The sequence below is a fragment of the Burkholderia sp. WP42 genome (assembly GCF_000745665.1).
GTDB classification, from domain to species: Bacteria; Pseudomonadota; Gammaproteobacteria; order Burkholderiales; family Burkholderiaceae; genus Burkholderia; species Burkholderia vietnamiensis.
The window spans coordinates 1-57671 of sequence record NZ_JQJT01000032.1 but is presented as its reverse complement, the minus strand read 5'-3'; the positions used below and the strand labels follow the sequence as shown (position 1 = coordinate 57671).

Below are 57671 nucleotides of genomic sequence, written 5' to 3'. Positions count from 1 at the left end.
CTCCATATCCAGGCGGCGGCAGCGTCTTCGCCCGACGCGCACGCGCCGCCGTTGCCCTTGTCGGCGAAGATCTGATCGAACTGCGCCTCGACGAAGGTCCGGTGCGCATCGAGCGCGGCGGTGAGCGCCGCGTAGTCGGCAAAACCGAGCGACGCGGCGAGCACCGCCCGCTCGCCCGGATCGACCGGCATCGCGTGGGTCTGCGCGTCGTCGCGATACTGCAGCCGATGCTCGAGCGTGCGCAGGAAGTTGTACGCGTCGGTCAGCCGCTCGCGCACGTCCTCGCCGATCAGCCCGCGCGCCTGCGCATGGCGCAGCACCGCGAGCGTCGGCCGCACGCGGAACTCCGCGTCCTGGCCGCCGCGGATCAGCTGGAACACCTGCGCGCTGAATTCGATCTCGCGGATGCCGCCGCGCCCGAGCTTGATGTCGTCGGCCTTGTCGGGCCGCATCGACGCGCGGCGCGCGGCCTCGTGCCGGATCTGCTGATGCAGCGACCGGATCGCGCCGATCACGCCGAAATCGAGATAGCGGCGGTAGACGAACGGCTTGACGATTGCTTCGAGCTGCGATGCGAGCCGCCGCGCCGCGTCGCTGTCGCCTTCCGACACGAGCCGCCCCTTGATCCATGCATAGCGCTCCCATTCGCGCCCCTGCACGTAGAAGTATTCCTCGAGCATCCCGAGGCTGCATACGAGCGGCCCGGAATCGCCGTTGGGACGCAGCCGCATGTCGACGCGAAACACGTAGCCGTCGGCGGTGACCTCGGACAGCACGCCGATCAGGCGCCGGCCGAGCCGCGTGAAGTACTCCTGCGTGGACAGCGGCGCGCGCGTGCCGCCGGCCGTCTCGCCGTCGTCCTCGTAGACGAAGATCAGGTCGATGTCCGACGACACGTTCAGCTCGCGGCCGCCGAGCTTGCCCATCCCGACCACGCCGAGCACGACGCGCTGGCCGTCGGCGCCGCGCGGCTCGCCGTAGGTGGCCTCGAGCTCCGCGGACAGCAGCGCGAGCGAGCGCTGCACGGCCACTTCGGCGAGGTCGGTCATCGCGGAGGTGACCTCGGCGACGTCCGCGACGCCGCGCAGGTCGCGCTCCGCCACCGCGCCGAACACTTCGACGCGCAACTGCCGCAGCGCGCGCTTCAATTCGTCGTCGCCCGGCGCGGCCGCGCCGGAACTCGCCGCGAGCAACTCGGTGAGGCGCGCGTCGAGCCGCGCGCGCGTGAGCGGCGCGTCGGCCCACGCGGCGATCAGCTCGGCCAGCGCGGGGCGCGCGGCGACCGCGCGGGCGAGATAGCGGGAATAGGACGTGCTGATCAGGGCGGAAGCGTCGGTCATCGTCATCGAAAAGCGGGCGTGGCGGTAAGGCCCGTTGCCGCGGGTCGCGCGTGCGCGCGCCGCTGCCGACAGACCGTTGGACTCGGCGCGGTGTGAGCGGCCGCGCGTGCGCCGCCGCCCACACCGCGCGCCGGAAAGCCCGTGCCGCATGCGCGCAACGGCCGCCGGCACGAACCCCTGTGATACATTTCAACGTCAATCTGCAAAACTACCATATCGCCGCCCCTCCGCCGCATGTCCGACCGTCAGGAATCCGCCGTAGCTGCGCCCGAAGCGGGACCTCCGAAGCACGATCATCCGGTCCTGCGCCGCGTGTTCAGGGTGACGCTGGCAGTCGGCATCGGCGTGTACTTCGTCGCGTCCGGCGCATTCCTCGGGCTGCGCTACGTGGTGCTGCCGCGCATCGACGAATTCCGGCCGCGCATCGAGCGCGCCGTGTCCGACAAGCTCCACGCGCAGCTTTCGATCGGCAGGCTGTCCCCGCACTGGTCGGGCATGCAGCCGGGCGTCGAAGTGACGAACCTCACCGTTCGCGGCCGTGACGGCCGCATCGCGCTGTCGGTGCCGCATGCGACGGCCGCGCTGTCGTGGATCTCGCTGCTGCGGCTGTCGCCCGCGCTGTCCAGCCTGATCGTCGACCATCCGGATCTCGTCGTCGCGCGCGCGGCCGACGGTTCGCTGAGCGTCGCGGGCATCGGCGTCGCGACCACCCACGGCGGCAACGACACGTTCGGCACCTGGCTGCTGAAGCAGGAAGCGATCGTGCTGCGCAACGGCACGCTGCGCTGGCGCGACGCCCAGCACGACGCACCGGAGCTCGCGCTGTCGGGCATCCGCCTCGCCGTGCTGAACCACGGCCGCGAGCACAAGGTCGCGCTGCAGGCGCCGGCCAACGGCACGCTGCTGCTCGGCCCGCTCGACTTCCGCGCGCGCTTCACGCACAAGCCGCTCGCGCCGATCGGCAAGCCGACCAACTGGACCGGCAACGCGTACCTGTCCACCGGCCCGGTCGACCTGCAGACGCTCGGCCGCTACCTCGACCTGCCGTTCACGGCCCACGCGGGCCGGATCGACAACGCGATCTGGGCGACCTTTCAGGACGGCCACCTGCGCTCCGCGGGCGGCGACCTGCAGGGCGCCGACGTCGTGCTGCGCGTGCGGCCGACCCAGCCGCGCCTGGAAGTGCCGACGGTCGGATTCGGCTGGGACATCGCGCTCGACGCCGGCCGCGACTACACGCTGCACCTGACGCGCTTCAACGCCGAGCTCGGCCAGCCGCCGCTGCCCGACGGCACGCCGCTCGCGCGCTCGCTCGCGCTGTCGACGCTGACCGCCCGCTACCGCGTGCCGACCGCCGATCAGGGGCAGTTGCTGAGCGTCGCCGGCGACCGCGTCGATCTGGGCATCCTCAGCGAATTCATCCGCGGGCTCCCGCTGCCGGCGCGGCTGCGCAACGAGCTGATCAAGCTCGACCCGCACGGCATGGTGTCGAACTATCACATCGAGGTCGAACGCGCGAAGCCCGCGCGGGCCGAGCTCGCCGACGAGGAACGCCGCACCGGCGCCGCGCCGATCGTCCGCTACCGCTTCCTCGGCGATCTGCAAGGCATCAGCTTCGCCGCGCAGGAGCCGCCGCCCGGGCTGTCGCCGCGCGGCCATCCGCGCGCCGGCTGGCCGGGCGTCGAGAACCTGTGGGGCAGCGTCGACGCGACCGAGACGGGCGGCGCCGCGCACTTCGACACGGTGAACGCGGCGGTCACGGTGCCCGGCGAGTTCGACGAACCGCGCCTGACCTTCGACCGGCTGCGCGGCAACGCCAAATGGGTGATCACGCCGGCGCCGGGCGAGAAACACGCGCGCGTCGACGTGACGTTGCCCGACCTGTACGTCGCGAATCCCGATGCCGAGATCGACGTATCGGGCACGTACACGAACCCCGGCCACGGCCGCGGCTCGCTCGACCTGCGCGCCGAGTTCGCCCGCGCGGCGGTGGCGCGCATCCCGCGCTACCTGCCGACCGGCATGTCGGAGCGGCTGCGCGCGTATCTCGGGCATGCGCTGCAGGACGGTCGCGTGACCAAGGGCGCATCGATCGTCGCGCGCGGCCCGCTCGAAAAATTCCCGTTCGAACACGAGCCCGATGCCGGCGTGTTCCACATCGTCGCGCCGTTCACCGGCGGGCGCTTCGAGCCGACGCCCTACCCGCCGCGCAAGCTTGCGAACGGCACGCCGAGCGTGTGGCCGGCGCTCGACGGGATCGACGGCGTGTTCGAGCTCGCGCAGAACAAGCTGCGCTTCGACATCGCACGCGCGCGCTACAAGCGCGTCGCGCTGACGAACGTCAATGGCCGGATCGACGACCTCGGCAATCCGTCGAAGTCGCCGCTCGTGATCGACGGCCACGCGCACGGGCCGCTCGCCGACCTGATCGACTACGCGGACAACAGCTCGCTCGGCACGATGAGCGGCCACATCGGCCAGCGCATCGACGCGCAGGGCCCGGCGTCGCTCGCGCTGAAGATCACGATTCCGCAGCACGTGCCGCATCCGCACACGCACGTCGAAGGCGCGCTCGCGTTCGGCGGCAACACGCTGTCGACCGACGGCGTGCCGCCGCTGTCCGCGCTGCGCGGCAGCGTGCGTTTCACGGAGGCCGGCGCGTCGCTGCACGACCTGGCCGGGCGCTTCCTCGGCGGGCCGGTGCACGCGAACGGCAGCTTCCAGTCGCACGGCCCGTACACGGTCGACGTCGACGGCAAGCTCGCGCTCGACGCCGCCCGCGGGCTGAACCTGCGCGGCACGGCCGCGGCGCTGCTCGAACACGTGGTCGGCGACGCGCCGTACCAGGTCGCCGTGCGCGGCGCGCCGGGCAGCCTGCCGCAGATCACCACGCGCTCCGACCTGACGGGCGTCGCGCTGAACTTCCCGGCGCCGTTCGCGAAACCGGCCGGCGAGCCGATGCCGTTCCGCTTCACGCTGCAGCCGGCCACGCCGGCCGGCGGCAAGCGCATCGAGCACGCGGACCTGACGCTCGGCCCGGTGTCGGCCACCTATCTGCTCGACGCGACGCGCGGCCAGCCGCTGCGCGCATTGCGCGGCGCGATGGGCATCCACCGGATGCCCGACCTGCCGCAGGACGGCGTGAGCGCGGCGGTCGACGTCGACGAGCTGGATGCCGACGCGTGGCTCGCGCTCGCGCACACGCTGAAGCCCGACACGCCGCGCACGCCGGAGCCGCCGCCGGAGGCGCCGACGCGGTCGCGCATCGATGTCGCCAGCTTCACGCCGAAACGTTTCGCGCTCCACTTCGGCACGCTGAAGCTGCTCAAGCGCAACTGGGAAAACGTGATCGTCGGCGCGTCGCACGTCGACGAGCTGTGGCAGGCGAACATCGCGTCGAACCAGGTCTCGGGCTACCTGTCGTGGGCGCCGGGCGGCGGGCACAACGGCGCGGGCGTGCTCAATGCACGGCTCGCGAAGCTGGTGATTCCCGACAGCGCCGAGCACGACCTCGTCGGCCGCGCGATGAACCTGCCGACGCCGACCGACCGGCCGATACCGTCGGTGGACCTGATCGTCGACCAGGTCGTCGCGCGCAATCACGACATCGGCCGGCTGGTCGTCAACGCGCGCAACATCGACGAGGACGGCGTACCGGTGTGGCAGCTCGACCGGCTCGAGCTCGCCAATCCGGCCGCGAAGCTGACGGCCACCGGCAACTGGCGCACGTCGCGCCGCGCGCTGGCCCGCGGCGTGGACGACAACGACGCGCCGCGGCGCAGCGTGTTCGACTTCAAGCTCGACGTCGGCAACGCGGGCGCGCTGCTCGACCTCGTCGGCCTGCCGCGCACGCTCGAGAACGGCCACGGCACGGTGACCGGCAAGGTGGGCTGGCGCGGCGGCCCGACGGCCGTCGAGGTGCCGTCGCTCGGCGGCCAGGTCGCGCTCGACTTCGAGCACGGCCAGATCCTGAAGGTCGATCCGGGCGCCGCGAAACTGCTCGGCGTGCTGAGCCTGCAGAGCCTCGCGCGGTTCCTGACGCTGAACTTCCGCGACGTGATCGGCAAGGGGCTACCGTTCGACAAGATCACCGGCACCAGCCGGATCTCGAACGGGATCGCCCGCACCGACGACTTCTCGATGACGACGGCGCCCGCGAACGTGACCGTGCGCGGCGCGGTCGATCTGGCCACAGAGACGCAGGACCTGCACGCGCACGTCGCACCGAAGATCGGCGCCGGCACCGCGGCGATCGCGGCCGCGATCGTCAATCCGCTGCTCGGCGTCGGCGTGCTGGCGGCGAACTACGCGCTGTCGCAGACGCTGTCGCACGCGTTCGCGCTCGACTACGCGATCACCGGCTCGTGGGCGCATCCGCACATCGAGCGGGTGCGGGGCGATCAGGGTAAGATGGATCACGGTCCGGCCGATGCGGCAAGCCACTGACGCGTGCAGGCCGCCGGACCGCACCCCTTTTACGAAGCCAGCGATCCTGCGATGACCGATCCGACCCGTTCCGCCACGCCCTTCCGGGTTGCCGCGCTGCAGATGGTGAGCACGCCGGACGTCGCGCGCAATCTCGCCGACGCCGGCCACCTGATCGAGCAGGCGGCGGCAGACGGCGCGCAACTGGTGCTGCTGCCCGAGTATTTCTGCTTCATGGGCCACCGCGACACCGACAAGCTCGCGCTCGCCGAACCCTATCGCGACGGGCCGATCCAGCAGTTCCTCGCGCAGGCCGCGCAGCGGCATCGCGTCTGGGTGATCGGCGGCACGCTGCCGCTGCAGGCGCCGGAGCCCGACCGCGTGCTGAACACGACGCTCGTGTTCGACCCGAGCGGCCGCGAGGCCGCCCGCTACGACAAGATCCACCTGTTCAACTTCGAGAAAGGCGACGAATCGTTCGACGAGGCGCGCACGATCCGCGCGGGCGACACGGTCGTCGCGTTCGACGCGCCGTTCGGGCGGGTCGGCCTGTCGGTCTGCTACGATCTGCGCTTTCCCGAGCTGTACCGCCGGATGGGCGATTGCGCACTGCTCGTCGTGCCGTCGGCGTTTACGTATACGACGGGCCGCGCGCACTGGGAAACGCTGCTGCGCGCGCGGGCCGTCGAGAACCAGTGCTACGTGCTGGCCGCCGCGCAGGGCGGCAAGCACGAGAACGGCCGGCGCACGTGGGGCCACAGCATGCTGATCGATCCGTGGGGCGAAATCGTCGCGGTCCGCGACGAAGGCGCAGGCGTCGTGGCCGGCGCGCTCGACTCTCAGCGCATCGCCGACGTGCGCCAGAGCCTGCCCGCGTGGCGGCATCGCGTGCTGGCCTGAAGCGCCGCCGCCGCTTGAAACGCCGCCCGGCCAACCCATCTGTCCAGAACGCACCCGACAACTTTTTGAGAAACCTCGATACCCGCATGAACATCATCGAACCCGGCATCCGCAATCTTGCGCTGGCGAAGGACATCCTCCTCACGCCGTACGGCCTCGACGAGAGCCTGCTCACGCGCACGATCGCCGACATCTTCACGCATCGCGTCGACTACGCGGACCTGTACTTCCAGGCCACCCGCAGCGAAGCGTGGAGCCTCGAGGAAGGCATCGTGAAGTCGGGCAGCTTCAGCATCGACCAGGGCGTCGGCGTGCGCGCGGTGGCGGGCGACCGCACCGCGTTCGCCTATTCGGACGACCTGTCGCCGGAAGCCATCGCCCAGGCGGCCGCGGCCACCAAGGCGATCGCGGCGGCGGGCGGCGGCCGCCAGAAGATCAAGGCGGCGACGTCGCTGAAAGGCATCACCGGCCGCGACCTGTACCTGCCGTCCGACCCGCTCGCGTCGCTCGACGCGACCGCCAAGGTCAAGCTGCTCGAGCGCATCGAGCAGATGGCGCGCGGGCGCGACCCGCGCGTCACGCAGGTGATGGCGGGCCTCGCCGGCGAATACGACGTCGTGCTGGTCGCGCGCAGCGACGGCGCGCTCGCGGCCGACATCCGGCCGCTCGTGCGCGTGTCCGTCACGGTGATCGCCGAGCAGAACGGCCGCCGCGAGATCGGCTCCGGCGGCGGCGGCGGGCGCTTCGACTACGCCTATTTCACCGACGACGTGCTGTCGCGCTACGTCGACGACGCGGTGCACGCCGCGCTGGTGAACCTCGACGCGCGCCCGGCGCCGGCCGGCGCGATGACCGTCGTGCTCGGGCCGGGCTGGCCGGGCGTGCTGCTGCACGAGGCGATCGGCCACGGCCTCGAGGGCGACTTCAACCGCAAGGGCTCGTCGGCATTCGCGGGCCGGATCGGCGAGCAGGTTGCCGCGAAGGGCGTGACGGTGGTCGACGACGGCACGCTGCCGAACCGCCGCGGCTCGCTGAACATCGACGACGAAGGCAACCCGACGCAGTGCACGACGCTGATCGAGGACGGCATCCTCAAGGGTTACATCCAGGACACGCTGAACGCGCGCCTGATGAAGATGCCCGTGACCGGCAACGCGCGCCGCGAGTCGTACGCCGCGCTGCCGATGCCGCGCATGACCAACACGTACATGCTCAACGGCGACAAGGATCCGCAGGAAATCATCGCGTCGGTGAAGAACGGCCTGTACGCGGTGAACTTCGGCGGCGGCCAGGTCGACATCACGAACGGCAAGTTCGTGTTCTCGGCGTCCGAGGCGTACATGATCGAGAACGGCAAGGTCACCTACCCGGTGAAGGGCGCGACGCTGATCGGCAGCGGCCCGGAATCGCTGAAGTACGTGAGCATGATCGGCAACGACATGTCGCTCGACTCGGGCGTCGGCGTATGCGGCAAGGAAGGCCAGAGCGTGCCGGTCGGCGTCGGCCAGCCGACGCTGCGGATCGACAAGATGACCGTCGGCGGTACGGCATAACCGCATCGCCGCGCAGACAATCCGCGCATTTTGACGAAACCACGCGGATTGTCCGCATTTTTGATTGCCCCCGGTTGCCAGCTGCGCGGCGACCGGGTATAAATTGCGAATCGACTTTTTCGACGAACCGAATCTCCGTCATGTCCGCCAAGTTTTATTTTTACTTTTTTTGGCATCTCAGACCGCTGGCGGATCGAGAGGGTTGATGGCGCGTAAAGCGCAACCGAAATTCCCGAAAAACCGCCGGCGAACCCGGCGGTTTTTTTTCGCCCTTCGCCAACCGGCCGTCGCAGCGGATCCCGCCGCACCGGCCGGCGCCGACCGAATCACCCGAATCGATGAATCTGCCGCACGCGCTCTGACCGAACGGCGCCCGTAAAACCAGGAGAACCAGCATGCCCCCGCACAACACCGACGACGTCCGCATCCGCGAACTCAAGGAACTGACGCCGCCCGCCCACCTGATCCGCGAATTCGCATGCTCCGAGGCCGCGTCCGAGCTGATCTACGAGTCGCGCCGTTCGATGCACCGGATCCTGCACGGGATGGACGACCGGCTGATCGTCGTGATCGGGCCGTGCTCGATCCACGACACGAAGGCGGCGCTCGAATACGCGGGGCGGCTCGTGAAGGAGCGGGAGCGCTTCAAGGGCGAGCTGGAAATCGTGATGCGCGTGTACTTCGAAAAGCCGCGCACGACGGTCGGCTGGAAGGGGCTGATCAACGATCCGCATCTCGACAACAGCTTCAAGATCAACGAAGGGCTGCGCACCGCGCGCGAGCTGCTGCTGCAGATCAACGAAATGGGGCTGCCGGCCGCGACCGAATACCTCGACATGATCAGCCCGCAGTACATCGCCGACCTGATCTCGTGGGGCGCGATCGGCGCGCGCACGACCGAGTCGCAGGTGCATCGCGAGCTCGCGTCGGGGCTGTCGTGCCCGGTCGGCTTCAAGAACGGCACCGACGGCAACGTGAAGATCGCCGTCGACGCAATCAAGGCCGCGTCGCAGCCGCACCATTTCCTGTCGGTGACCAAGGGCGGCCATTCGGCGATCGTGTCGACGGCCGGCAACGAAGACTGTCACGTGATCCTGCGCGGCGGCAAGACGCCGAACTACGACGCGGACAGCGTGAACGCCGCCTGCGCGGACATCGGCAAGGCCGGCCTCGCCGCGCGCCTGATGATCGACGCGAGCCATGCGAACAGCTCGAAGAAGCACGAGAACCAGATCCCGGTGTGCGCGGACATCGGCCGTCAGGTCGCCGCCGGCGACGAGCGGATCGTCGGCGTGATGATCGAGTCGCACCTCGTCGAGGGGCGCCAGGACCTGAAGGAAGGCTGCGCGCTGACCTACGGCCAGAGCATCACCGACGCATGCATCGCGTGGGACGACAGCGTGAAGGTGCTCGAAGGGCTCGCGGAAGCGGTGAAGGCGCGCCGCGTCGCACGCGGCAGCGGCAACTGACGGCCAGCGGGCCGCGGGCCGGCGCATGCCGCGCGCGGCCCGATCGATGCCCCAATAAGACAAGCCCGGCTCGCGCCGGGCTTTGTCGTTGCGTCGCTGCATCGGCCGCCACCGGCCAAGCGGTCGTTACTCGAGCGCGCCCGAGCCGAAGATCTCGGTGTTGATACGTTCCGGCGCGACGCCGAGCGCGACCAGCGCGTCGCGTTGCGCCTTCATGAACGCGATCGGGCCGCAGATGTAGTAGTCGGCATCCGGCACCAGCACATACTGCTGCACGCGCTCCGGCGTCAGGCGCCCTTCGAGGTCGTGATCGACGCCCGCGCGGTCGTTCGGGCCGACCAGCTCGTACAGCACCGTGCGCTTGAAATTCGCGTGTTCGCGCACCGTATCGTTCAGCCAGTCGCGGAACGCGTGCACCGCGCCCGAGCGGCAGGCGTGGACGAACCGCACGTCGCGCTTGCTGCCTTCGGCCACCAGCGTCGACGCCATCGACACCATCGGCGTCAGGCCCACACCGCCGGAGATCAGCACGACCGGCGTATCGACGCCGCGCTTCAGCGAGAATTCGCCCATCGGCGCGGTCACCTCGACGATCGCGCCCTCCTCCACGCCGTCGTGCATCAGCGTGGAAACCTTGCCGGCCGGAACCGCTTCGGCCTGGCCGGACTCGCGCTTCACCGAGATGCGCAGCCACTTGCCGTGCGGCGCGTCGGACAGGCTGTACTGGCGCGGCTGGTCGACGCCGAGGTCGCCGACGAAGCGCTTCACCGTGACGTACTGGCCCGGCTCGAAGGTCGGCGCCGCGCCGCCGTCGGCCGGCGTCAGGTAGAACGACGTGATCTCGTCGCTTTCACGCACCTTGCGGGCCACCTTGAACGGACGGAAGCCGCTCCAGGCGGCGCCCGCGTACAGGTCGGCCTCGGCGCCGATCAGGATCTGCGCGAGCTGGCCGTACGCGACGCGCCAGGCTTCGAGCGTCTGCGCGTCCACCGCGTCGCCGAGCACTTCGACGATCGATGCAAGCAGGTTCTCGCCGACGATCGGGTAATGCTCCGGACGGATGTTCAGGCTCGCGTGCTTGTGCGCGATGTGCGACACCGCTCCGCCGAGCGCGCCGAGGTTGTCGATGTTCGCCGCATACGCATAGACGGCCTTCGCGAGCGTCTCCGGCTGGCTGCCGGTCTTCTGGTGCGTCTGGTTGAACAGGTTCTTCAGCTCGGGATGGCGCGTGAACATGCGCTGGTAGAAGTGCTTCGTGATCGTCGCGCCGTGCACGGCCAGGACGGGGGCAGTGGCCTTCACACGAGCCATCTGGTCGGCGGTGATGTCAGTCATGTCGTTCTCCGTTAAACATGCTCAAACGATACATGTTTAAAAATCGCGGCCCCTCGGGCAAATTGTCGCAGCGCGGGAAGGCGCGCGGCTCAGCGCACGCGCCCTCGCTCCCACAGCACGTCCGAGCCGCCGCCGGCGCGGTTCAGCACGCGCGCGAGCACGAACAGCAGGTCGGACAGCCGGTTCACGTAACGCCGCGGCGCATCGTTCAACGTGTCGGCACGGCCGAGCGCGACGATCGAACGCTCGGCGCGCCGGCACACGGTGCGGCACACGTGCGCGAGCGACGCGGCGCGCGAGCCGGCCGGCAGGATGAATTCCCGCAGCGGCGGCAGCGTCGCGTTGTAGTCGGCCAGCCATCGGTCGAGGCGCGCGAGATGCGTGTCGTCGAGTACCGTGTGGCCGGGGATGCACAGCTCGCCGCCCAGATCGAACAGGTCGTGCTGGATCGTCACGAGCGCGGTGCGCACGTCGTCCGGCAGCGGCTCGGCGAGCAGCACGCCGAGATTCGAGTTCAGTTCGTCGACGTCGCCGATCGCGACGATCCGCGCGTCGTCCTTGCCGATGCGCCGGCCGTCGCCGAGGCCGGTGGTGCCGTCGTCGCCCGTGCGCGTGGCGATCTTGCTCAAGCGGTTGCCCATGCGAATGTCCTCTCGTGCGCGGCCGCGACGCGGCCCGGTTGTGTAGGAACGCGATTATCGCAGCCGGCGGGGCGGGTCGCAGCGGACGTTGCGGCGTAGAATGACCCAAAAGTTCGACAAGCAGCCGTCAGGAGACGCTCGTGAATCACCCCGCCACGCCGGCCGCCACGCGCCGCCCGCTTCCTCCCGCGATGCTCGATGCGCTGCGCGCCACCTTCGGCGAGCGCGTGTCGATCGCCGACGCGGTCCGCGCCCATCACGGCCGCGACGAATCCCCGTTCGATCCGCAACTGCCCGACGCCGTCGTGTTCGCGCACAACGCCGACGAAGTGCGCGCCGTCGTGTCGCTGTGCGCGCTCTACAGCGTCCCGTTGATCCCGTACGGCGCCGGCTCGTCGCTCGAAGGCCATCTGCTGGCGGTGCGCGGCGGCGTGTCGCTCGATCTGTCGGAGATGAACCGTGTGCTGTCGATCGACGCGGAAGACCTGACCGTGACGGTCGAACCGGGCATCACGCGCAAGGCGCTGAACGAAGCGCTGCGCGACACCGGCCTGTTCTTCCCGATCGATCCGGGCGCCGACGCCAGCATCGGCGGCATGACGGCGACCCGCGCCTCGGGCACCAACGCCGTGCGCTACGGGACGATGCGCGAGAACGTGCTCGGCCTGAGCGCCGTGCTCGCCGACGGCCGCGTCGTGAAGACCGGCTCGCGCGCGCGCAAGTCGTCGGCCGGCTACGATCTGACGCGGCTGTTCGTCGGCTCGGAAGGCACGCTCGGCGTGATCACCGAGATCACGCTGCGCCTGCATCCGCTGCCCGAAGCGGTGTCGGCCGCGATCTGCGCGTTCCCGACGATGGGCGACGCGGTGCGCACCGTGATCGAGACGATCCAGATCGGCGTGCCGATCGCGCGCGTCGAATTCGTCGACGCGCTGGCGGTGCGCTCGATCAATCGCCATTCGAACCTGACGCTCGCCGAGGCGCCGACGCTGTTCTTCGAATTCCACGGCACCGACGCCGGCGTGAAGGAGCAGGCCGAGCTCGTGCAGGCGCTCGCCGGCCAGAACCACGGCCAGGGCTTCGAATGGGCGACGCGCCCCGAGGACCGCACGCGGCTGTGGGCCGCGCGCCACAACGCGTACTTCGCGATGCTGCAGCTCAAGCCCGGCTGCCGCGCGGTGACGACCGACGTCTGCGTGCCGATCTCGCAGCTGGCCGCCTGCGTCGAGGAAACCGAAGCCGACCTGCGCGCGTCGTCGCTGCCCTGCCCGATCGTCGGCCACGTCGGCGACGGCAATTTCCACGTCGCGATCCTGATCGACCCCGACAAGCCCGCCGAGCTCGACGAAGCCGAACGCATCAACGACCGGATCGTCGAGCGCGCGCTGCGGCTGGGCGGCACCTGCACCGGCGAACACGGCGTCGGCCTGCACAAGATGCGCTTCCTGCCGAAGGAGCACGGCGAGAACGCGATCGACGCGATGCGGGCGATCAAGCTCGCGCTCGATCCGCGCAACCTGATGAATCCCGGCAAGATCTTCACGTGCTGACACGGCGGCGCGCGGCCGCGCGCGCTCAGGAGACTCAATGAACGCTTCCGTCGAACTGTCGAGCGCGATGCGCGCGCAGCGCCAGCGCGAAATCGTGCAGGCGCTGATGGCCGTGCTGCCGACCCATTGCCTGCTGTACCGCGACGAAGACACCGCCGCGTACGAATGCGACGGCCTGTCGGCGTATCGCCGGCTGCCGCTCGCGGTGGCGCTGCCGGAAACCGAATCGCAGGTGCAGCGCATCGTGCAGATCTGCCGCCGCATGGAAGTGCCGATCGTGCCGCGCGGCGCGGGCACGAGCCTGTCGGGCGGCGCGCTGCCGATCGCGAACGGCGTCGTGCTGTCGCTCGCGCGCTTCACTCGGATCGTCGAAGTCGATCCGTACGCGCGCACGGCGACCGTCCAGCCCGGCGTGCGCAACCTCGCGATTTCCGAGGCGGCCGCGCCGTACGGGCTGTATTACGCGCCCGATCCGTCGTCGCAGATCGCCTGCACGATCGGCGGCAACGTCGCGGAGAATTCGGGCGGCGTCCACTGCCTGAAGTACGGGCTGACGGTGCACAACGTGATGCGCGTGCGCGCGGTCACGATGGACGGCGAGATCGTCGAGTTCGGCTCGCTCGGGCTCGACACGCCGGGCCTCGACCTGCTCGCGGTGATGATCGGCAGCGAAGGGATGTTCGCGATCGTCACCGAAGTGACGGTGAAGCTGATCCCGAAGCCGCAGACCGCGCAGCTCGTGATGGCGAGCTTCGACGACGTCGTGAAGGGCGGCGAGGCGGTCGCCGCGATCATCGCGTCGGGCATCATCCCGGCCGGGCTCGAGATGATGGACAAGCCGGCCACGCAGGCGGTCGAGGCGTTCACGCACGCCGGCTACGACGTCGACGCGAAGGCGATCCTGCTGTGCGAATCCGACGGCACGCCCGAGGAAGTCGCGGAGGAGATCGTCCGCATGACGGCCGTGCTGCGCGAGCACGGCGCGACGCGCATTCAGGTGTCGCGCAACGAGAGCGAGCGGCTGCGCTTCTGGTCGGGCCGCAAGAACGCGTTCCCGGCCGCCGGCCGCATCTCGGCCGACTATTACTGCATGGACGGCACCGTGCCGCGCCGCGCGATCGGGCCGCTGCTCGCGCGCATCGAGCAGCTCGAGACACGCTACGGGTTGCGCTGCATCAACGTATTCCATGCCGGCGACGGCAACATGCATCCGCTGATCCTCTACAACGCGAACGATCCCGAGCAGTTGCACCGCGCCGAGCAGTTCGGTGCGGAGATCCTCGAATGCTGCGTGGAATTCGGCGGCAGCGTCACCGGCGAGCACGGCGTCGGCATCGAAAAGCTCAATTCGATGTGCGTGCAGTTCTCGCCGCAGGAGCGCGACGCGTTCTTCGCGGTCAAGCGCGCGTTCGATCCGGCCGGGCTGCTCAACCCCGACAAGGGCATCCCGACCCGCGCGCGCTGCGCCGAGTACGGCCGTCAGCACGTGCGCGGCGGGCTGCTGCCGCATCCCGACCTGCCGCGCTTCTGAGCGGCGCGCGCCGTGCGGAGGCCCGGCGTGCGCGCGTCGGGGCGTTAGGGATAGTCGCGATGTGGATTCGCGCCACCCCGGTACAATCGACCGGACAACAACGAGGCAGCAACGGAACATGGAAGAGGACGACATCGTCGCCGGATGGGCCGAGCGCGTGCGCGCCGCCAGCGCCGACGGGCGGCCGCTGCGGGTCCGCGGCGGCGGCACCAAGGACTGGTACGGCCAGACGCTGGACGGCGAAATACTCGACACGCGCGCGTTTCAAGGCGTCGTGTCGTACGACCCGGCCGAGCTCGTCGTCACGGTGCGCGCGGGCACGCCGCTCGCGCAGCTCGAAGCCGTCCTCGCCGAGCGCGGCCAGATGCTGCCGTTCGAGCCGCCGCACTTCGGCCGCGCGGCCACCGTCGGCGGCTGCATCGCGGCCGGTCTCGCCGGCCCGCGGCGCGCGGCCTGCGGCGCGCCGCGCGACTTCGTGCTCGGCGTCACGCTGATGAACGGGCGCGGCGAAGTGCTGCGCTTCGGCGGGCAGGTCGTGAAGAACGTCGCCGGCTACGACGTGTCGCGCCTGATGGCCGGCGCGCTCGGCACGCTCGGGCTGATGCTCGAGCTGTCGATCAAGGTGCTGCCGGTGCCGGTCGCCGAAGTCACGCTGAAGTTCGAGATGACGGCCACCGACGCGGTGCGCAAGCTCAACGAATGGGGCGGCCATCCGCTGCCGGTGAGCGCGAGCGGCTGGCGCAACGGCACGCTGGTGCTGCGGCTGTCCGGCGCGGAAGCGGCGGTCAAGTCGGCGAAGACGCTGCTCGGCGGCGAAGTCGTCGATGCGGTCGAAGCCGAGCGCTTCTGGGCCGGCCTGCGCGAGCACACCGATCCGTTCTTCAACGGCATTCCGCCCGGCTATGCGCTGTGGCGCCTGTCGCTGCCGTCGATCACCGAGCCGATGCACCTGGCCGGCAACCAGCTGATGGAATGGGGCGGCGCGCAGCGCTGGTGGATCACCGACGCCGATGCGCAGACGGTGCGCATGAGCGCGAAGCAGGCCGGCGGCCACGCGACGCTGTTCCGCGCGGGCGATTCCTACGACCGCAGCGCCGGCGTGTTCACGCCGCTGCCCGCGCCGCTGATGAAGATCCACCGCGGGCTGAAGGCCGCGTTCGATCCGGCGCGCATCTTCAACCGCGGCAGGCTCTACCCCGATCTCTGAGATGCAAACGAACCTCGCCGATTTCATCCGCAACACGGCCGACGGCGACGAGGCCGACGCGATCCTGCGCAAGTGCGTGCATTGCGGCTTCTGCACCGCGACGTGTCCGACCTACCAGCTGCTCGGCGACGAACTCGACGGCCCGCGCGGCCGCATCTACCTGATCAAGCAGATGGTCGAAGGCGCACCCGTCACGCGCAGCACGCAGCAGCACCTCGACCGCTGCCTCACCTGCCGCAGTTGCGAGACGACCTGCCCGTCGGGCGTGCAATACGGCCGGCTCGTCGAAATCGGCCGCAAGCACGTCGAGGCGCAGGTGCAGCGCCCGGCGCAGCAGCGGCTGATGCGCCGGCTGCTCGCGAGCGTCGTGCCGAACGCGGCGCTGTTCTCGCCGATGATGCGGCTCGGCCAGCACGTGCGGCCGCTGTTGCCGAAACGGCTGCGCGACAAGGTGCCGCCGCGCACGCGGCTGCTCGAGTGGCCGCAGCAGCCGCATGCGCGCAAGATGCTAATGCTCGGCGGCTGCGTGCAGCCGTCGATGCTGCCGAACATCAACATCGCGACCGCACGCGTGCTGGATGCGCTCGGCATCGAGACGGTCGTCGCGCCGGACGCCGGCTGCTGCGGCGCGATCCGGCTGCACCTGAACTATCACGACGACGCGCTCGACGACGCGCGCCGCAACATCGACGCGTGGTGGCCGCATGTCGAGCAAGGCGCCGAGGCGATCGTGATGAACGCATCGGGATGCGGCGCGACGGTGCTCGAATACGCGCACCTGCTGCGCGACGACCCGGCCTACGCGGAGAAGGCGCAGCGCATCGTCGCGCTCACGCGCGACATCTCCGACGTGCTGCTCGCGTCCGAGGCCGAGCTGGCGACGCTCGCGCGACGCCGCGCGATCCATACCGTCGCGTATCACCCGCCGTGCACGCTGCAGCACGGCCAGCAGTCGCGCGGCAAGGTCGAGCGCCTGCTCGAGACGCTCGGCATCGACGTGCGGCTGCCGGTCGACAGCCATCTGTGCTGCGGATCGGCCGGCACCTATTCGCTGACCCAGCCGTCGCTGTCGTACCGGCTGCGCAAGCAGAAGCTGCTGAAGCTGCAGGCGCTCGAACCGCAGATGATCGTATCCGGCAACGTCGGCTGCATCGCGCACCTGCAAAGCGGCACGCAGATTCCGGTCGTGCACTGGGTGCAGCTCGTCGAGCATCTGCTGTACGGCTGACGCGAGCGGCGGCCCGCTGCGGCGCGGCGCGCCGTCCGCCTGCCGTCCGTCCGCGTGCCGTCCGTATAATGGGCGCTTTGCTGCGGCGCATGCGGTGCCGCAGCGCGCCGTCTCCGCTTCAGTGCCAGCTTCCGTGCCCGTCATGTCCGATCTCGCCGCCCGCCTCGACTCCGTTCACCGCCGCATCGCCGACGCCGCCCGCGCAGCCGGCCGCGATCCCGCGACCGTCTCGCTGCTCGCCGTGTCGAAGACCTTCCCCGCCGACGACGTGCGCGCCGCGCACGCGGCCGGACAACGCGCGTTCGGCGAGAACTACGTCCAGGAATCGATCGACAAGATCGACGCGCTCGCCGACCTGCGCAGCGCGCTCGAATGGCATTTCATCGGGCCGCTGCAGTCGAACAAGACGCGCGCGGTGGCCGAGCGCTTCGACTGGGTTCATTCGGTCGACCGGCTGAAGATCGCGCAACGCCTGTCCGAACAGCGCCCGCCGCAGTTGCCGCCGCTGAACGTGTGCATCCAGGTCAACATCAGCGGCGAGGAATCGAAGAGCGGCGTCGCGCCGGCCGACGTGGCCGAGCTCGCACGCGCGGTCGCCGCGCTGCCGGCGCTGCGGCTGCGCGGCCTGATGGCGATCCCCGAGCCGGCCGGCGACACCGATGCGCAACGCGCGCCGCATCGCGCGCTGCACGCGCTGTTCGACACGCTGCGCGCGCACGGGCTGGCCCTCGACACGCTGTCGATGGGCATGTCCGCGGATCTCGAAGCGGCGGTGCTCGAAGGCGCGACGATCGTGCGCGTCGGCACCGCGATCTTCGGCGCGCGCGACTATTCGCACTGAGCGCCGCGCCGCCTTTCCGTTCACTCACTCGCTCAATCCGACATCATGAAAATCGCATTCATCGGCGGCGGCAACATGGCCGCGGCCCTGATCGGCGGGCTCGTCAAGCGCGGCGTCGCCGCCGACGGCCTGTACGCCATCGACGTCAACGAGGACGTGCGCGCGCGTGCCGCGCAGCAGTTCGGGATCCGCACCGGCGCGGCCGTCGACGCGACGCTCGCCGATTACGACGCGATCGTGCTCGCGGTGAAGCCGCAGGTGCTGAAGGAGGTCGCGCAGGCGCTCGCGCCGCACCTGAAGTCGCAGTTGGTGATCAGCATCGCGGCCGGCATCCGCGGCGCCGACCTCGCGCGCTGGCTCGGCGGCTACACGCGTGTCGTGCGCACGATGCCGAACACGCCGGCGCTGGTCGGCATGGGCGTGACGGGCCTCGCGGCGCTGCCGGGCGTCGACGCGACCGGTCGCGAACTGGCGTCGAGCGTGCTCGGCGCGGTCGGCGAGATCGTCTGGTTCGCCGACGAAGTGCAGCTCGACGCGGTCACCGCGATCTCGGGCAGCGGGCCGGCCTACGTGTTCTATTTCATCGAAGCGCTGCAGGAGGCCGCCCGCCGCCTCGGCCTGAACGACGAACAGGGCCGCGCGCTCGCGGTCGCGACGTTCGCCGGCGCCGCGCAGCTGGCCGCGCAGTCGGGCGAGCCGGCGAGCGTGCTGCGCGAGCGCGTGACGTCGAAAGGCGGCACGACGGCCGCCGCGCTCGCGTCGTTCGACGCGCAGCAGGTGAAGGAAGCGATCGTGCGCGGCGCGCTCGCTGCGCACGCGCGCGCGCAGGAAATGGGCGACGAGCTCGGCCGCGCGTAAGCGCTGCAGCCTGCGCCGGTTTCCCGGTGCGCCAACAAAAAAGCGGCCTCGGCCGCTTTTTTGTTGCATCGCGCCTTCGCGGCGCCTGCCAGCTCAGGCCGGTTCGGGCCGGTTCACGCCGGTTCAGTTACCGGCCGCACCGGCCACCAGATAGTGCGCGGCGATCCCGGCGAACAGCACGCCGCCAAGCCAGTTGTTGTGCCGGAATGCGGCGAAGCACGGCATCCGCTCGCGGTCCTTGATCAGCGTGTAGTGATACAGCGCGCAGCCGAGCGCCGCGGCCCAGCCGGCCCAGAACGCGAGCCCGAAGCCGAGCGTCGCGCCGATCCATGCGTAGATGCCGAGCGTCACCGCATAGCAGAGCATGATGGCCGCGACGTCGAAGCGGCCGAACGTCAGCGCGGACGTGCGGATCCCGATCTTGATGTCGTCGTCGCGGTCGACCATCGCATATTCGGTGTCGTACGCCACCGACCAGAACACGTTCGCGACCAGCATCACCCACGCGAGCGCCGGTACCGTGCCCTGCACGGCCGCGAACGCCATCGGGATGCCGAAGCCGAACGCGATGCCGAGGTACGCCTGCGGAATCGCGAAAAAGCGCTTCATGAACGGATACGAGCCGGCGACGAACAGCGCGACGACCGACAGCTCTTTCGTCAGCGTATTGAGCGGCAGGATCAGCAGGAACGCGACGAACGACAGCACCGCCGCGATCGCGACGGCCTCCCATGCGCGGATCTTGCCCGAGGTCAGCGGCCGATCGGCCGTGCGCTTCACGTGACGATCGAAATCGCGGTCGGCATAGTCGTTCATCGCGCAGCCGGCCGAGCGCATCAGCAGCGTGCCGAGCGCGAAGATCGCGACCAGCGGCCAGCGCGGACGGCCGTCCGACGCGATCCACAACGCGTTGAGCGTCGGCCACAGCAGCAGCAGGCTGCCGATCGGCTTGTCCATCCGGACGAGGCGCAGATACAGGGGAAAGCGGGCAAGCATGGCGAAACACCGGGTAGGGAATCCCGGCATTTTAGAGCCGAGCGGCGGTCCGCGTCATGTCGCGGTGGGCGGCGAGCCGCCGCAGGATGCGGGTCGGCGGCGCCGCGCGGGCCGTTGCGGCACGGCGCCGTAATCCGGGGCCGGATCCAGGGACGCAGGCCGGTCGGCATGCGGCGGGTAGGCGCTGGGTAAACCGAAAGCCTCGGACGACGCCGGCCGCGCGCTATACGGCCGGCAGTACGCGGCGGGTGATGGGCGAGCGACCGTGGCAGCCGACGTTACGCTGCTAGCTGTACGCAACCGACCGCGCGCTACCGAACGCACACCGGGCGGACCGTAGGCACGCGGCTTCACAGAAACCGACCGTACGCCGCGACCACCAAGCGACGACCGCACCCGACCGGCGACGGCCCGCGCCCCACCACCACCTTACGCGAGCAGCGACCGCAGCATCCATGCGGTCTTTTCATGCGTCTGCAGGCGTTGCGTCAGCAGGTCGGCGGTCGGCTCGTCGCGCGCCGCATCGGCGAGCGGGAAGATCTCGCGCGCGGTGCGCACGACGGTCTCGTGCCCTTCGACGAGCTGCCGGATCATCTCTTCGGCCGCCGGCACGCCGTTCGCTTCCGGCACCGACGACAGCTTTGCAAAATCGGCGAACGTGCCCGGCGCGACGACGCCGAGCGTGCGAATGCGCTCGGCGACCGAATCGACCGCGAGCCACAGTTCGTTGTACTGCTCCTCGAACATCAGGTGCAGCGTGTTGAACATCGGACCCGTGACGTTCCAGTGGAAGTTGTGGGTCTTCAGGTACAGCGAAAACGTGTCGGCGAGCAAACGCGACAGGCCGTCCGCGATCTTCTTGCGGTCCTTGTCGCTGATGCCGATGTTGATCTGCGTGACGTTGCCTTTCTTGGCCATCTTCGAGACTCCTTGTTCGAAACGTTGAACCGACGAAAGCGCGCGCAATCCGCATGCCGCATGCCGCGTCGCGGGCATCCGGGCGCGACTTGCCAGTCTAGCGCGATGAGCGAATCGTTGCGCTCAGTGTCCCGCCCCGAGCGACGCGAGCGCGTGCAGCGCCTGCGTGGCCAGCTCGGCCGCGCCGCCGATGACGATCGCGAACCCGAAGACGCGCCGTACCAGCTCGGCCGGCGTATATGCTGCGCGCATGTTGAGGATCATTTGCGTCATGGTCGTTTCTCCTTCGACAAGACCAGATGGTGGATCGGAAGAAAAAACGGCCGGTCGTGCGACCGGCCGCTTCACGTTGCAACGCGACGGACTATCGCGTCGCGATGCTCATGCGAGGTCGAAGCGGTCGAGGTTCATCACCTTGTTCCAGGCTGCGACGAAATCACGCACGAACTTCTCGTTCGCGTCGGCGCTGCCGTACACCTCGGCCAGCGCGCGCAGCTGCGAGTGCGAGCCGAAGATCAGGTCGACGCGCGTGCCGGTCCATTTCAGCTGCCCGCTCGCACGGTCGCGCCCTTCGAACACGTCGTTCGCCGCCGACGCCGGCTTCCACTCCGTGCCCATGTCGAGCAGGTTCACGAAGAAGTCGTTCGACAGCGTGCCCGGACGATCGGTGAACACGCCGTGCAGCGCGCCGCCCGCGTTCGCGCCCAGCACGCGCAGGCCGCCGATCAGCACGGTCATCTCCGGCGCCGTCAGCGTCAGCAGCTGCGCCTTGTCGACCAGCAGCGCCTCGGCCGGCGTCTTGTACGCAGCCTTCAGGTAGTTGCGGAAACCGTCGGCGACCGGCTCGAGCACGGCCATCGCGTCGACGTCCGTCTGCTCCTGCGACGCGTCCATCCGGCCCGCGGCGAACGGCACCGTGACCGCGACGCCCGCCTGCTTGGCGGCCTGTTCGACGCCGGCCGCACCGGCCAGCACGATCAGGTCGGCGAGCGACACCTTCTTGCCGCCCGTCTGCGCGTCGTTGAACGCCTTCTGCACGCCTTCGAGCGTCTCGAGGACCGCCGCGAGCGCCGCCGGCTGGTTCACTGCCCAGTCCTTCTGCGGGGCGAGGCGGATGCGTGCGCCGTTCGCGCCGCCGCGCTTGTCCGAGCCGCGGAACGTCGACGCCGACGCCCACGCGGTCGACACGAGTTGCGGCACGGTGAGCCCGGTCGCGAGGATCTTCGCCTTCAGCGCGGCCGCATCGGCGTCATCGATCAGCGGGTGGTCGACGGCGGGGATCGGGTCCTGCCACAGCAGTTCCTCGGCCGGCACTTCCGGGCCGAGATAGCGCGAGCGCGGGCCCATGTCGCGGTGCGTGAGCTTGAACCACGCACGCGCAAACGCGTCGGCGAACTCGTCCGGGTTCTCGTAGAAGCGGCGCGAGATCTTTTCGTAGGCCGGATCGAAGCGCAGCGACAGGTCGGTCGTCAGCATCGTCGGGCGATGCTTCTTCGACGGATCGAAGGCATCGGGAATCACCGCCTCGGCATCCTTCGCGACCCACTGGTGCGCGCCGGCCGGGCTCTTGGTCAGCTCCCATTCATAGCTGAACAGGTGCTTGAAGAAGTCGTTGCTCCATTGGGTCGGCGTCGACGTCCACGTGACTTCGAGGCCGCTCGTGATCGCGTCGCCGGCCTTGCCCGAGCCGTAAGTGCTCTTCCAGCCGAGGCCCTGCTGCTCGATGCCCGCCGCTTCCGGCTCGGCGCCGACGTGCGATGCCGGGCCCGCGCCGTGCGTCTTGCCGAACGTGTGACCGCCGGCGATCAGCGCGACCGTCTCTTCGTCGTTCATCGCCATGCGGGCGAACGTGTCGCGGATGTCGCGCGCGGCCGCCACCGGATCGGGCTTGCCGTCCGGGCCTTCCGGGTTCACGTAGATGAGGCCCATCTGCACGGCCGCGAGCGGATTCTCGAGATCGCGGTCGCCCGAGTAACGGCTGTTCGGGCCGCCGCTCAGTTCCAGCCAGATCTTTTCCGAACCCCAGTAGACGTCGTCCGGCTCCCACGTGTCGGCACGGCCGCCGCCGTAACCGAAGGTCTTGAAGCCCATCGATTCGAGCGCGACGTTGCCGGTCAGGATGAACAGGTCGGCCCACGAGATGTTGCGGCCGTACTTTTGCTTGATCGGCCACAGCAGGCGGCGCGCCTTGTCGAGGTTGCCGTTGTCGGGCCAGCTGTTCAGCGGCGCGAAGCGCTGCTGCCCGCCGCCCGCGCCGCCGCGCCCGTCGGCGATCCGGTACGTGCCCGCGCCATGCCAGGCCATCCGCACGAACAGGCCGCCGTAGTGACCGAAGTCGGCCGGCCACCAGTCCTGCGACATCGTCATCAGCGCATGCAGGTCGCGCTTCACCGCTGCGAGGTCGAGCTGCTTGAACGCCTGCGCGTAGTCGAACTCGGCGTCCATCGGATCGGACAGCGCCGAATGCCGGTGCAGGACCTCGAGGTTCAGCCGGTTCGGCCACCAGTCATGGTTCGACGTGCCGCCGGCCGCCGTGTGGTTGAACGGACATTTCGATTCGGTCGACATGCTTTTCTTCTCCATTGTTTGCTCGTAGGCCCCCACGTGCCGTGGCGCGGTCAGTGAAGCATTGCGGGGGATAAGACGGAACAGGCTCGTACACCTGTGTTGCTATCGGATGTCGTGCGTCGTGGCCGCAGCGCGGCCGGCCCGCCGATCCTGCGCGGCGGCTCTCATCCGCCGTACGCGCGGTCCGCGAGATACGCATACGCGAGCGGACCCAGGCTGCGGGCCGCGGCCCGCGCACGATTGACGACTTCATCGCGCAACGGCATGTTCCGCCGCGCGTGCTCCAATACCGATCGCATCATGACATCCTCCCCTGACCCTTGCACCCAGCGTGCAGACCGCGTTTGACCGGCCTGCTGCATCCATGTCGATCATTCTATTTTCATCTATCGACATTTTGAATTTGATAACTTGTATCTATGCGATAGGAAAAAATAAACGGGGCCTCGGAGCCCCGTTCATCGGCCGGCGCACGGCGTACGCCGCGCGTGCTCAGTTCATCGTCGCCGGCATGTCGAGCTTCGCGACGCCCGGCAGCTCGCAGGCGGCGATCGCCTCGCTGATCGCGTCGATCGCCGGCATCCGCGTGAAGCTCTTGCGCCACACGAGCACGACGCGACGGTCCGGCACCGGTTCGTGGAACGGCACGTACGACAGCAACTCGGCGTCGGGGCCGTTCGCGCGCGGGCCGATCTCGGCGACCGACATCCGCGGCAGCACCGTGATGCCGACGCCGCTCGCGACCATATGGCGGATCGTCTCGAGCGACGAGCCTTCGAAGGTCTTCTGGATCCCGTCGGCCGTCTGCGAGAAGCGCATCAGCTCCGGGCACACGCCGAGCACGTGATCGCGGAAGCAGTGGCCGTTGCCGAGCAGCAGCATGGTTTCCTGCTTCAGGTCCTCGGCGTCGATTTCCTCGCGCTTCTCCCACGGATGGCCGGCCGGCAACGCGACCACGAACGGCTCGTCGTACAGCGGCCGGACCATCAGGCCCGTTTCGGGGAACGGCAGCGCCATGATGGCCGCGTCGATCTCGCCCTGCTTGAGCAGCTCGAGCAGCTTCAGCGTGTAGTTCTCCTGCAGCATCAGCGGCATCTGCGGCACGCGCTGGATCATCTGCTTGACGAGCGTCGGCAGCAGGTACGGCCCGATCGTATAGATCACGCCGAGCCGGAACGGGCCGACCAGCGGGTCCTTGCCCTGCTTCGCGATCTCCTTGATCGCGAAGGTCTGCTCGAGCACGCGCTGCGCCTGCGTGACGATCTGGTCGCCGATCGGCGTCACGCTCACTTCGCTCGCGCCGCGCTCGAAGATCTGCACGTTGAGCTCGTCTTCCAGCTTCTTGATCGCCACCGACAGCGTCGGCTGGCTCACGAAGCACGCTTCGGCCGCGCGGCCGAAATGCCGCTCGCGCGCCACCGCGACGATGTATTTCAGTTCGGTCAGGGTCATTGTGGGTCAATCAGGGATATGCATGCGATAGGTTTAATTTATACACCTACCGGCACCGGTTCGCAAAGTTTCTCTGTATCGCGGGCCGTCAGCGCCGGGCCGACGCGTGCTTTTCGATCCGGCCCCGCGCCGACCAGTCAGGCCTTCAGGTACTGTTCGCGCGCGCCGAGCCAGCGCGCGAGATGCTGCGTGACCACGTCCGGATACGCGGCGATCAGCCGCGACGCCGCGTCGCGCGCCGGATCGATCAGCCAGCCGTCGGTCTCGAGGTTCGCGAAGCGCAGCATCGCCGCGCCCGACTGGCGGGCGCCGAGGAATTCACCGGGTCCGCGGATCTCGAGATCGCGCCGCGCGATCTCGAAGCCGTCGGTCGTCTCGCGCATCGTCTTGAGCCGCTCGCGGCCGGCGAGCGACAGCGGCCCCGAGTACAGCAGCACGCACACCGACGCCGCGGTGCCGCGCCCGACCCGGCCGCGCAGCTGGTGCAGCTGCGCGAGGCCGAAGCGCTCCGCGTGCTCGATCACCATCAGCGACGCGTTCGGCACGTCGACGCCGACTTCGATCACGGTCGTCGCGACCAGCAGCTGCACGTCGTTGCGCGTGAACGCGTCCATCACGGCCGCCTTGTCGGCGGGCGACAGCCGGCCGTGCACCAGCCCGACCTTCAGCTCGGGCAGCGCCGCGGCGAGCGTCTCGTAGGTCTCGACGGCCGTCTGCAGCTGCAGCGTCTCGCTCTCCTCGATCAGCGGGCACACCCAGTAGACCTGACGCCCGGTCAGTGCGGCCTCGCGCACGCGCGCGATCACCTCGCCGCGCCGCGCGTCGGCGACGAGCCGCGTGAGCACCGGCGTGCGGCCCGGCGGGAGCTCGTCGATCGTCGACACTTCGAGATCGGCGTAGTACGTCATCGCGAGCGTGCGAGGGATCGGCGTGGCCGACATCATCAGCTGGTGCGGCTGGAAGTCGCGCGCGCCGTTGGCCGCGTTCGCCGCCTTCGCGCGCAGCGCGAGACGCTGCTCGACGCCGAAGCGATGCTGCTCGTCGACGATCACGAGGCCGAGCCGCGCGAACTCGACGGTGTCCTGGATGATCGCGTGCGTGCCGATCACGAGCTGCGCGGTGCCGAGCGCCGCGGCTTCGATCGCCGCGCGTTTCTCCTTGGCCTTCAGGCTGCCCGCGAGCCAGGCGACCGAGACGCCGAGCGGCTCGAGCCATGCGCGCAGTTTGCGCGCATGCTGTTCCGCGAGGATTTCGGTCGGCGCCATCAGCGCGGCCTGGTAACCGGCGTCGATCGCCTGCGTCGCGGCCAGCGCGGCGACGACCGTCTTGCCGCTGCCGACGTCGCCCTGCAGCAGGCGCTGCATCGGGTGCGGCAGCGTCAGGTCGTACGCGATCTCGTCGACGACGCGCGACTGCGCGCCGGTCAGCGTGAACGGCAGCGCCGCGTACAGACGGGTGGTCAGCGAGCCGGCGTCGTCCGCGGCGCGGCGCGGCATCGCCGGCGCCGAGCGCGTGCGGCGCTCCTCGTGTGCGCGCTTGAGCGACAGCTGCTGCGCGAGCAGCTCCTCGAACTTGATGCGCGTCCAGGCCGGGTGCGAGCCGTCCATCAGCGCCGCCTCGTCGGAATCGACGCCGGGGTGATGCAGGATGCGCACGGCCTGCGCGAGCGTCGGCACGCCGAGCGGCTTCAGGTAGTCGCGTTCGATCTCGGGCGGCAGCAGCTCCGGCAGCGGCGTACGCTCGACCGCGTTTTCGATCGCCTTGCGCAGATACGCCTGCGACACGCCGGCCGTGCTCGGATAAACGGGCGTGAGCACCTGCGGCAGCGGCGCATCGGCTTCCACCACGCGCACGGCCGGATGCACCATCTCCATCCCGAAGAAGCCGCCGCGCACGTCGCCGCGCACGCGCAACCGCTGGCCGACGGCCATCTGCTTGACCTGCGAGCCGTAGAAATTCAGGAAGCGCAGCACGAGCTGCGCGCCGTCGTCGTCGCGGATCTTCACGACCAGCTGGCGACGCGGCCGATATGCGACCTCGTTGTCGAACACGACGCCTTCGGTCTGCGCGATGCCGCCCGGCAGCAGCTCGTCGATCGGCGTGAGCGTGGTTTCGTCCTCGTAGCGCATCGGCAGATGCAGCACGAGGTCGATCGAGCGGGTAAGGCCGAGCTTGGCGAGCTTGTCGGCCGTCTTCACGGGCTTGTCGGCGGCCGGCTTCTTCTTGCGCTTCGGAGCTGCGGCGCCGGTGGCGGCCGCGCCGGCTTCGTCGACGTCGCCGGCCGCTGCGGCATCGGCATCGGCCTGCTGCGCGGCGGCCGGCTGCGCGAGCCGCCCGTCGGCGCGGCGCCGCGGGCTCGCGCGGCGCGCCGGCGCACCTTCCGGCTGGCCGCCCGGGCCGGGCGACGCGGCGGCGTCCGCGTCGAACGGATCGGCGGGATCGGCTGAATCGGCAACGGTGGCGGCGCTACGGCGTGGTGACACAGGCATCGGATCGTCAGGGTGCTTCACAAGGCAAGTACAATAGCGGCTTTCACGTCGTCCGAACGAACGACGCCGGCCAGGCCGCGGACCCCGCCATCATAGCGGCTCGCGCGCGCCATTCACGCATTTCCGCCCTGTCGGCGGCGCCCGCCGGCCGTTCCGAACCAGCCCGCATGTTCACGCTCTCCGATTTCGATTTCAATCTGCCGCCCGAGCTGATTGCCCAAACCGCGCTGCCCGAGCGCACCGCGAGCCGCCTGCTCGAGGTCGACGGCACCGTGGCGCCCGCGCGCCTCGTCGATCGCCGCTTCGCCGAGCTGCCGTCGTGCATCGCGCGCGGCGACCTGCTCGTGTTCAACGATACCAAGGTGCTGAAGGCGCGCTTCTTCGGCCAGAAGGCCAGCGGCGGCAAGATCGAGGTGCTGATCGAGCGCGTGACCGGCACGCACACGGCGCTCGCGCAGATCCGCGCGAGCAAGTCGCCGGGCGCCGGCACGACGCTGCGGCTGGCCGACGCGTTCGACGTGACGGTCGGCGAACGCGTCGAGCCGTTCTTCACGCTGCACTTCCCGCAGCCGTGCCTCACGCTGATCGAGCAGTACGGCCGGCTGCCGCTGCCGCCGTACATCGAGCACGACGCCGACGCGACCGACGAGACGCGCTATCAGACCGTCTATGCGAGCAACCCCGGCGCCGTCGCGGCGCCCACGGCCGGCCTCCATTTCGACCAGCCGCTGCTGGAGAAGCTCGACGCGATGGGCGTCGAGCGCGCGACGCTGACGCTGCACGTGGGCGCCGGCACGTTCCAGCCGGTGCGCGTCGAGAACATCGCCGAGCACCGGATGCACAGCGAGTGGTACGAACTGCCGCAGTCGCTGGTCGACAAGATCGCCGCGACCCGCGCGCGCGGCGGCAACGTGATCGCGGTCGGCACGACGTCGATGCGCGCGCTCGAAGCCGCGGCGCGCAGCGCCGAAGCCGCCGGCCGGCCGCTCGCGGCGACCCAGGACGAAACCGACATCTTCATCACGCCCGGCTACCGTTTTCGCGTCGTCGACCGGCTGGTGACGAATTTCCACCTGCCGAAATCGACGCTGCTGATGCTGGTGTCCGCGTTCGCGGGCGTCGAGACGATCCGCGCCGCGTACCGGCACGCGATCGACGAGCGCTACCGGTTCTTCAGCTACGGCGACGCGATGCTGCTCACGCGGCGCGACACGCCGGAGCACGCGTAAGCGCGGCCGCTTCGCCATCGCTTCACCGCCGTTTCACCGCTGTTTCACCGCCGCGCGCGCCACGCGCCGCCGCAACCGCTTTTTCCCGCCGCCCTTTCCGGGCGGCGTTTCGCAACATGCGCCGGACTGTTTTCCGGTAGCAAGGAGAATCACGCGATGACCGAAGGTTCATCCCACGACACGCACGCGAGCGCCGACGTGCACGAACGCCCGGCAAACGGGCTCGAATTCGAGCTGCTGACCACCGACGGCCACGCGCGCCGCGGCCGCGTCAAGCTCAACCACGGCGTGGTCGAGACGCCGATCTTCATGCCGGTCGGCACGTACGGCACGGTCAAGGCGATCCAGCCGCGCGAGCTGCACGAGATCAACGCGCAGATCATCCTCGGCAACACCTTCCACCTGTGGCTGCGCCCCGGCCTCGACACCATCGACGCGCACGGCGGGCTGCACCGCTTCATGGGCTGGAACAAGCCGATCCTGACCGACTCGGGCGGCTTCCAGGTGTTCTCGCTCGGCGACCTGCGCAAGATCACCGAGGACGGCGTCACGTTCGCGTCGCCGATCAACGGCGACAAGCTGTTCCTGTCGCCGGAAGTGTCGATGCAGATCCAGAAGGTGCTGAACTCCGACATCGTCATGCAGTTCGACGAGTGCACGCCGTACGCGACCAACGGCGTGCCGACCACGCACAAGGAAGCGGCCGATTCGATGCGCATGTCGCTGCGCTGGGCGAAGCGCTCGCTCGACGAATTCGACCGGCTCGGCAATCCGAACGCGCTGTTCGGGATCGTCCAGGGCGGGATGTTCGAGGACCTGCGCGACGAATCGCTCGCGGGCCTGTCGGAGCTCGGCTTTCACGGCCTCGCGATCGGCGGGCTGTCGGTCGGCGAGCCGAAGGAAGACATGATGCGCGTGCTGCGGCACGTCGGCCCGAAGCTGCCGGCCGACAAGCCGCACTACCTGATGGGCGTCGGCACGCCGGAAGACCTGGTCGACGGCGTCGCGAACGGCATCGACATGTTCGACTGCGTGATGCCGACCCGCAACGCGCGCAACGGCTGGCTGTTCACGCGCTTCGGCGACGTGAAGATCCGCAACGCGACGCACAAGAATTCGCTGAAGCCGCTCGATCCGACCTGCAGCTGCTACACGTGCCGGAACTTCTCGCGCGGCTATCTGCACCATCTGCATCGCGTCGGCGAAATCCTCGGCGCGCAGCTGAACACGATCCACAACCTGCACTACTACCTGCAGCTGATGAGCGAGATTCGCGAAGCGATCGAAACGCATACGTTCGACGCGTTCCGCCAGCGCTTCGCGCAGGATCGCGCGACCGGGGTCGACTGAACGGACGGCGCGCAGGCCGTGCATGCGCGCGGCCTGTATCACGACCCGCATAACAACCCGTCTCGCTCGCCGCAACCGGCAGTCGCGGCCGACGAATATTACAATCAGCTTTCCAGACGCGCGACAGCGGTGCCGGTTCGTGCTTTAACAGCTTGATCCGAAAGCGCATTTGCTGCGCCGTTTGCGCTTGGGGCCGGTGGTAGAATAACCGGCTTATTTTTCGATCTTCCCCTACGGAGAGACCAACGTGCCGTTCATTTCCAATGCCTTCGCGCAAGGTGCCGGTGGCGCCGAATCGAGCCTGATGAGCTTTCTGCCGCTCATCCTGATGTTCGCGGTGCTGTACTTCATCATGATCCGTCCGCAGATGAAGCGCCAGAAGGAGCACCGCAACATGCTCGCGGCCATGGCGAAGGGCGACGAAGTCGTCACGAGCGGCGGCCTCGTCGGCAAGGTGACGAAGGTTTCCGAAGGCTACATCGGCGTCGAGATCGCCGAAGGCACCGAAATCACCGTGCAGAAGTCTGCGGTCACGACCATTCTGCCGAAGGGCACGATCAAGTCGCTGTAAGGCTTTCAACGAGCGTCCGGCTCCCCGCGTCGTGCCCGCCTGACAGCGCGGGCCGGCGCGGCGCCGGACGCGACGCTTTCACGCCAACCATCCGTTCGGCCCCCTCATGAATCGTTATCCAATCTGGAAATATGTCGTGATGGTCGTGGCGCTCGCCATCGGCTTTCTGTACACATTGCCCAACTTCTTCGGCGAAGCGCCGGCGGTGCAGGTGTCGAGCGGCAAGGCCACGGTCAAGCTCGACTCGGCCACGCTGAGCCAGGTCGAAGCCGCGCTCGCGTCCGCACAGATCAAGCCGGACGACGTGACCTTCGAGAACACGGCGACCAACGCGAACATCCGCGTGCGCCTGAAGGACACCGATACGCAGCTGCGCGTCAAGGACCTGCTGCAGAAGTCGCTGAATACCGACCCGAACGATCCGCAGTACGTCGTCGCGCTGAACCTGCAGAGCGCGTCGCCGCGCTGGCTGACGGCCATCCACGCGCTGCCGATGTACCTCGGCCTCGACCTGCGCGGCGGCGTCCACTTCCTGCTGCAGGTCGACATGACCGGCGCGCTGACGAAGAAGCTCGACTCCGACGCGACCGACGCGCGCGCCTTGCTGCGCGACAAGAACATCCGCGACGGCGGCGTGAGCCGCGTCGATCAGTCCGTCGTCGTGAATTTCAGCGACGCGCAGACGGCCGAAGACGCGCTCAAGGCGCTCGCCGCGTCGATCACCGAACTGCAATGGGCGACCCAGCCGGGCGGCGGCGGCACGCAAGTGGTCGGCACCTTCACGCCGGCCGTGCAGAAGTCCGTCGAGGACGCCGCGCTCAAGCAGAACCTGACCACGCTGCACAATCGCGTGAACGAGCTCGGCGTGTCCGAGCCGATCCTGCAGCAGCAAGGCAGCGACCGCATCGTCGTCGAGCTGCCGGGCGTGCAGGACACCGCGAAGGCGAAGGACATCATCGGCCGCACCGCGACGCTCGAGGCGCGCCTCGCCGATCCGATCAACACGCACCCGAACCCGAACGACCCGGTGCCGCCGGGCGAGGAACTGTTCACGCAGGGCAACCAGGCGCCCGTGCTGCTGAAGAAGGACGTGATCTTCACCGGCGACCGCATCATCGACGCGTCGGCCGGCTTCGACGAACACCAGCGTCCGTCGGTCAACATCCGTCTCGACTCGGCGGGCGGCCGCTCGGTGCGCGCGGTGTCGCGCGAGAACATCGGCAAGCCGATGGCGATGGTGCTGTTCGAGAAGGGCAAGGGCGAAGTGCTGACGGTCGCGACGATCCAGTCCGAACTCGGCGACCGCTTCCAGATCACCGGCCAGCCGACGCCGCAGGCCGCGGCCGACCTCGCGCTGCTGCTGCGCGCCGGCTCGCTCGCCGCACCGATGGACATCATCGAAGAACGCACGATCGGCCCGAGCCTCGGCGCGGACAACATCAAGATGGGCGTCCACTCGGTGATCTGGGGCTTCTGCGCGATCGCCGTGTTCATGGTCGCGTACTACATGCTGTTCGGCGTGATCTCGGTGATCGGCCTGTCGGTGAACCTGCTGCTGCTCGTCGCGGTGCTGTCGCTGATGCAGGCGACGCTGACGCTGCCGGGCATCGCGGCAATCGCGCTCGCGCTCGGCATGGCGATCGACTCGAACGTGCTGATCAACGAGCGCGTGCGTGAAGAACTGCGCGCCGGCCAGCCGCCGCAGCTCGCGATCCAGTCGGGCTACGCGCACGCCTGGGCGACGATTCTCGACTCCAACGTGACGACGCTGATCGCCGGCCTCGCGCTGCTCGCGTTCGGCTCGGGCCCGGTGCGCGCGTTCGCGATCGTGCACTGCCTCGGCATCCTGACGTCGATGTTCTCCGCGGTGTTCTTCTCGCGCGGGATCGTCAACCTCTGGTACGGCGGCCGCAAGAAGCTGAAGTCGCTCGCGATCGGCCAGGTGTGGAAGCCGGAAGGCGCGGCGGCCGGCGCGACGTTCGCGGCAGCCGACGAATCGACCGACACCGCGCGCGCCGCGAAGCTCGCCGCGCCCGCGAAAGGCAATGGGCCGCGCGCCGGCAAGCCGCAGCTGCGCAACCGCGCGCAGCCTGGCGTGCCGCCGAAGAAACCGGGCTCGACCCAATAAGGCGCCGGAGACGAAGCCATGGAATTTTTCCGCATCCGTAAAGACATTCCGTTCATGCGGCACGCGCTGGTGTTCAACGTGATCTCGCTGGTCACGTTCATCGCCGCCGTGTTCTTCCTGTTCCACCGAGGGCTGCACCTGTCCGTCGAATTCACCGGCGGCACGGTGATCGAGGTCCAGTACCAGCAGGCCGCGCAGCTCGAACCCGTGCGCGACACGCTCGGGAAGCTCGGCTACGCCGATGCGCAGGTGCAGAACTTCGGCACGTCGCGCAACGTGCTGATCCGCCTGCAGCTCAAGCAAGGCCTCACGTCCGCGCAGCAGAGCGACCAGGTGATGGCCGCGCTGAAGGCGCAGAGCCCCGACGTGACGCTGCAGCGCGTCGAGTTCGTCGGCCCGCAGGTCGGCCGCGAGCTCGCGACCGACGGGCTGCTCGCGCTCGCGTGCGTCGTGATCGGCATCGTGATCTACCTGTCGTTCCGCTTCGAATGGAAGTACGCGGTCGCCGGCATCATCGCCAACCTGCACGACGTCGTGATCATTCTCGGCTTCTTCGCGTTCTTCCAGTGGGAGTTCTCGCTGGCGGTGCTCGCGGCGATCCTCGCGGTGCTCGGCTACTCGGTCAACGAGTCAGTGGTCATCTTCGACCGGATCCGCGAGACGTTCCGCCGCGAACGCAAGATGAGCGTGCAGGAAGTGATCAACCACGCGATCACGACCACCATGTCGCGTACGATCATCACGCACACGTCGACGGAAATGATGGTGCTGTCGATGTTCTTCTTCGGCGGCCCGACGCTGCACTACTTCGCACTCGCGCTGACGGTCGGCATCATGTTCGGCATCTACTCGTCGGTGTTCGTCGCGGGCTCGCTCGCGATGTGGCTCGGCATCAAGCGCGAAGACCTCGTCAAGGAAAAGAAGACGGCCCACGATCCGGACGATCCGAACGCGGGCGCGCAGGTTTGAGCGGCGCGGCGTTTGGGGGCTTTTTCGGCGGCTTTTTCGGCCGCTTTCCGAAGTAGCGAAAGGCCGGTTCCTCAGGGACCGGCCTTTTTTTATCGGCGTGCGGTTTGCCGCCTGTCGCCTATCGCGATGCCGCCGCGCGGGCGTCGGCTACAATCGCGACACCGCCCCGCCCCGTCCCGCCACTGGCCGAAGCCGCGCTCCTCATGAACCCCGTCATGCCTGCCATTCGTCGCGTCGTCGCGTCGCGCACCGGTGCGATCACCGCGGCGGTGTTCATTGCATTTGCATTCGAATTGGCGCCCGCGGCGCTCGCGCAAACCGTCCCGGCCAGCGCCACTACCGCCACCACCGCCCTGCCCGCGCCCGCCGCCGCGCCGCTACCTTCCCCGTGTCCGCCCGACTGGGAAGCGCAGCTCTGCGAACTGAAAGCGGCAATCGAAGTGCTGAAGAAGCAGCATCTGACCGACGTCGACATCGGCGCGCTGCTCGACGCGACCGTGCACGCCGGGATCAAGACGCTGCCGTATGCGCGCTTCTTCAACGCGGCCGAGCGCCGGCAGCAGCTCGACGACGAGCGCCGCGCGCGCGACGGCACGCCGGGCATCGGCATCGTGTTCGAAACGCGGCCCGACGGCCTGCACATCATCGACGTGATTCCCGACGCGCCCGCGGAGAAGGCCGGCGTGCGGCCCGACGATCTCGTCGTCGCGATGAACGACCAGAGCGTGGTCGGGCTCGACAGCGCCGACGTCGTGAAGCTCGCGAAAGGCGACGCGGGCGTGCCGCTGAAGCTGACGATACGGCGCGGCCCCGGGCAGGCGACGCTCGTCGTCGCGCCGGTGCGCGCGATCGTCCGCCCGCACCCGGCGAGCGCGAAGCGGCTCGCCGGCGACATCCTGTACACGCGGCTGTCGAGCTTCCCCGAGCCCGCGGTCGGCAACTACATCGACGCGGTCGAGGCCGCGCGCCGCAATGGTCCGCCGGTGAAAGGCGTGATCCTCGATCTGCGCATCAATGGCGGCGGCGCGCTGAATGCGGCGATCGGCATCACCGCGCTGTTCGCCGGGCGCGAGCGCACCGCGATGGTGACGCTCGAACGCGACGGCAGGAACCGCCGCCGCATCACGACCAACTGGCCGGACTACGAACTGCCGGTGATGCACGGTCAGGATCCGCTCGCGCCGCTGCAGGCCGACGACTGGTGGCGCACCGTGCCGCTCGTCGTGCTCGTCGACGGCCAGAGCGCGTCGGCGGCCGAAGCGACCGCGGCCGCGCTGCGCGATCTCGGGCGCGCGCGGCTGCTCGGCATGCCGACCTACGGCAAGGGGCTCGCGCAGACGGGCGTCGATCTGATCGACGGCACGCGGCTCAATCTGACGTTCGCGCGCAACCTGCGGCCGAACGGCTGCCCGATGGACGGCTACGGCGTCGTGCCCGACTGGCTCGTCCCGCCGCGCCGCGACTCGGACGTCGACGGCGTGCTGCTGTGGTACCGCGAGGTCGATCTCGCGCGTGCGCCGTATGCGGACCGGCTCGCGCCCGATCCGTTCGCCACGGTGCGCGACGCCCGGCGCAAGCTGCGCGACGCGCGCGTGCGCGCGAAGGTCGAGATGTCGAAGAGCGCGGCGCTGCCGCAGCGCGAATTCGGCACGGCCGCGGACTGGCAGCTGCGCCAGGCGCTGGCCGCGCTCGCCGGGCAGCCGGTGCAGACCGTCGCCGCGCCCGCGCAGCTGATGCCGGCCCAGCCGGTATGCGAGCGCCGCGACGACTGACGCGCGCTCAGCGAAACCCGAAGCGCCGCCTCAACACGACCAGCGCCGCGATGCTCAGCACGGCCGCGAACATCAGGTAGAAGCTCGGCGCGGTGTTGGTGCCGGTCGCGCGGATCAGCCACGCGATGATGAACGGCCCGAAGCCGCCGAACACGGTGACCGCGACGTTGTACGCGAGCGACATGCCGGTCGTGCGCGTCTGCACCGGAAACACTTCGGACAGCAGCCCGGGCAGCGCCGCGAAATAGCCGGTCATCAGGAACGCGAGCAGCACCTGCAGCGCGATCAGCGTGCCGAAGCCCGGATGCGCGACCAGATACGCGAACGCCGGATAGATCAGCACGAGAAAGCCGATGGCCGGCGCCAGCATCACGCGCACGCGGCCATAGCGATCCGACCAGTGGCCGACGAGCGGCGCGAACGCCATCTGGATCACGCCGACGACGAGGATCGCCGCGAACGCGGCCGACGGCGCGAGGCCGAGCTGCTTCACGCCATAGGTCGGCATGAACAGCACGAGATAGGTCGCGACGGTGCCGAGCACGACCGCGCCGATCGCGGCGACGAGCCGCGCCTTGTGCGACGCGAACGTGTCGCGCAGCGGGTTCGCCGTGACGTCGGCCGCGAGGAATTCGGGCGTCTCGTCGACCTTCGCGCGGATGTAGTACGCGACCGGCCCGAGCAGCAGCCCGAAGAAGAACGGCACGCGCCAGCCCCATGCGGCCATCTGCGCGGCGGTGAGCTGCGCGTTCAGCACGGTGCCGAAGGCGGCGGCGAGCAGCGTCGTGAGCCCCTGGCTCGCGACCTGCCAGCTCGCGAAGAAGCCGCGCCGGCCGGGCACGTGCTCGGCCAGGAACGCGGTCGCGCTGCCGAATTCGCCGCCCGCCGAGAAGCCCTGGATCAGCCGCGCGGCGACGAGGATCAACGGCGCGGCGACGCCGATCGTCCGGTAGGTCGGCAGCACCGCGATCACGAACGTGCCGGCCATCATCAGCAGGATCGACAGCGTGAGCGCGGCCTTGCGGCCCGCGCGGTCGGCGTACGCGCCGAGCACGATCGCGCCGAGCGGGCGCATGAAGAACGACACGCCGAAGGTGCCGAGCGTGAGCAGCAGCGACACGGTGTCGTTGCCGGCGGGAAAGAACAGGCGCGAGATCGTCACCGCGAAGAAGCCGTAGACCACCAGATCGAACCACTCGAGCGCATTGCCGATCGACGCGGCGACCACCGCGCGCCACACGCGCGGCGACGAAGCAATGGAGCGGGACTGCGTGACGGCATCCATCGGCGATCTCCTGTCGTTCTACGTCGTATTCGACGCGTGCGGGGCGGGGCCGCGCCGCGCGATGCCGCCGATTATAGGCGCGCAAAAAAGCCGCCGCGCCCAGCAACGGGAACGCGGCGGCTCGCAGGCGGCGCGCGGCGCGAAGGCCGCGGTCGCGTTACTCGTTACTGCTTGACGGCTTCGGCCGTGATCAGCAGCTTGGTCGCCATCTTGAAGCCGTACTGCTTGCCGTAATCGAGGCCGAACTCGTCGCGGTTGAATTCGCCGACGGCGTCGACGCCGCACACTTCACGCTTGAGCATCGGATGCGGCATGCACTTGAACGAGTCGATCTTCAGCGTCAGCGGCTTCGTCACGCCGTGCAGCGTCAGGTTGCCGACCACCGACACCGGCTTGTCGCCGTCGAACTTGATCGCGCCCTTGTAGACCGCCTGCGGGAACTTGGCCGCATCGAAGAAATCGGCCGTCTGCAGGTGCTCGTCGAGCTTCGCGCTGCCGGTGTGGATCGACGCGATGTCGGTCGTCACGTCGACCGTACCCGTCTTCGCCGCGCGGTCGAGCGTCACGGTGCCGCTCGACTTGTCGAACTTGCCGCGCCAGACCGACAGGCCGCCGAAGTGGTCGGCCTCGAAGCTCGGGTACGTGTGGCTCGGGTCGAACTGGTACGTCGCGCTTTCGGCGAAGGCCGAGAACGACAGCGAGGCTGCCAGCGCGCCCGCGGCGATGATCAAATGCTTTTTCAACTTTTTCTCCTTGGAACGGCGCCGCGCGCTTGCGCGGCATTCGGGTGAGGCACGTGATACGGGTGATGCGGGACCCGCCGCTTACTTCGTCGCGACGAGATGGAACTTGATCTGCACTTCGTCGGCGACGATCGACGTGTCCTTCCATTCGCCGGTGCCGACGTTGAACGCGGAGCGCTTGATCGGCAGCACGCCGTCGAAGGTCTGCGTCGCGCCGCTCTGCGTGACCGTCACGGGCACCGTGACGTTCTCCGACTTGCCCTTGATCGTCAGCTTGCCGGTCACGTTGTACTTGTTGCCGCCGGCCGGCGCGATCGCGCTCGACGCGAAGGTCGCCTGCGGATACGTTTTGGCGTCGAACCAGTCCTTGCCGGCGACCTGGTCGTTGTACATCTTGTCGCCGAGGTCGAAGCTCGCGATGTCGATCGTCACCTGCGCGCTGCCCTGCGCGGCCTTCGCCGGGTCGAACTTCACCTGCGCGGAGAACTTCCGGAACGCGCCTTCGGTCGGCACGTTCATCTGCTTCGACACGGCGGACACCTTGCTCTTGGCGAGGTCGACGTCGGCGTGCGCGGCGGCCGATGCGGCGAGCGACGCCGCGGCGAATGCGGTCAGCACGGAGCGGGAGAAAGTCACTTTCATGGGTTCCTTCATTTGGCAAAGGGAAGCATGCGCGACAGCAGCCCGTCGCGGTCCAGCACCTGATGCTTGAGCGCCGCCAGCACGTGCAGCGACACCAGCGCAAGCAGAATGTAATTCAACGTCACGTGGAGCGTCTTCAGCGTCTCCTTCAGCACCGGATCGGGGTCGATCAGGCGCGGCAGCGGCACGATGCCGAGGTAGACGACCGGGATGTTCGACGCGGAGCTATACAGATAGCCGGTGACGGGGATCGCGAGCATCAGCGCGTATAGCAGCATGTGGACGCCGTGCGACGCGGCGCGCTGCCAGGCGGGCGTAGCGCCGGGCAGCGCGGGCGCCGCGTGGGTCGCGCGCCACAGCAGCCGCATCAGCGCCAGCGCGAACACGGTCACGCCGATCCACTTGTGCCACGAGTAGTACTTCAGCTTGGCCGGCGTGAAGCCGGGGATGTCGGTCATCACCCAGCCGAGCGCGAAGCCGCCGACGATCAATACCGCGATCAGCCAATGGAGCGCGATCGCGGTTTGCGTGTAACGTACCGGGGTGGCCGGCAGCGAGTTCGATGCCATCGTGGGTTCCTCAGGTGAGCGAACGGCCGCGCCGGTATATTCGTCCGACGCTTGTCAAGGGCGCCATGCTACCGCAACCTTTCTCGACGCGCGGACTCTGAGGACAGGCACGCCAGCCGGCTGTCACGTTCGCGCCATGTTACCGGCCGGTCACCGCGCGCCCGGGCATTGACACCGCCGAAAAACCGATTTGGTAAGATTGGCGCGGGTTCCGGCCCCGTCGACGCGCCGCCCAGCCGTCGCAACACCGCCTTTTCCATGCAACGATACGACCTGATTGCCTGTCACGAATGCGACGCACTGTTGCATAAACCGCGTCTGAGCGGCCGCCAGATCGCGCGCTGCCCGCGTTGCGACGCGCTGCTCTATCGCAACAGCACCACGCAGATCGAGCGCATCACCGCGCTCGCGGTCGCCGCGCTCGTCACGTTCGTCATCGCGCAGACGTTCCCGATCCTCGAAATGGACCTGAACGGCACGCGCGTGCAGACGACGCTGATCGGCGCGATCGACGCGCTGTGGCATCAGGACATGGCGATCGTCGGCGTGATGGTGTTCTGCTCGACCGTGCTGTTCCCGCTCGTCGAGATGGCCGCGCTGCTCTACGTGCTGCTGCCGATCCGGCGCGGCGTCGTGCCGCCCGGCCTGAACCTCGTGCTGCGCACGATCCAGCTCGTGCGGCCGTGGGGGATGATCGAGGTCTTCATGCTCGGGATCGTCGTGACGATCGTGAAGATGGTCAGCCTCGCGCGCGTGGTGCCCGACGCGGCGCTGTTCGCGTTCGGCGCGCTCACGCTGATGATCGCGGTCGTGCTGATGTTCGACCCGCGCACCGTGTGGGACATCGCCGACGACCTGCGCGCCGGCCGCTCGCCGGGCGCCCCCGCCGCTCCTGCTACTCCCGCCGCCGCCGACCCGGCCGCGCTGCCGGAAGCGCCGCGCCGATGACGACGCCGACCGCCGCCCGCGAGGGTTACGCCAGCTGCCACGCCTGCGGGCTCGTGCAGACGCTCGACCATGCGCATGCGCATTGCGCGCGCTGCGGCAGCACGCTGCATTTCCGCACGCCGGACAGCGTCATGCGCACCTGGGCGCTGCTGATCGCGGCCGTGATCCTGTACATTCCGGCGAACCTGCTGCCGATCATGCGCACGTCGTCGATCGTCGGCTCGCAGGAAGACACGATCATGAGCGGCGTCATCTATTTCTGGACCTCCGGCGACTGGCCGCTCGCGGTGATCGTGTTCGTCGCGAGCGTTCTCGTGCCGATGCTCAAGCTCGGCGTGCTGACGCTGCTCGCGACCAGCGCGCAGCGCCGCGCGACGTGGCGGCCGCTGCAGCGCACGCTGCTGTACCGGATCGTCGAGCGGATCGGCCGCTGGTCGATGCTCGACATCTTCGTCGTGACGCTCACCGTCGCGCTCGTCCATTTCCGTTCGCTCGCCGTCATCACGGCCGGTCCCGGCGCGCTCGCGTTCGGTTCGGTCGTGATCCTGACGATGCTCGCGTCGATGCAGTTCGATCCCCGCCTGATCTGGGATCCAGTCGAAACCTCAGGGAAACACCATGAATAGTCCGCAAGGCCCGCAGCACGACGCGCCCCGGCCGCCCGACCCGGCAATCTCGACGAAAGGCGGCTGGCTGCCGTCGCTCGTCTGGCTCGTGCCGCTGCTCGCCGCGCTGATCGGTATCGGCCTCGTGATCAAGTCCGTGCGCGAGCGCGGCCCGGAAATCACGATCAGCTTCCACAGCGCGGAAGGGCTCGAGCCGGGCAAGACGCAGGTCAAGTACAAGGACGTCGAGATCGGTACGGTCAAGACGATCACGCTGTCGAAAGACCTCACGCGCGTGCTCGTCCAGGTGCAGTTGAAGAAGGAGGCCGAGGACTTCGCGATCAAGGGCTCGCGCTTCTGGATCGTGCGGCCGCGCGTGGGCACGACCGGCGTGTCGGGGCTCGGCACGCTGCTGTCCGGCGCATACATCGGCGTCGACGCCGGGCGCGGCCCGGACGCGCAGAGCGACTTCATCGGCCTCGAGTCGCCGCCCGCCGTGACCCGCGACCAGAAAGGCACGCAGTACGTGCTGCGCGGCGATTCGCTCGGCTCGGTCGACATCGGCTCGCCGGTCTATTACCGTCGCGTGCAGGTCGGCCAGGTGGTCGGCTTCTCGCTCGACAAGGACGGCACGGGCGTCACCTTCAACGTGTTCGTCAATGCGCCGTACGACCAGTACGTCGGCATGAATTCGCGCTGGTGGCAGGCGAGCGGCGTCGACCTGCGGCTCGATTCGAGCGGCCTGAAGCTGAACACGCAATCGCTCGCGACGGTGATCCTCGGCGGCATCGCATTCCAGACGCCGCCGAACCAGCGCACCGGCGCGACCGCGCCGAACAACACGACGTTCCGCCTCGGCTCCGACGAAGGCGACGCGATGCGCGATCCGGACGGCGAGCCGCTGCAGGTTGTGATGAACTTCAACCAGTCGCTGCGCGGGCTCGCGGTGGGCGCGCCGGTCGACTTCCGCGGCATCGTGCTCGGCGAAGTGACGAACATCGGCATCGACTTCGATCCGAAGACCAAGAACTTCCTGATGCCGGTCACGATGAACGTGTATCCGGAGCGGCTCGGCCCGCGCTTCCGTGAAACCATCGGCAACAAGGGCGAGTCGGCTCGTCGCGAGATCGTCGAGCGCCTCGTCAGGCACGGGCTGCGCGGCCAGCTGCGCACCGGCAACCTGCTGACGAGCCAGCTGTACGTCGCGCTCGACTTCTTCCCGAAGGCGGCGGCCGTGAAGATGGACACGACGCGCCAGCCGCTCGAGCTGCCGACCGTGCCGAACACGCTCGACGAGCTGCAGCTGCAGGTCGCCGACATCGCGAAGAAGCTCGACAAGGTGCCGTTCGACCAGATCGGCGCGAACCTGAACAGCGCGCTCACGAACGCCGACAAGCTGTTCAAGCAGCTCGACACGCAGGTCGCACCGGAAGCGCGCGACACGCTGTCGGCCGCGAAGCAGACCTTCTCGACCGCCGAGGCGACGCTGCAGCAGGATTCGCCGCTGCAGTCCGACGTGCGCGGCGCGCTGAAGGAGCTCACGCGCACGCTGCAATCGCTGAACGCGCTCGCCGACTATCTCGAGCGTCATCCCGAATCGCTGCTCAAGGGCAAGCCAGGAGATCAACCATGACCACGACACGCGTGAACGTGCTCGCGAGCGGCGCAGCCGCGCTGTTCGCCGTGCTCGCGCTCGGCGCGTGCAGCTCGCCGCCCGCGCGCTTCTACACGCTGAGCCCGGCCGACGCCGCCGCGCCCGTGCGCACCGCGCCCGCCAATCCGGCATTCCTGATCGAGGTGCCGTCGGTGGGCGTACCGGAGCAGGTCGCGAGGAACCAGTTCGTCGTGCAGCGCAACGCCGCGCAGGTCGACGTGCTCGAGCAGGAGCGCTGGGCCGCGCCGCCGGCCGACGAGATCCGCCGCGCGCTGTCGGACGATCTCGCCGCGCAGCTCGGCACGATCGACGTCGCGAATTCCGCGTATCCGGCCGGCGTGCCGGTATATCGGATCAGCGTGAACGTGCAGCGCTTCGAGTCGTGGCCCGGCAAGCGGGCGGCGATCGACGCTGTGTGGAGCGTGCGCGCAGTCGGCACGCAGACGGTGATGACGTGCCGCACGAGCGTCGCGGAGCCGGTCGCCGGCGGCTACGATGCGCTGGTGGCCGGGCATCGGCGCGCCCTCGACGCGATTGCCTCGCAGGCCGCGGCCGGCGTGCGCGCGATCGCCGCGCGGCGTGGGGCGGCGGCGAGCGGGGCGAGCACGGCTGCGGGCGGCAAGACGACGGTCGCCGCGACGGCCGTGCCGGTCGTGCCCTGCCCGGCCAATCCGGCGCCCGGCGGCGACGCAGGCGCGACCGGCAAGTCGGGCGCGTAAGCCGGCGGCGGGGTGCGCGTGGATGCGAGCGCATGGGGGGTGTGGGTGCGTGGCTCGTATGGACATATGGGGCGTGTAGCCGCGTGGCTCGTGTCGTTCGTGAAGCTCGCGGAGTCCATATCGCCCGTGTCGCTCACTGCGTAACCCGTCTGGTCCGCGCGTCCCCTGTAACTCGTCCGGCCCACCTGACCCGGTAACCCGTTCCAGCAGCATCACCGATCACGACCGCCGGCCGCACCACCCACGCCCGATCTCTGCCATCGCCCACCTCGCCTCGCTCGTCGAAATCGGCAAAAACCGGCGTCACGCAACGCGGTCAGCTTGCCTTTTCGCAGCCAATTGACGATCCTACGCTGTCCCCGACCCGCGCCGCCTGTCGTGCGGGCCAGCCGATGGCGCACCGCCCCGGTCCGACCGAGCGCCGCGCGAGCGCAGGCCCGCGACGGCCCACGCACGGCGCGTGGCGACCGTCCGCCCATCGTCCGGCTTGCCCGACCCGCGTCACCGTTGCCCTCGGCGCCGCGCCGCGTTTCCGGCCGGCATCCCGAACCCGCCCACCCGTGGGCTTTCGCTATTCCGTTTATGTTTCGTTCCCTGACGACCCTGATCAAGAAGTGGCGCGCGTCGCGCAATGCCAGCCACCAGCTCGATGCGCTGCTCGCGCACGCCGACGCGCACGCGTCGTACGCCGAACGCAGCGAATGGCTGATCGAGCTCGCGCACTGGCTGCGCCGCAACGGCGCGATGCAGCCCGGCCAGGACGCCCCGGCCGAGCGCGACGCCGACGCGCGCGCGTATCCGGCCCACGCGCGACTGCGCTACCTGTTCCACGTGCTCGACCGCAATCCCGCGTGGAAGTCGCACGCCGCGCGCATCCTGCGCGGGATCCTGCGCGAATGCGACGGCATCTCGCTGCTGTGCGACGCCGGGATGCCCGTGCATTCCGGCTTCTTTGGCGCGCTGTTCGAGCGGATCGACTCGTCGCTGATCCCGCCCGCGCCGAACCGCCGCGAGCTGTCGGCGCTGTTCACGCTGATGTTCCCGACGCCGGAGGACGCGCAATGGATCGACGCGCTGCCCGACGACCTGCTCGGCCGCTTCGCCGAACTGTTCACGTTCGACGTCACCGACGCCGAGCGCCACGAGCCCGGCTCGTTCTCGCGCGACCTGCTGGCCGCGCTGCACAACCTGACCTGCCAGATCAGCTCGACCGGCCTGTCGCAGACGGTGCGCAGCCGCCTGTCCGACGACGATGCGCGCAAGCCGCTCGAAGGCCAGCCGTTCTACCGCCTCACGCGCGCGCTGCTCGCGGTCGAGACCGCGCATGCGGCCGCCGAGGACGGCGGCGATCCGAGCAAGCTGCTGCACGAGGTGAACTATCTGCGCGTGCTGCTCGACGAATGCCGGACCGCGGTCGACGACGTGTTCGCGCACCTGTACCGCAACGGCGTGTCGGTCGACATCGTGTTCCAGGTCGAGCGGATGCGCATGCGCATCCAGCGCGCGGAACTGCTGCTCAACGCATGGATGGCGCGGGACGACCTACGCGGAATGGCACGGCTCACCGCCGAGCTGGTCGACGCGAACCAGAACAGCCAGAGCGTCTCGCATCTGATGCGCAGCAACTTCTCGCTGTTCGCGCGCAAGCTCGTCGAGACCAACGCGGACACCGGCGAGCACTACATCTCGCGCGGCCGCGCCGAATACCTGAAGATGCTGCGGATGGCCGCGGGCGGCGGCCTCGTGACGGTCGCGACGGTGTGCGTGAAGTTCGCGATCACCGGCTCGCACCTGCAGTCGATGCTCGAAGGGCTGCTCGCGGGTGTCAACTACGCGGCGAGCTTCATGCTGATGCACTTCCTGCATTTCACGCTCGCGACCAAGCAGCCGGCGATGACCGCGCCCACGCTCGCGCGCGAACTCGACGACACCGGCCACGACGAAGGCGTGAAGGCGTTCGTCGCGTCGGTGATCGCGCTGATCCGCACGCAGGCCGCGGCGATCTCCGGCAACGTGCTCGTCGTGTTCCCCGTCTGCCTGCTCGTGCAGCTGCTCGCGGGCAACCTGCTGCACGCCAACGTGATCTCGCCGGCCAAGGCGCACGCGACCCTGCATTCGTTCTCGCTGCTCGGCCCGACGCCGTTCTACGCGGCGCTGACCGGCGTGCTGCTGTGGACGTCGAGCCTGCTCGCCGGCTGGGCCGACAACTGGTTCGTGCTGCACCGCGTCGGCGACGCGCTCACGTACAACCGCCGCCTGCGGCTCACGCTCGGCGCGGCGGGCGCCGCGAAGCTCGCGCACTTCTGCCGCTCGAACGTCGCCGGCGTGGTCGCCAACGTCGGGCTCGGGCTGATGCTCGGCCTAGTCCCGGCGATCGTCACCGTGTTCCTGTTCCCGTTCGAGGTGCGCCACGTGACGCTGTCGGCCGGCGCGATCGGCGTCGCGATTGGCGTGCTCGGCCAGGACGCGCTGCGCACGCCCGAACTCTGGTGGGCCTGCGCCGGCGTGCTGAGCATGGCGATCCTCAACGTGCTGGTGAGCTTCGTGCTCGCGTTCACGATGGCCGTGCGCTCGCGCAGCCTGCGCCGCACCAAGGTGCGCGCGCTGGTCGGCGCGATCGTGCGCACGGTGCTGGCGAAGCCGTCGGCGCTGTTCTGGCCGGCCGGCGCACCGGCCGCTCGCGCGGGCCAGCCGGGCTCGCACTGACGGTTCGACGGGCCGGCGGCGCACGCGCGGCGGGGCCGCCCGGCCCGCCGCGACGTCCGGTCGGCCGGCGCGCGCGCACCGGCCGCGCGCGGGCCGCACGCCGAAACGGACGCCAAAACGGACGCGGCGCCGGCTGAGGCCGCCCGCGCCGCGTACAATGGTGGACTTTTGCACGTCCTCACCCGCCTCATGTCCTCGCCTACCCTGTACGAATTCTTCGCTCCCTGCCCGCGCGGCCTCGAAGCGGCGCTCGCCGCCGAGCTGGCCGAGATCGCCGGCCGCCACCTGAACGGCGCGCCGTTCACCGCGGGCGCGCAGGTGCCGGGCGGCGTGCACTTCCGCGGCGGCTGGGCCGCCGGGATGGCCGCGAACCTGCACTCGCGCATCGCGAGCCGGATCCTGCTGAAGATCGCGCACCGCGCGTACCGCAACGAGCAGGACGTCTACGCGCTCGCGCTCGAGCAGCCGTGGGAGCGCTGGTTCGCGTCGACGCAGACGCTGCGCGTCGACATCACCGCGATCAAGTCGCCGCTGAAGAGCCTCGAATTCGCGACGCTGCGCGTGAAGGACGCAATCTGCGACCGGATGCGCGAGAAGACCGGCTCACGCCCGAGCATCGACACCGGCGCGCCGGACATACGCGTGTTCGCCTTCCTCACGACCGGCGAATGCACGCTGTATCTCGACACGTCGGGCGAGCCGCTGTTCAAGCGCGGCTGGCGGCTCGACAAGGGCGCAGCGCCGCTGCGCGAGAACCTCGCGGCCGGCATCCTGCGTCTGACCGGCTGGACGCCCGGCACGCCGCTGTACGACCCGATGTGCGGCAGCGGCACGTTCCTCGCGGAAGCCGCGCAGATCGCGCTGGGCGTCGCACCGGGCGTCGAGCGCCGCTTCGGCTTCGAAAAGCTCAAGCACTACGACATCACCGCATGGCAGGGCCTGAAAGTCCCCGCGCTCGACGCGAAGCGCGCCGCGCGCGGCAAGCGCGACCCGCTCGGCGTGTACGGCAGCGACATCTCGGGCGACATGCTCGACAAGGCGCGCGCGAACCTCGAACGCGCGGGCGTGCCGTCGGTATGGCTGAAGCAGATCGACGCCCGCGCGATGACGCCGCCGTGCGACGGCCCCGGCATCATCCTCGCGAACCCGCCGTACGGCGAGCGGATCGAGGTGCGCGGCCGCAGCGCGCGCGGCGAGGTGCGCGAGACGGGCCGCAACCGCGGCAACGACGACGCGTTCCGCCGCACGCACACCGACGCGCCCGACAGCGAGTTCTTCAACGCGCTCGGCGATGCGCTGAAGCAGCGCTTCACCGGCTGGCAAGCGTTCCTGCTGAGCTCCGACCGCTCGCTGCCGGGCCAGCTGCGCCTGCGCGAATCGGCGAAGACGCCGCTGTTCAACGGCGCGCTCGAATGCCGGCTGTTCCGCTTCGACCTGATCGCCGGCAGCGTCAAGGCGCGCCCGGCCGCTGCGGAAGGCGACGCGTGACGCGCCGCTCCCGCGCACCGGCCGCTGCGGCCGGCTGCTGACAGCCAGTCCCCGACGCCCGGCATTCGCCGGGCGTTGTTACTTGCGGCGCCGATGCGTGCGCCGCTTCGTCTGCCGTACCTTCCACCCCACCGTCCGCTTCGGCGCTGCGCTGCGCGCCGGCTGCCGCCGCGCGACGCGCGAAGCGCGAACGGGCAGGCGCTTTCCACACCGGCGCGCGGTGCGTTGTCAGTACCGCCATCACTACTGACAGCACGCTGTCAGGAGCCCGCGTTCACACTGCAATCCCGGCGCAATGCAAGGCTGGTTTCCATCAAGAATCCGAACAACAAGGAGCTCGTCATGACGTCCGCGACTGCAAACGCAAACGCACCCGCAACCCTCGACCGTGCCATCGCATGGTTCGACATCCCGTCGCTCGATTTCGACCGGGCGATCCGCTTCTACGAAACCGTGCTGCAGACGACGTTGCATCGCGACGTGATCGGCGGCGTGCCGATGGCCGTGTTCGATCACGAGGCGTCGAACACGGGCGGCAGCATCGTGTTCGATCCGCAGCAGATGAAGCCGAGCGCGAACGGCGTGCTCGTGTACCTGAACGCCGGCGAATCGGTCGTCGCGGCGCTCGAGCGTGCGAAGCGCGCGGGCGGCGTCGTGCAGGGCTCGGTGGTCGAGCTGCCGAACAACTACGGCTACATCGGCTACCTGATCGATACCGAGGGCAACCGCGTCGGCCTGCACGCGCCGAAATGCCACTGAGCGCAGCCGCGAGCGGGCCGGCGCGGCGCTATCATCGCGGCAATCCCCTCACCGCAGGAGTCGAGGTGCCGCGATGACGCGCCGTGCCGACCGCCTTTTCCAGATCGCCGAGCTGCTGCGCGGGCGCCGCCTGACGACCGCCCAGCAGCTGGCCGACTGGCTGTCGGTGTCGCCGCGCACGGTCTATCGCGACGTGCGCGACCTGCAGCTGTCGGGCGTGCCGATCGAAGGCGAAGCGGGCATCGGCTACCGGCTGAACCGCAACGCGAGCCTGCCGCCGCTCACGTTCACCGCCGAGGAGCTCGCGGCGCTCGCGGTCGGCGCGCGGATGCTCGAAACCTGGGGCGGCGCCCGCTTCGCCGGCGGCGCGCGCTCGGCGCTCGCGAAGATCGCGTCGGCGATGCCCGCCGACAAGCGCACGGCGCTCGATCGCCTGCCGGTGTTCGCGCCGTCGTTCCACATCGACGAGACGTTCTGCGCGAAGGTCGATGCGATCCATCAGGCCGTCGATACGCGCCACATCGTCAGCTTCGACTACCGCGACCGGTTGGGCGCGCACACGAAGCGCCGCGTGTGGCCGCTCGGGCTCGTGTACTGGGGCGGACGCTGGACGATCGGCGCGTGGTGCGAGCTGCGCGACGATTTCCGCACGTTCGACATCGCGCGGATGGGCGACATCACGCTGCACGAGCAGTTTCCCGACATGGAAGGCCGGCGCATCGCCGACTACATGCGGATCGCGCAGGCGCCGAGGTGCTGACGCGCGCGGCGCGCGCACGAAGCGCGCCGCGCGCAACCACCATCGCGATCGCGACCCGCCAGGTTCACTGCGCCGCCGGCTGCGTCGGCCGGGACGGGCGCCGCGTTCGCACATCGCGCCCACCGCCCGGCCTTGAAGCGCGGCCGCGCGGCGAGCTCCGTGCGCCGGCGGAGCGGCGCTTCGCATCCCGCCGTCAGCCGTTGAATACGACCGGCCGCTTCGGGCGCTCGTCGACGTGCAGCGAAAACACGTCGGCGCGCGCGTAGTGCCCGACCACGTCGAAGTCGTAACGCGCGCGGACCAGCTCGTCGGTATCGATGCGCGCCGTCACGAGGCCGGGCTCGCCGATCAGCGGCTCGGTCAGCAGATCGCCGAGCGGCCCGACGATCACGCTGCCGCCGCGGATCAGCGGCCGCTCCGGGTCCCAGCCCGGCACGTCGATGCCCAGCGCGCGCGGCGACGGCTGCACCTGGCACGCGCTCACGACGAAGCAGCGGCCTTCGTGCGCGATGTGGCGCATCGAGCTTTGCCACAGATCGCGCTCGTCGACGGTCGGCGCGCACCAGATCTGCACGCCTTTCGCATACATCGCGCAGCGCAGCAGCGGCATGTGGTTCTCCCAGCAGATCGCGGCGCCCGCGCGGCCCGCGGCCGTGTCGACCACCGGCAGCGTCGAGCCGTCGCCCTGCCCCCAGATCAGCCGCTCGGTGCCGGTCGGCATCAGCTTGCGGTGCTTCGCGACGAGCCCGTCACGCGGATCGAAGAACAGCGCGGTGCAATACAGCGTGCTGCCGCCGCGCTCGATCACGCCGATCACGAGGCTCGCGCCCGTGCGCTGCGACAGCGCGGCCAGTTCGTCGGTTTCCGGTCCCGGCACGTCGATCGCCTGCGCCGCATAGCGCGCGTACGCCTCGCGGCCCTCGGGCAGCCGGTAGCCGAGCCGCGTGCCGAACGTCTCGCCTTTCGGATAGCCGCCGAGCACCGCCTCGGGCAACACCACGAGCGATGCGCCGCTGTCGCGGATCGCGGTTTCATAAGCGAGGATCGCGTCGAGCGTGGCGCGCGTGCCGGCCGGCGATGCGCCGATCTGCAGCGCGGCGATGACTGAGGTGGACATGAAGGCGTCTCCGGTGAAAGTGTCGAACGGGATGGAAAGGGATCGAATGGAAGACGCCATCTTTGCCGATATCATGTCATCGATCAAATCGATAGCACGATAACTGACATGAATGCGGATGATATCGCCGGGCTCGACCTGAACCTGCTGAAGGTCTTCGAGGCGTTGTACGAGGAAGGCGGCGCGAGCCGCGCGGCTTTGCGGCTCGGCCTCACGCAATCGGCGGCCAGCGCCGCGCTGGCGCGGCTGCGCGTGATCTACGCCGATCCGCTGTTCGTGCGCACCGGCCGCGGGCTCGCGCCGACGCCGCGCGCGGACGAATTGAAGCCGATCCTGTCGGACGCGCTCGACCGCTGCCGCGCGAGCCTCGCGATCGCCGCCGACGCGGGCGAGCGGATCGGCCGAACGATTTCGGTCGGGCTGTCGGACGACTTCGAGATCGCGCTCGGCCGCCCGCTGATCGACGCGGTCGCGCGCGACGCCGCGGGTATCCGCCTGATCTTCCGGCAGACGCACAGCGGGATCGCCGGCGACGCGCTGCTGCGGCACGGCGTCGATCTCGCGATCGCGTCGGGCGGGTTTTCCGCGCACGGGCTCAGCCGGCGCGCGGTCGCGACCGGCGGCTACGCATGCGTGATCGACCCGGCGGGCAGCGCTCGCGCGCCGCGCACGCTGTCGCTCGCGGAGTTTCTGCGGCGCGATCACGTGCTGGTGTCGTCGGGCGGCGTGATCGGGATCGTCGACGAGGCGCTGGCGGCGCTCGGCCACAAGCGGCGCGTCGCCGCGTCGACGACGCACTTCGCCGCGCTGCCGTACCTGCTCGCGGGCTCCGACGCGGTCGCCACGATTCCGGCGCACGCGGCCCGCGCGATCGCGCGCGCGACGTCGCTGCGCGCGCTCGCGTGCCCGGTCGAGCTGCCGCACTATCCGGTCGAGATCGGCTGGCGCACGAGCGCGCAACGCGACCCGGCCATCGTGCGCGTGCGCGACGCGATCGCAGCGTGCGTCGCGACGATCGTCGCGGCGTGACGGCCGGGGTGACCTGGCGACTTGGCGACGTTTCGGGTCCAAAAGGGTCGGATAGATCACCCGACCGCCCGGCACCCGCCGGTCGCAACCGGTAAAATGTCGAACCATGAAACCCGAAATCTGGACCCCGCATGTGACCGTCGCGGCGCTCGTCGAGCGAGACGGCCGCTTCCTCGTGATCGAGGAAGAAACCTCGACGGGCCTGCGCATCAACCAGCCGGCCGGCCATCTGGAGGCCGGCGAAACGCTCGCCGACGCCGTGATCCGCGAGACGCTCGAAGAAACCGCGCATCCGTTCGTCCCCACGGCGCTCGTCGGCGTCTACCTCGCGCACTACGAGCGCCCCGGCAGCGCGGGCGCGACCTATCTGCGCTTCACGTTCTGCGGCACCGCGGGCGAACCGCTGCCCGGTCACGCGCTCGACGACGGCATCGTCCGCACGCTGTGGCTGAGCGCCGACGAACTGCGCGCGTGCAGCGAGCGGCACCGCTCGCCGGCGGTGATGCGCTGCGTCGACGACTATCTCGCCGGGCGGCGCATCCCGCTCGATTTCGTGCATACGCATTCGGTCGCGCCGCGGCCGCAAGCATTCGACCGTCAGGCGGTGAACAAATGAGCAAGCGCCGTGTAGTAGTGGGCATGTCGGGCGGCGTCGATTCGTCGGTGACCGCGTGGCTGCTGAAGGAACAGGGATACGACGTGGTCGGCCTGTTCATGAAGAACTGGGAAGACGACGACGACGGCGAATACTGCTCGACGCGCCAGGACTGGATCGACGTCGTGTCGGTGGCCGATCTGATCGGCATCGACGTCGAAGCCGTGAACTTCGCGGCCGAATACAAGGACCGCGTGTTCGCCGAATTCCTGCGCGAATACTCGGCCGGCCGCACGCCGAACCCGGACGTGCTGTGCAACGCCGAGATCAAGTTCAAGGCGTTCCTCGATCACGCGATGTCGCTCGACGCCGAGATGATCGCGACCGGCCACTACGCGCGCGTGCGCGAGCGCGACGGCCGCTTCGAGCTGCTGAAGGCGTTCGATCACACGAAGGATCAGTCGTACTTCCTGCACCGGCTGAACCAGGCGCAGCTGTCGAAGACGATGTTCCCGCTCGGCGAGATGCCGAAGACGAAGGTGCGCGAGATCGCCGCGCAGATCGGCCTGCCGAACGCGAAGAAGAAGGATTCGACCGGCATCTGCTTCATCGGCGAACGGCCGTTCCGCGACTTCCTGAACCGTTATCTGCCGACCAAGCCCGGCCCGATGAAGACGCCCGACGGCAAGCGCGTCGGCGAGCACATCGGCCTCGCGTTCTACACGTTCGGCCAGCGCAAGGGCATCGGGCTCGGCGGCAGCAAGGACGGCAGCGGCGAGCCGTGGTTCGTCGCCGCGAAGGACATCCCGTCGAACACGCTGTACGTCGTGCAGGGCCACGACCATCCGTGGCTGCTGTCGCACGAGCTCGTCGCGGGCAACGTCAGCTGGGTCGCCGGCGAGCCGCCGGCCGACGGCTTCGCGTGCGGCGCGAAGACCCGCTACCGGCAGGCCGACGCGGCATGCCGGTACGGCGCGGCCGCAGCCGGGCCGGCCGGCGAGGCGCGCTTCACGCTCGCGTTCGACGACGCGCAATGGGCCGTCACGCCCGGCCAGTCGGCCGTGCTGTACGACGGCGAGATCTGCCTGGGCGGTGGCATCATCGAGCACGCGGCCAGCGGCCGCGATGCTGCTGCTGCGGCCCCCGCAGCGGCACTCGTCGAAGCACGCTGACACCCATTCGGTTTAGACTTGCGGCACGCCGCGCCCGGCGCAACACGATTGCACCGAGGCCGGCGCGCCGCCGTCGCAGCGTACGCATGGCGGCCTACTTTCACGGAGTTCCCCCATGCTTTCCAGACGTTACCTCGCGATGTGGGGTGCCGTGCTGTTGCTCGCCGCCGCAGCCGCACTCGCGTCGATCCATGCGCTGTCCTGGCTGTGGATCATTGTCCCCGCCGCCCTCGTCGCCCTCGGCCTGTACGACCTGAACCAGGACCGCCACGCGATCCTGCGCAACTATCCGTTGTGGGGCCATTTCCGCTTCCTGTTCGAGTTCATCCGCCCCGAAATCCGCCAGTACTTCGTCGAGGACGACACCGACGAGAAGCCGTTCTCGCGCGCGCAGCGCAGCCTCGTCTACCAGCGCGCGAAGAACGTCGCCGACAACCGCCCGTACGGCACCGAGCTGAACGTGAAGTCGGTCGCGCACGAATGGATCAGCCACTCGCTCGCACCGACCCGGCTGCCGAACCACGACTTCCGCGTGCGCGTCGGCGCGAACCGCGCGCAGCCGTACGACATCTCGGTCCTCAACGTCTCGGCGATGAGCTTCGGGTCGTTGTCCGCGAATGCGATCCGCGCGCTGAACCTCGGCGCGAAGAAAGGCGGCTTCGCGCACGACACCGGCGAAGGCTCGTTGTCGAAGTATCACCGCGAGCACGGCGGCGACATCATCTGGGAGATCGCGTCCGGCTACTTCGGCTGCCGCAACGACGACGGCACGTTCAACCCGGACAAGTTCGCGAAGCAGGCGGCCGATCCGCAGGTCAAGATGATCGAGATCAAGCTGTCGCAGGGCGCGAAGCCCGGCCACGGCGGCGTGCTGCCGGCCGCGAAGATCACGCCGGAAATCGCCGAGACGCGCGGCGTACCGATGGGCAAGGACTGCATCTCGCCCGCGACGCATTCCGAATTCTCGACGCCGCGCGGGCTGCTCGAATTCGTCGAGCGGCTGCGCACGCTGTCCGGCGGCAAGCCGACCGGCTTCAAGCTGTGCATCGGCCATCCGTGGGAGTTCTTCGGGATCGCGAAGGCGATGATCGAGACCGGCATCGTGCCGGACTTCATCGTCGTCGACGGTGCGGAGGGCGGCACCGGTGCGGCGCCGCTCGAATTCACCGACCACGTCGGCGTGCCGCTGCAGGAAGGCTTGCTGATGGTGCACAACACGCTCGTCGGGATCGGCGTGCGCGACCGCGTGAAGATCGGCGCGAGCGGCAAGATCATCAGCGCGTTCGACATTGCGCGCACGCTCGCGATCGGCGCGGACTGGGTGAATTCGGCGCGCGGCTTCATGTTCGCGGTGGGCTGCATCCAGGCGCAGCACTGCCACACCGACCGCTGCCCGACCGGCGTCGCCACGCAGGACCCGGTGCGCCAGCGCGCGCTCGTCGTGCCCGACAAGGCCGAACGCGTGTACAACTTCCATCGCAACACGCTGCATGCGCTGCAGGAGCTCGTGCAGGCGGCCGGCCTCGGGCATCCGTCCGAGCTGCGCGCGCATCACATCGTGCAACGCGTCGCGCCGCACGAGGTCCGGCTGATGTCGCAGTTGCTGAAGTATCTGAAGCCGGGCGCGCTGCTCGAGGGCCGGACCTGCGGCTATACGCTGTACGACAAGTGGTGGCCGATCGCGCGCAGCGATTCGTTCGTGCTCGGCGAGAATGCGTACGCGTCGATCGAATGACGTCAGCGCGGCGCGGTGGTTGATCGGTTGAGCGGTTGATCGATCGCTCGCCGCATCCGCAAAAAAGAAAAGCGCCCGAGCGGCGCTTTTCTTTTGTCTGCTCAATCCGCGGCGCGTGGCCGCTCAGCCCTGCGGCAGCGTGTCGACGAACGTCTGCCGCTGCGACAGCTTCGCGAAATGCTTGTCGAGGTTCGGATGACGGTCGCGCCAGTTCAGCTCGGGCATCCGGAAGTCCAGGTAGCCGAGCGTGCAGCCGAGCGCGATGTCGGCGAGCGTGTAGTGATTGCCGACGCACCAGGTCTTGCCGCCGAGGCCCTGCGACATCGCGACCAGACCGTCGTCGATCTTGCGCTGCTGGCGTGCGATCCAGCTCGCGCTGCGCTGCCCTTCCTCGCGCAGCGTGTGCTCGAGACGGATCGCCACCGACGCGTCGAGCACGCCGTCACCGAGCGCTTCCCAGCAGCGCACTTCGACGCGCTCGCGCCCGGACGGCGGAATCAGCTTGCCGACCGGCGACAGCGTGTCGACGTATTCGCAGATCACGCGCGAATCGAACACCGCCGCACCATCTTCCATCACGAGACACGGGACCTTGCCGAGCGGATTCGATGCCTGAATGTTCGTGTCCGGCGCCCACACGTTCTCGAGCTCCAGCTTGTAGTCGATCTTCTTTTCAGCGAGCACGATCCGCGCCTTTCGGACGTACGGGCTGCTGAGCGAACCGATTAATTTCATCATCTGCCTTTTTAAGGGAACCGCCGAGAGTATACGTTGTCGCCGATCATAACCGGCCGGTGCGACGGGGTAGAAAATCGGCCGTCCTGCCTGTGGATGGTTTGCAACAGCCGACGCCGGCGCGCCGCCGACTCCCGTCTCACGCGCCGCGTCCGGCGGCGCTACAATCGCACGAATGAATGCGCCCCTCGATACCGCCATCGCCGTCGACGTCTACCGCCAGCGCCGCGAACGCGTGCTTTCCGCACTGCGCGCCGCCGGCGGCGGCGTCGCCATCGTCCCCACCGCGCCCGAAATGCTGCGCAACCGCGATACGGCCTACCCGTACCGGCACGACAGCTACTTCTACTACCTGACGGGCTTCACCGAGCCGGATGCCGTGCTCGTGCTGAACGCGACCGGCCCGCAGGGCAGCCCGCAATCCATCCTGTTCTGCCGCGCGAAGAACGCCGACCGCGAAACCTGGGAAGGCTTCCATTACGGGCCCGACGCCGCGCGCGACGCGTTCGGCTTCGATGCGGCTCATGCGGTCGACGTGATCGACGCCGAAATGCCGCGCCTGCTCGCCGACGCGGGCACCGTGCACTACCGCTTCGGCGCGTCGACGCAGTTCGAGCGCCAGCTCGCCGGCTGGCTCGAGGCAGTGCGCGCGCAGGCGCGCGCGGGCGTCGCCGCGCCCGATGCGCTGCGCGACCTCACGCCGCTGCTCGACGACATGCGGCTCGTGAAAGACGAACACGAGCTGGCGATCATGACGCGCGCCGCGCACATCTCGGCGCTCGCACATTGCCGCGCGATGCAGGCGTGCCGCCCCGGCATCCGCGAATACGAACTCGAGGCCGAGCTGCTGTACACGTTCCGCAAGCACGGCGCGCAGGCGCCAGCGTACGGGTCGATCGTCGCGGCCGGCGCGAACGCGTGCGTGCTTCACTATCCGGCCGGCAACGCGGCCGCGCGCGACGGCGACCTGATCCTGATCGACGCCGCCTGCGAGCTCGACGGCTACGCGTCGGACATCACCCGCACGTTCCCGGCGAACGGCCGCTTCTCGCCCGCGCAGCGCACGCTGTACGACATCGTGCTGGCCGCCCAGCAGGCGGCGATCGACGCGACGCGCGCCGGCGTGCCGTTCGAGGCGCCGCACGACGCGGCCGTGCGCGTGCTCGCGCAAGGGCTGCTCGACACGGGGATCATCGCGAAGACGCGCTTTTCGAGCGTCGACGACGTGATCGCCGAGCGCGCGTATGGGCGCTTCTACATGCACCGCACCGGCCACTGGCTCGGCATGGACGTACATGATTGCGGCGACTACCGCGAGCGCCTCGCCGCGCGCGACGCCAACGGCGCGCTGCCGTGGCGCACGCTCGCGGCCGGCATGACGCTCACCGTCGAACCCGGCCTGTACGTGCGCGCCGCCGACGACGTGCCGCCCGAATACTGGAACATCGGCATCCGCATCGAGGACGACGCGATCGTGCGCGAGCACGGCTGCGAGCTGATCACGCGCGACGTGCCGGTCGCGGCCGCCGACATCGAGGCGCTGATGCGCGCGGGCGCGGCGCACGGTGGGTGAGCGTGCAGGCGCGGGGCTCGTTGTTGCTTCACGGTCGCGCTGCGGTTGATTCACCGTCGCGCCGCAGTCGCTTCGCCGTTGCCTCGCCGGTGATCTGCCATTGATACGCCGTTCCCAGTTACCCCGTTTCACGAACACCGATGACGACCGCTTCCTCCCCGGCCACGCCGGAATATGACCTTGCCATCGTCGGCGCGGGCCCGGTCGGGCTTGCGCTGGCCGGCTGGCTCGCCCGACGCAGCGCCACGCAGCACGCGTCGATCGCACTGATCGACGCGCGCGAGCCCGCTGCGAGCGCGAACGATCCGCGCGCGATCGCCGTGTCGCACGGCAGCCGCGTGCTGCTCGACACGCTCGGCTGGCCGGCCGATGCGACGCCGATCGAACACATCCACGTATCGCAGCGCGGTCATTTCGGCCGCACGCTGATCGACCGCGACGAGCACGACGTCGCCGCGCTCGGTTACGTGGTGCGCTACGGTTCGATCGTGCAGACGCTCGCGCAGGCCGTGCACGGCACGCGCGTCGACTGGCTCACGTCGACCACCGCACGCGCGCCGCAGCAGGACGCCGACGGCGTCACGCTGACGCTCGACGGCCCGCACGGCGAGCGCACGCTGCGCGCCCGGATCGTCATCAACGCCGAAGGCGGCTTGTTCCACGAGCGGCAGGCCGATGCCGACAAGCATCGGCGCGACTACGGGCAGACCGCGATCGTCGGCACGGTCACCGTGTCCTCGCCGCGCCCGAACGTCGCGTGGGAGCGCTTCACGCACGAAGGGCCGCTCGCGCTGCTGCCGCTCGGCGGCCCGCGCCAGGCCGACTATGCGCTCGTCTGGTGCTGCGCGCCCGACGAGGCGGCGCGCCGCGTCGCGCTGCCCGACGATGCGTTCCTGCACGAGCTCGGCAGCGCGTTCGGCGAGCGCATGGGCCGCTTCGTCGCGATCGCCGCGCGCGCATCGTTCCCGCTCGGGCTGGCCGCGGCGCAAACGCTCGTCAACGGCCGCGTCGCGATCGTCGGCAACGCCGCGCAGACGCTGCATCCGGTGGCCGGCCAGGGCTTGAACCTCGGCCTGCGCGATGCACACACGCTCGTCGACGCGGTGTCGGCGCAGGGCTTCGAACCGACGGCTCTCGCCGCCTTCAACGCGCGGCGCGCACTCGACCGGCGCTTCACGATCGGCGCGACCGACACGCTCGCGCGCCTGTTCACCGTCGATGCCGGGCCGCTGCCGCTGCTGCGCGGCGCGGCGCTCACCGCGCTCGAATTCGTGCCGCCGCTGAAGAAGGCGATCGCGCGCCAGATGATGTTCGGCCAGCGCAGCTGAGCGGGCGGCGGGTTCGGTGCATTCGGTGCATTCGGTGCATTCGGTGCATTCGGTGCATTCGGTGCATTCGGCGCATTCGGCGCGTTCGGTGCGTTCGGTGCGTTCGGTGCGTTCGGTGCGTTCGGCGCGTTCGATGCGTTCGATGCGTTCGGCTCGTTCGGCTCGTTCGGCTCGTTCGGCTCGTTCGGC

Annotated in this window: 46 protein-coding genes (1 of these 46 running past the window's edge); 31 read left to right on the top strand and 15 right to left on the bottom strand. The window is 69.3% G+C overall.

What is annotated here, in order from left to right; all coding sequences use genetic code 11:
- Nucleotides 1–1340 carry the 5' portion of a bifunctional [glutamate--ammonia ligase]-adenylyl-L-tyrosine phosphorylase/[glutamate--ammonia-ligase] adenylyltransferase gene (gene glnE / locus EX20_RS19665; protein WP_034194464.1) on the bottom strand. 1462 nt of this gene lie to the left of the window's left edge, so only the first 1340 of its 2802 coding nucleotides appear in the window; its start codon is at nt 1338–1340; the stop codon falls past the left edge of the window.
- A gap of 234 nt (nt 1341–1574) precedes the next feature.
- Here glnE and EX20_RS19660 point away from each other — a divergent pair, with 234 nt between their 5' ends.
- From EX20_RS19660 to aroG, 4 genes are all read left to right on the top strand, one after another.
- Nucleotides 1575–5786 carry a YhdP family phospholipid transporter gene (locus EX20_RS19660; RefSeq protein ID WP_034194449.1) on the top strand — a complete coding sequence of 1404 codons (4212 nt, stop codon included), beginning with the start codon at nt 1575–1577 and terminating at the stop codon, nt 5784–5786.
- Between the two features lie 51 nt (nt 5787–5837).
- Nucleotides 5838–6665 (top strand): carbon-nitrogen hydrolase family protein, encoded by an 828-nt coding sequence (locus EX20_RS19655; RefSeq protein ID WP_034194448.1) that lies wholly within the window; start codon nt 5838–5840, stop codon nt 6663–6665.
- Between the two features lie 86 nt (nt 6666–6751).
- Nucleotides 6752–8218 carry a metalloprotease TldD gene (gene tldD / locus EX20_RS19650; protein ID WP_011883338.1) on the top strand — a complete coding sequence of 489 codons (1467 nt, stop codon included), beginning with the start codon at nt 6752–6754 and terminating at the stop codon, nt 8216–8218.
- A gap of 395 nt (nt 8219–8613) precedes the next feature.
- Nucleotides 8614–9687: a 3-deoxy-7-phosphoheptulonate synthase AroG gene (gene aroG / locus EX20_RS19645; RefSeq protein ID WP_011883337.1), complete on the top strand. Its 1074-nt coding sequence runs from the start codon at nt 8614–8616 to the stop codon at nt 9685–9687.
- A 126-nt stretch (nt 9688–9813) separates the two neighbouring features.
- On the opposite strand, the gene hmpA is transcribed toward aroG, so the two are convergent.
- Both hmpA and EX20_RS19635 read right to left on the bottom strand, forming a co-directional pair.
- The gene (gene hmpA, locus EX20_RS19640; protein ID WP_034194447.1) at nt 9814–11022 is read right to left on the bottom strand and encodes an NO-inducible flavohemoprotein; all 1209 of its coding nucleotides are present in this window, start codon (nt 11020–11022) and stop codon (nt 9814–9816) included.
- Nucleotides 11023–11111: 89 nt separating this feature from the next.
- Complete coding sequence (locus EX20_RS19635) at nt 11112–11663, bottom strand: cob(I)yrinic acid a,c-diamide adenosyltransferase (RefSeq protein WP_011883333.1); 552 nt, start codon at nt 11661–11663, stop codon at nt 11112–11114.
- 140 nt (nt 11664–11803) lie between these two features.
- On the opposite strand from EX20_RS19635, the gene EX20_RS19630 reads away from it, so the two are divergent.
- The 6 genes from EX20_RS19630 to proC all read left to right on the top strand — a co-directional run bounded on the left by EX20_RS19630 (nt 11804) and on the right by proC (nt 18878).
- Nucleotides 11804–13213 carry an FAD-binding oxidoreductase gene (locus EX20_RS19630; protein WP_034194446.1) on the top strand — a complete coding sequence of 470 codons (1410 nt, stop codon included), beginning with the start codon at nt 11804–11806 and terminating at the stop codon, nt 13211–13213.
- Between the two features lie 37 nt (nt 13214–13250).
- Complete coding sequence (locus EX20_RS19625; protein WP_011883331.1) at nt 13251–14744, top strand: FAD-linked oxidase C-terminal domain-containing protein; 1494 nt, start codon at nt 13251–13253, stop codon at nt 14742–14744.
- A 118-nt stretch (nt 14745–14862) separates the two neighbouring features.
- Nucleotides 14863–15951, top strand: a complete 1089-nt coding sequence (gene glcE / locus EX20_RS19620) for a glycolate oxidase subunit GlcE (RefSeq protein WP_014722474.1) — start codon at nt 14863–14865, stop codon at nt 15949–15951.
- A gap of 1 nt (nt 15952) precedes the next feature.
- Nucleotides 15953–17179: a glycolate oxidase subunit GlcF gene (gene glcF / locus EX20_RS19615; RefSeq protein WP_034194445.1), complete on the top strand. Its 1227-nt coding sequence runs from the start codon at nt 15953–15955 to the stop codon at nt 17177–17179.
- 142 nt (nt 17180–17321) lie between these two features.
- Nucleotides 17322–18020 (top strand): YggS family pyridoxal phosphate-dependent enzyme, encoded by a 699-nt coding sequence (locus EX20_RS19610; RefSeq protein WP_011883328.1) that lies wholly within the window; start codon nt 17322–17324, stop codon nt 18018–18020.
- Nucleotides 18021–18065: 45 nt separating this feature from the next.
- Nucleotides 18066–18878 carry a pyrroline-5-carboxylate reductase gene (gene proC / locus EX20_RS19605; protein ID WP_011883327.1) on the top strand — a complete coding sequence of 271 codons (813 nt, stop codon included), beginning with the start codon at nt 18066–18068 and terminating at the stop codon, nt 18876–18878.
- A 123-nt stretch (nt 18879–19001) separates the two neighbouring features.
- On the opposite strand, the gene ubiA is transcribed toward proC, so the two are convergent.
- The 6 genes from ubiA to recG all read right to left on the bottom strand — a co-directional run bounded on the left by ubiA (nt 19002) and on the right by recG (nt 27301).
- Nucleotides 19002–19874, bottom strand: coding sequence for a 4-hydroxybenzoate octaprenyltransferase (gene ubiA, locus EX20_RS19600; RefSeq protein WP_011883326.1), 873 nt, complete (start codon nt 19872–19874; stop codon nt 19002–19004).
- Between the two features lie 429 nt (nt 19875–20303).
- On the bottom strand, nt 20304–20792 hold the full coding sequence (gene dpsA / locus EX20_RS19595) for a non-specific DNA-binding protein DpsA (RefSeq protein ID WP_011883325.1): 489 nt from the start codon (nt 20790–20792) through the stop codon (nt 20304–20306).
- Between the two features lie 123 nt (nt 20793–20915).
- Complete coding sequence (locus tag EX20_RS32580; RefSeq protein ID WP_011883324.1) at nt 20916–21065, bottom strand: hypothetical protein; 150 nt, start codon at nt 21063–21065, stop codon at nt 20916–20918.
- Nucleotides 21066–21173: 108 nt separating this feature from the next.
- A complete protein-coding gene (gene katG / locus EX20_RS19590) occupies nt 21174–23360 on the bottom strand; it encodes a catalase/peroxidase HPI (RefSeq protein WP_034194463.1) in 2187 nt (728 codons plus the stop codon).
- A 492-nt stretch (nt 23361–23852) separates the two neighbouring features.
- Nucleotides 23853–24812, bottom strand: a complete 960-nt coding sequence (locus EX20_RS19585; RefSeq protein WP_011883322.1) for a LysR substrate-binding domain-containing protein — start codon at nt 24810–24812, stop codon at nt 23853–23855.
- 137 nt (nt 24813–24949) lie between these two features.
- Nucleotides 24950–27301, bottom strand: a complete 2352-nt coding sequence (gene recG, locus EX20_RS19580; protein WP_034194444.1) for an ATP-dependent DNA helicase RecG — start codon at nt 27299–27301, stop codon at nt 24950–24952.
- 167 nt (nt 27302–27468) lie between these two features.
- Here recG and queA point away from each other — a divergent pair, with 167 nt between their 5' ends.
- The 6 genes from queA (at nt 27469) to EX20_RS19550 (ending at nt 35320) form a co-directional block, all read left to right on the top strand.
- Complete coding sequence (gene queA, locus EX20_RS19575) at nt 27469–28530, top strand: tRNA preQ1(34) S-adenosylmethionine ribosyltransferase-isomerase QueA (RefSeq protein ID WP_034194443.1); 1062 nt, start codon at nt 27469–27471, stop codon at nt 28528–28530.
- 156 nt (nt 28531–28686) lie between these two features.
- Nucleotides 28687–29880, top strand: coding sequence for a tRNA guanosine(34) transglycosylase Tgt (tgt, locus tag EX20_RS19570; protein WP_034194442.1), 1194 nt, complete (start codon nt 28687–28689; stop codon nt 29878–29880).
- A gap of 247 nt (nt 29881–30127) precedes the next feature.
- Complete coding sequence (yajC, locus tag EX20_RS19565) at nt 30128–30451, top strand: preprotein translocase subunit YajC (protein ID WP_011883318.1); 324 nt, start codon at nt 30128–30130, stop codon at nt 30449–30451.
- 106 nt (nt 30452–30557) lie between these two features.
- Complete coding sequence (gene secD, locus EX20_RS19560; RefSeq protein ID WP_011883317.1) at nt 30558–32579, top strand: protein translocase subunit SecD; 2022 nt, start codon at nt 30558–30560, stop codon at nt 32577–32579.
- 18 nt (nt 32580–32597) lie between these two features.
- Nucleotides 32598–33548 (top strand): protein translocase subunit SecF, encoded by a 951-nt coding sequence (gene secF, locus EX20_RS19555; protein ID WP_011883316.1) that lies wholly within the window; start codon nt 32598–32600, stop codon nt 33546–33548.
- A gap of 203 nt (nt 33549–33751) precedes the next feature.
- A complete protein-coding gene (locus EX20_RS19550; protein WP_175464259.1) occupies nt 33752–35320 on the top strand; it encodes a S41 family peptidase in 1569 nt (522 codons plus the stop codon).
- 7 nt (nt 35321–35327) lie between these two features.
- Here the strand turns inward: EX20_RS19550 and EX20_RS19545 are convergent, their stop codons facing one another.
- A complete protein-coding gene (locus EX20_RS19545) occupies nt 35328–36605 on the bottom strand; it encodes an MFS transporter (RefSeq protein ID WP_034194441.1) in 1278 nt (425 codons plus the stop codon).
- On the opposite strand from EX20_RS19545, the gene EX20_RS32035 reads away from it, so the two are divergent.
- Complete coding sequence (locus EX20_RS32035) at nt 36592–36780, top strand: hypothetical protein (RefSeq protein WP_014722466.1); 189 nt, start codon at nt 36592–36594, stop codon at nt 36778–36780. The two genes, EX20_RS19545 and EX20_RS32035, sit on opposite strands and share 14 nt — an antisense overlap.
- On the opposite strand, the gene EX20_RS19540 is transcribed toward EX20_RS32035, so the two are convergent.
- The 3 genes from EX20_RS19540 to EX20_RS19530 all read right to left on the bottom strand — a co-directional run bounded on the left by EX20_RS19540 (nt 36770) and on the right by EX20_RS19530 (nt 38559).
- A complete protein-coding gene (locus EX20_RS19540; protein ID WP_011883313.1) occupies nt 36770–37348 on the bottom strand; it encodes a YceI family protein in 579 nt (192 codons plus the stop codon). The two genes, EX20_RS32035 and EX20_RS19540, sit on opposite strands and share 11 nt — an antisense overlap.
- 81 nt (nt 37349–37429) lie before the next feature.
- Nucleotides 37430–37990, bottom strand: coding sequence for a YceI family protein (locus tag EX20_RS19535; protein WP_011883312.1), 561 nt, complete (start codon nt 37988–37990; stop codon nt 37430–37432).
- 8 nt (nt 37991–37998) lie between these two features.
- Entirely contained in the window at nt 37999–38559 is a 561-nt protein-coding gene (locus tag EX20_RS19530; protein ID WP_034194440.1) for a cytochrome b, read from the bottom strand.
- Nucleotides 38560–38817: 258 nt separating this feature from the next.
- On the opposite strand from EX20_RS19530, the gene EX20_RS19525 reads away from it, so the two are divergent.
- The 8 genes from EX20_RS19525 (at nt 38818) to EX20_RS19490 (ending at nt 48198) form a co-directional block, all read left to right on the top strand.
- Entirely contained in the window at nt 38818–39507 is a 690-nt protein-coding gene (locus EX20_RS19525) for a paraquat-inducible protein A (protein ID WP_011883310.1), read from the top strand.
- Complete coding sequence (locus EX20_RS19520; protein ID WP_034194439.1) at nt 39504–40133, top strand: paraquat-inducible protein A; 630 nt, start codon at nt 39504–39506, stop codon at nt 40131–40133. The genes EX20_RS19525 and EX20_RS19520 overlap by 4 nt, the downstream gene beginning before the upstream one ends.
- The gene (locus EX20_RS19515; RefSeq protein ID WP_011883308.1) at nt 40126–41745 is read left to right on the top strand and encodes a PqiB family protein; all 1620 of its coding nucleotides are present in this window, start codon (nt 40126–40128) and stop codon (nt 41743–41745) included. The genes EX20_RS19520 and EX20_RS19515 overlap by 8 nt, the downstream gene beginning before the upstream one ends.
- The gene (locus EX20_RS19510; protein WP_034194438.1) at nt 41742–42485 is read left to right on the top strand and encodes a PqiC family protein; all 744 of its coding nucleotides are present in this window, start codon (nt 41742–41744) and stop codon (nt 42483–42485) included. Before EX20_RS19515 ends, EX20_RS19510 begins: the two co-directional genes overlap by 4 nt.
- Before the next feature lie 582 nt (nt 42486–43067).
- Complete coding sequence (locus EX20_RS19505) at nt 43068–45191, top strand: site-specific recombinase (RefSeq protein ID WP_034194437.1); 2124 nt, start codon at nt 43068–43070, stop codon at nt 45189–45191.
- A 189-nt stretch (nt 45192–45380) separates the two neighbouring features.
- Nucleotides 45381–46679: a THUMP domain-containing class I SAM-dependent RNA methyltransferase gene (locus EX20_RS19500; protein ID WP_034194436.1), complete on the top strand. Its 1299-nt coding sequence runs from the start codon at nt 45381–45383 to the stop codon at nt 46677–46679.
- Between the two features lie 342 nt (nt 46680–47021).
- Complete coding sequence (locus tag EX20_RS19495) at nt 47022–47438, top strand: VOC family protein (protein ID WP_011883304.1); 417 nt, start codon at nt 47022–47024, stop codon at nt 47436–47438.
- Nucleotides 47439–47511: 73 nt separating this feature from the next.
- Entirely contained in the window at nt 47512–48198 is a 687-nt protein-coding gene (locus tag EX20_RS19490) for a helix-turn-helix transcriptional regulator (RefSeq protein WP_014722459.1), read from the top strand.
- Nucleotides 48199–48391: 193 nt separating this feature from the next.
- Here the strand turns inward: EX20_RS19490 and EX20_RS19485 are convergent, their stop codons facing one another.
- Nucleotides 48392–49315: a carbon-nitrogen hydrolase family protein gene (locus EX20_RS19485; RefSeq protein WP_011883302.1), complete on the bottom strand. Its 924-nt coding sequence runs from the start codon at nt 49313–49315 to the stop codon at nt 48392–48394.
- 108 nt (nt 49316–49423) lie between these two features.
- Between EX20_RS19485 and EX20_RS19480 the strand changes: the two genes are divergently transcribed.
- The 4 genes from EX20_RS19480 (at nt 49424) to EX20_RS19465 (ending at nt 53846) form a co-directional block, all read left to right on the top strand.
- Nucleotides 49424–50344 carry a LysR family transcriptional regulator gene (locus tag EX20_RS19480; RefSeq protein ID WP_014722457.1) on the top strand — a complete coding sequence of 307 codons (921 nt, stop codon included), beginning with the start codon at nt 49424–49426 and terminating at the stop codon, nt 50342–50344.
- A gap of 106 nt (nt 50345–50450) precedes the next feature.
- Nucleotides 50451–50960 carry an NUDIX hydrolase gene (locus EX20_RS19475; protein WP_011883300.1) on the top strand — a complete coding sequence of 170 codons (510 nt, stop codon included), beginning with the start codon at nt 50451–50453 and terminating at the stop codon, nt 50958–50960.
- Complete coding sequence (gene mnmA, locus EX20_RS19470; RefSeq protein WP_034194435.1) at nt 50957–52111, top strand: tRNA 2-thiouridine(34) synthase MnmA; 1155 nt, start codon at nt 50957–50959, stop codon at nt 52109–52111. Before EX20_RS19475 ends, mnmA begins: the two co-directional genes overlap by 4 nt.
- A 115-nt stretch (nt 52112–52226) precedes the next feature.
- Nucleotides 52227–53846: an FMN-binding glutamate synthase family protein gene (locus EX20_RS19465; RefSeq protein WP_034194434.1), complete on the top strand. Its 1620-nt coding sequence runs from the start codon at nt 52227–52229 to the stop codon at nt 53844–53846.
- A gap of 123 nt (nt 53847–53969) precedes the next feature.
- Here the strand turns inward: EX20_RS19465 and EX20_RS19460 are convergent, their stop codons facing one another.
- Entirely contained in the window at nt 53970–54584 is a 615-nt protein-coding gene (locus EX20_RS19460) for a glutathione S-transferase family protein (RefSeq protein WP_034194433.1), read from the bottom strand.
- A gap of 172 nt (nt 54585–54756) precedes the next feature.
- Between EX20_RS19460 and EX20_RS19455 the strand changes: the two genes are divergently transcribed.
- Nucleotides 54757–56154 carry an aminopeptidase P N-terminal domain-containing protein gene (locus EX20_RS19455; protein ID WP_034194432.1) on the top strand — a complete coding sequence of 466 codons (1398 nt, stop codon included), beginning with the start codon at nt 54757–54759 and terminating at the stop codon, nt 56152–56154.
- A gap of 140 nt (nt 56155–56294) precedes the next feature.
- On the top strand, nt 56295–57482 hold the full coding sequence (locus EX20_RS19450; RefSeq protein ID WP_011883295.1) for a UbiH/UbiF/VisC/COQ6 family ubiquinone biosynthesis hydroxylase: 1188 nt from the start codon (nt 56295–56297) through the stop codon (nt 57480–57482).
- The last annotated feature ends 189 nt before the right edge of the window (nt 57483–57671 follow it).

Bases quoted from the DNA above. Each gene is read 5' to 3' on its own strand.
- EX20_RS19495 (WP_011883304.1), top strand. From the start codon at position 47,022: ATGACGTCCGCGACTGCAAACGCAAACGCACCCGCAACCCTCGACCGT.
- EX20_RS19550 (WP_175464259.1), top strand. From the start codon at position 33,752: ATGAACCCCGTCATGCCTGCCATTCGTCGCGTCGTCGCGTCGCGCACC.
- proC (WP_011883327.1), top strand. From the start codon at position 18,066: ATGAAAATCGCATTCATCGGCGGCGGCAACATGGCCGCGGCCCTGATC.
- secD (WP_011883317.1), top strand. From the start codon at position 30,558: ATGAATCGTTATCCAATCTGGAAATATGTCGTGATGGTCGTGGCGCTC.
- tgt (WP_034194442.1), top strand. From the start codon at position 28,687: ATGACCGAAGGTTCATCCCACGACACGCACGCGAGCGCCGACGTGCAC.
- EX20_RS19635 (WP_011883333.1), bottom strand. From the start codon at position 11,663: ATGGGCAACCGCTTGAGCAAGATCGCCACGCGCACGGGCGACGACGGC.
- ubiA (WP_011883326.1), bottom strand. From the start codon at position 19,874: ATGCTTGCCCGCTTTCCCCTGTATCTGCGCCTCGTCCGGATGGACAAG.
- EX20_RS19500 (WP_034194436.1), top strand. From the start codon at position 45,381: ATGTCCTCGCCTACCCTGTACGAATTCTTCGCTCCCTGCCCGCGCGGC.
- EX20_RS19525 (WP_011883310.1), top strand. From the start codon at position 38,818: ATGCAACGATACGACCTGATTGCCTGTCACGAATGCGACGCACTGTTG.
- EX20_RS19520 (WP_034194439.1), top strand. From the start codon at position 39,504: ATGACGACGCCGACCGCCGCCCGCGAGGGTTACGCCAGCTGCCACGCC.
- EX20_RS32580 (WP_011883324.1), bottom strand. From the start codon at position 21,065: ATGACGCAAATGATCCTCAACATGCGCGCAGCATATACGCCGGCCGAG.
- EX20_RS19535 (WP_011883312.1), bottom strand. From the start codon at position 37,990: ATGAAAGTGACTTTCTCCCGCTCCGTGCTGACCGCATTCGCCGCGGCG.
- glcE (WP_014722474.1), top strand. From the start codon at position 14,863: ATGGAAGAGGACGACATCGTCGCCGGATGGGCCGAGCGCGTGCGCGCC.
- EX20_RS19660 (WP_034194449.1), top strand. From the start codon at position 1,575: ATGTCCGACCGTCAGGAATCCGCCGTAGCTGCGCCCGAAGCGGGACCT.
- EX20_RS19585 (WP_011883322.1), bottom strand. From the start codon at position 24,812: ATGACCCTGACCGAACTGAAATACATCGTCGCGGTGGCGCGCGAGCGG.
- EX20_RS19655 (WP_034194448.1), top strand. From the start codon at position 5,838: ATGACCGATCCGACCCGTTCCGCCACGCCCTTCCGGGTTGCCGCGCTG.
- EX20_RS19515 (WP_011883308.1), top strand. From the start codon at position 40,126: ATGAATAGTCCGCAAGGCCCGCAGCACGACGCGCCCCGGCCGCCCGAC.
- recG (WP_034194444.1), bottom strand. From the start codon at position 27,301: ATGCCTGTGTCACCACGCCGTAGCGCCGCCACCGTTGCCGATTCAGCC.
- secF (WP_011883316.1), top strand. From the start codon at position 32,598: ATGGAATTTTTCCGCATCCGTAAAGACATTCCGTTCATGCGGCACGCG.
- EX20_RS19610 (WP_011883328.1), top strand. From the start codon at position 17,322: ATGTCCGATCTCGCCGCCCGCCTCGACTCCGTTCACCGCCGCATCGCC.
- EX20_RS19505 (WP_034194437.1), top strand. From the start codon at position 43,068: ATGTTTCGTTCCCTGACGACCCTGATCAAGAAGTGGCGCGCGTCGCGC.
- glcF (WP_034194445.1), top strand. From the start codon at position 15,953: ATGCAAACGAACCTCGCCGATTTCATCCGCAACACGGCCGACGGCGAC.
- EX20_RS19455 (WP_034194432.1), top strand. From the start codon at position 54,757: ATGAATGCGCCCCTCGATACCGCCATCGCCGTCGACGTCTACCGCCAG.
- EX20_RS19485 (WP_011883302.1), bottom strand. From the start codon at position 49,315: ATGTCCACCTCAGTCATCGCCGCGCTGCAGATCGGCGCATCGCCGGCC.
- EX20_RS19475 (WP_011883300.1), top strand. From the start codon at position 50,451: ATGAAACCCGAAATCTGGACCCCGCATGTGACCGTCGCGGCGCTCGTC.
- EX20_RS19460 (WP_034194433.1), bottom strand. From the start codon at position 54,584: ATGATGAAATTAATCGGTTCGCTCAGCAGCCCGTACGTCCGAAAGGCG.
- EX20_RS19625 (WP_011883331.1), top strand. From the start codon at position 13,251: ATGAACGCTTCCGTCGAACTGTCGAGCGCGATGCGCGCGCAGCGCCAG.
- queA (WP_034194443.1), top strand. From the start codon at position 27,469: ATGTTCACGCTCTCCGATTTCGATTTCAATCTGCCGCCCGAGCTGATT.
- EX20_RS19480 (WP_014722457.1), top strand. From the start codon at position 49,424: ATGAATGCGGATGATATCGCCGGGCTCGACCTGAACCTGCTGAAGGTC.
- EX20_RS19490 (WP_014722459.1), top strand. From the start codon at position 47,512: ATGACGCGCCGTGCCGACCGCCTTTTCCAGATCGCCGAGCTGCTGCGC.
- EX20_RS19465 (WP_034194434.1), top strand. From the start codon at position 52,227: ATGCTTTCCAGACGTTACCTCGCGATGTGGGGTGCCGTGCTGTTGCTC.
- EX20_RS19545 (WP_034194441.1), bottom strand. From the start codon at position 36,605: ATGGATGCCGTCACGCAGTCCCGCTCCATTGCTTCGTCGCCGCGCGTG.
- EX20_RS19510 (WP_034194438.1), top strand. From the start codon at position 41,742: ATGACCACGACACGCGTGAACGTGCTCGCGAGCGGCGCAGCCGCGCTG.
- EX20_RS19450 (WP_011883295.1), top strand. From the start codon at position 56,295: ATGACGACCGCTTCCTCCCCGGCCACGCCGGAATATGACCTTGCCATC.
- hmpA (WP_034194447.1), bottom strand. From the start codon at position 11,022: ATGACTGACATCACCGCCGACCAGATGGCTCGTGTGAAGGCCACTGCC.
- tldD (WP_011883338.1), top strand. From the start codon at position 6,752: ATGAACATCATCGAACCCGGCATCCGCAATCTTGCGCTGGCGAAGGAC.
- aroG (WP_011883337.1), top strand. From the start codon at position 8,614: ATGCCCCCGCACAACACCGACGACGTCCGCATCCGCGAACTCAAGGAA.
- mnmA (WP_034194435.1), top strand. From the start codon at position 50,957: ATGAGCAAGCGCCGTGTAGTAGTGGGCATGTCGGGCGGCGTCGATTCG.
- EX20_RS19530 (WP_034194440.1), bottom strand. From the start codon at position 38,559: ATGGCATCGAACTCGCTGCCGGCCACCCCGGTACGTTACACGCAAACC.
- katG (WP_034194463.1), bottom strand. From the start codon at position 23,360: ATGTCGACCGAATCGAAATGTCCGTTCAACCACACGGCGGCCGGCGGC.
- dpsA (WP_011883325.1), bottom strand. From the start codon at position 20,792: ATGGCCAAGAAAGGCAACGTCACGCAGATCAACATCGGCATCAGCGAC.